The 57,671-nt window shown below is 38.1% G+C and carries 45 protein-coding genes (1 of these 45 running past the window's edge); 30 read left to right on the forward strand and 15 right to left on the reverse strand.

Translation table 11 applies throughout. The annotated features are described in order from the left end of the window. Positions 1 to 61: 61 nt before the first annotated feature. Genes HDC90_RS03900 through HDC90_RS03910 form a run of 3 tightly spaced genes read right to left on the reverse strand, consistent with a single transcriptional unit; the run spans position 62 to position 1,612 of the window. The gene (locus HDC90_RS03900) at positions 62 to 415 is read right to left on the reverse strand and encodes a transposase (RefSeq protein WP_184464069.1); all 354 of its coding nucleotides are present in this window, start codon (positions 413 to 415) and stop codon (positions 62 to 64) included. Positions 416 to 458: 43 nt separating this feature from the next. Beyond that, the gene (locus HDC90_RS03905) at positions 459 to 1,214 is read right to left on the reverse strand and encodes a YdcF family protein (protein ID WP_184464070.1); all 756 of its coding nucleotides are present in this window, start codon (positions 1,212 to 1,214) and stop codon (positions 459 to 461) included. A 32-nt stretch (positions 1,215 to 1,246) separates the two neighbouring features. Then, positions 1,247 to 1,612: a YtxH domain-containing protein gene (locus HDC90_RS03910; RefSeq protein WP_184464071.1), complete on the reverse strand. Its 366-nt coding sequence runs from the start codon at positions 1,610 to 1,612 to the stop codon at positions 1,247 to 1,249. 178 nt (positions 1,613 to 1,790) lie between these two features. On the opposite strand from HDC90_RS03910, the gene HDC90_RS03915 reads away from it, so the two are divergent. The 4 genes from HDC90_RS03915 to HDC90_RS03930 all read left to right on the forward strand — a co-directional run bounded on the left by HDC90_RS03915 (position 1,791) and on the right by HDC90_RS03930 (position 6,475). Next, positions 1,791 to 2,171 carry an OsmC family protein gene (locus HDC90_RS03915; RefSeq protein WP_184464072.1) on the forward strand — a complete coding sequence of 127 codons (381 nt, stop codon included), beginning with the start codon at positions 1,791 to 1,793 and terminating at the stop codon, positions 2,169 to 2,171. A gap of 105 nt (positions 2,172 to 2,276) precedes the next feature. Beyond that, on the forward strand, positions 2,277 to 3,530 hold the full coding sequence (locus tag HDC90_RS03920) for a DUF2130 domain-containing protein (protein ID WP_184464073.1): 1,254 nt from the start codon (positions 2,277 to 2,279) through the stop codon (positions 3,528 to 3,530). A 135-nt stretch (positions 3,531 to 3,665) separates the two neighbouring features. Beyond that, complete coding sequence (locus HDC90_RS03925) at positions 3,666 to 5,810, forward strand: glycoside hydrolase family 97 protein (RefSeq protein WP_255497471.1); 2,145 nt, start codon at positions 3,666 to 3,668, stop codon at positions 5,808 to 5,810. 188 nt (positions 5,811 to 5,998) lie between these two features. Continuing rightward, a complete protein-coding gene (locus tag HDC90_RS03930) occupies positions 5,999 to 6,475 on the forward strand; it encodes an acyl-CoA thioesterase (protein ID WP_184464074.1) in 477 nt (158 codons plus the stop codon). Positions 6,476 to 6,619: 144 nt separating this feature from the next. Here the strand turns inward: HDC90_RS03930 and HDC90_RS03935 are convergent, their stop codons facing one another. Together HDC90_RS03935 and HDC90_RS03940 are read right to left on the reverse strand one after the other, a co-directional pair. Next, positions 6,620 to 8,371 (reverse strand): ATP-binding protein, encoded by a 1,752-nt coding sequence (locus HDC90_RS03935; RefSeq protein WP_184464076.1) that lies wholly within the window; start codon positions 8,369 to 8,371, stop codon positions 6,620 to 6,622. A 717-nt stretch (positions 8,372 to 9,088) separates the two neighbouring features. Continuing rightward, positions 9,089 to 9,610, reverse strand: a complete 522-nt coding sequence (locus HDC90_RS03940) for an NADPH-dependent FMN reductase (protein WP_184464078.1) — start codon at positions 9,608 to 9,610, stop codon at positions 9,089 to 9,091. Positions 9,611 to 9,790: 180 nt separating this feature from the next. On the opposite strand from HDC90_RS03940, the gene HDC90_RS03945 reads away from it, so the two are divergent. The 14 genes from HDC90_RS03945 to HDC90_RS04010 all read left to right on the forward strand — a co-directional run bounded on the left by HDC90_RS03945 (position 9,791) and on the right by HDC90_RS04010 (position 32,366). Continuing rightward, the gene (locus HDC90_RS03945; RefSeq protein ID WP_167296811.1) at positions 9,791 to 10,594 is read left to right on the forward strand and encodes a ParA family protein; all 804 of its coding nucleotides are present in this window, start codon (positions 9,791 to 9,793) and stop codon (positions 10,592 to 10,594) included. A gap of 7 nt (positions 10,595 to 10,601) precedes the next feature. Next, the gene (locus HDC90_RS03950) at positions 10,602 to 11,510 is read left to right on the forward strand and encodes a ParB/RepB/Spo0J family partition protein (protein WP_184464080.1); all 909 of its coding nucleotides are present in this window, start codon (positions 10,602 to 10,604) and stop codon (positions 11,508 to 11,510) included. Then, a complete protein-coding gene (locus tag HDC90_RS03955) occupies positions 11,510 to 12,235 on the forward strand; it encodes a DUF5683 domain-containing protein (RefSeq protein ID WP_184464082.1) in 726 nt (241 codons plus the stop codon). The genes HDC90_RS03950 and HDC90_RS03955 overlap by 1 nt, the downstream gene beginning before the upstream one ends. Positions 12,236 to 12,441: 206 nt before the next feature. Beyond that, on the forward strand, positions 12,442 to 13,176 hold the full coding sequence (gene dapB, locus HDC90_RS03960; RefSeq protein ID WP_184464084.1) for a 4-hydroxy-tetrahydrodipicolinate reductase: 735 nt from the start codon (positions 12,442 to 12,444) through the stop codon (positions 13,174 to 13,176). 24 nt (positions 13,177 to 13,200) lie between these two features. Further along, the gene (gene lepB / locus HDC90_RS03965; RefSeq protein WP_184464087.1) at positions 13,201 to 14,733 is read left to right on the forward strand and encodes a signal peptidase I; all 1,533 of its coding nucleotides are present in this window, start codon (positions 13,201 to 13,203) and stop codon (positions 14,731 to 14,733) included. Between the two features lie 595 nt (positions 14,734 to 15,328). Continuing rightward, entirely contained in the window at positions 15,329 to 18,544 is a 3,216-nt protein-coding gene (locus HDC90_RS03970; RefSeq protein ID WP_184464089.1) for a SusC/RagA family TonB-linked outer membrane protein, read from the forward strand. A gap of 5 nt (positions 18,545 to 18,549) precedes the next feature. Further along, entirely contained in the window at positions 18,550 to 20,052 is a 1,503-nt protein-coding gene (locus tag HDC90_RS03975; protein WP_184464091.1) for a RagB/SusD family nutrient uptake outer membrane protein, read from the forward strand. A gap of 36 nt (positions 20,053 to 20,088) precedes the next feature. Then, entirely contained in the window at positions 20,089 to 20,766 is a 678-nt protein-coding gene (locus tag HDC90_RS03980) for a hypothetical protein (protein WP_184464093.1), read from the forward strand. Between the two features lie 10 nt (positions 20,767 to 20,776). Continuing rightward, a complete protein-coding gene (locus HDC90_RS03985) occupies positions 20,777 to 21,724 on the forward strand; it encodes a DUF5007 domain-containing protein (RefSeq protein WP_184464095.1) in 948 nt (315 codons plus the stop codon). A gap of 285 nt (positions 21,725 to 22,009) precedes the next feature. Beyond that, a complete protein-coding gene (locus HDC90_RS03990; RefSeq protein WP_184464097.1) occupies positions 22,010 to 23,197 on the forward strand; it encodes an ROK family protein in 1,188 nt (395 codons plus the stop codon). Between the two features lie 124 nt (positions 23,198 to 23,321). Beyond that, entirely contained in the window at positions 23,322 to 26,588 is a 3,267-nt protein-coding gene (locus HDC90_RS03995; protein WP_184464099.1) for a SusC/RagA family TonB-linked outer membrane protein, read from the forward strand. A 19-nt stretch (positions 26,589 to 26,607) separates the two neighbouring features. After that, on the forward strand, positions 26,608 to 28,215 hold the full coding sequence (locus tag HDC90_RS04000) for a SusD/RagB family nutrient-binding outer membrane lipoprotein (protein ID WP_184464101.1): 1,608 nt from the start codon (positions 26,608 to 26,610) through the stop codon (positions 28,213 to 28,215). Positions 28,216 to 28,269: 54 nt separating this feature from the next. Continuing rightward, positions 28,270 to 29,691: an alpha-L-fucosidase gene (locus HDC90_RS04005; protein WP_184464104.1), complete on the forward strand. Its 1,422-nt coding sequence runs from the start codon at positions 28,270 to 28,272 to the stop codon at positions 29,689 to 29,691. Positions 29,692 to 29,693: 2 nt separating this feature from the next. Further along, positions 29,694 to 32,366 carry a glycoside hydrolase family 3 N-terminal domain-containing protein gene (locus HDC90_RS04010; RefSeq protein ID WP_184464105.1) on the forward strand — a complete coding sequence of 891 codons (2,673 nt, stop codon included), beginning with the start codon at positions 29,694 to 29,696 and terminating at the stop codon, positions 32,364 to 32,366. A gap of 324 nt (positions 32,367 to 32,690) precedes the next feature. Here HDC90_RS04010 and HDC90_RS04015 read toward each other — a convergent pair whose 3' ends face one another. From HDC90_RS04015 to HDC90_RS04045, 7 genes are all read right to left on the reverse strand, one after another. Beyond that, positions 32,691 to 33,776, reverse strand: a complete 1,086-nt coding sequence (locus tag HDC90_RS04015) for an Ldh family oxidoreductase (RefSeq protein ID WP_184464107.1) — start codon at positions 33,774 to 33,776, stop codon at positions 32,691 to 32,693. 90 nt (positions 33,777 to 33,866) lie between these two features. Next, positions 33,867 to 35,453, reverse strand: a complete 1,587-nt coding sequence (gene bshC / locus HDC90_RS04020) for a bacillithiol biosynthesis cysteine-adding enzyme BshC (RefSeq protein WP_184464109.1) — start codon at positions 35,451 to 35,453, stop codon at positions 33,867 to 33,869. Between the two features lie 69 nt (positions 35,454 to 35,522). Continuing rightward, a complete protein-coding gene (locus tag HDC90_RS04025) occupies positions 35,523 to 37,367 on the reverse strand; it encodes an alpha-L-fucosidase (protein ID WP_184464111.1) in 1,845 nt (614 codons plus the stop codon). 278 nt (positions 37,368 to 37,645) lie between these two features. Further along, positions 37,646 to 39,535, reverse strand: a complete 1,890-nt coding sequence (locus HDC90_RS04030) for a DEAD/DEAH box helicase (protein WP_184464114.1) — start codon at positions 39,533 to 39,535, stop codon at positions 37,646 to 37,648. Positions 39,536 to 39,857: 322 nt separating this feature from the next. After that, complete coding sequence (locus HDC90_RS04035; protein WP_184464116.1) at positions 39,858 to 40,715, reverse strand: alpha/beta hydrolase-fold protein; 858 nt, start codon at positions 40,713 to 40,715, stop codon at positions 39,858 to 39,860. A gap of 35 nt (positions 40,716 to 40,750) precedes the next feature. Beyond that, on the reverse strand, positions 40,751 to 41,218 hold the full coding sequence (locus HDC90_RS04040) for a DUF4293 domain-containing protein (protein WP_184464118.1): 468 nt from the start codon (positions 41,216 to 41,218) through the stop codon (positions 40,751 to 40,753). Positions 41,219 to 41,295: 77 nt separating this feature from the next. After that, positions 41,296 to 41,814: a hypothetical protein gene (locus tag HDC90_RS04045; RefSeq protein WP_184464120.1), complete on the reverse strand. Its 519-nt coding sequence runs from the start codon at positions 41,812 to 41,814 to the stop codon at positions 41,296 to 41,298. Positions 41,815 to 41,949: 135 nt separating this feature from the next. Between HDC90_RS04045 and truA the strand changes: the two genes are divergently transcribed. The 5 genes from truA to rlmF all read left to right on the forward strand — a co-directional run bounded on the left by truA (position 41,950) and on the right by rlmF (position 48,249). Beyond that, positions 41,950 to 42,702 (forward strand): tRNA pseudouridine(38-40) synthase TruA, encoded by a 753-nt coding sequence (truA, locus tag HDC90_RS04050; RefSeq protein WP_184464122.1) that lies wholly within the window; start codon positions 41,950 to 41,952, stop codon positions 42,700 to 42,702. 118 nt (positions 42,703 to 42,820) lie between these two features. Then, complete coding sequence (locus HDC90_RS04055) at positions 42,821 to 44,590, forward strand: ABC transporter ATP-binding protein (RefSeq protein WP_184464124.1); 1,770 nt, start codon at positions 42,821 to 42,823, stop codon at positions 44,588 to 44,590. A 56-nt stretch (positions 44,591 to 44,646) separates the two neighbouring features. Continuing rightward, complete coding sequence (locus HDC90_RS04060; RefSeq protein WP_184464126.1) at positions 44,647 to 45,672, forward strand: isoaspartyl peptidase/L-asparaginase family protein; 1,026 nt, start codon at positions 44,647 to 44,649, stop codon at positions 45,670 to 45,672. A gap of 85 nt (positions 45,673 to 45,757) precedes the next feature. Continuing rightward, positions 45,758 to 47,044: a C4-dicarboxylate transporter DctA gene (gene dctA / locus HDC90_RS04065; protein ID WP_184464128.1), complete on the forward strand. Its 1,287-nt coding sequence runs from the start codon at positions 45,758 to 45,760 to the stop codon at positions 47,042 to 47,044. 239 nt (positions 47,045 to 47,283) lie between these two features. Next, entirely contained in the window at positions 47,284 to 48,249 is a 966-nt protein-coding gene (rlmF, locus tag HDC90_RS04070; RefSeq protein ID WP_184464130.1) for a 23S rRNA (adenine(1618)-N(6))-methyltransferase RlmF, read from the forward strand. Positions 48,250 to 48,446: 197 nt separating this feature from the next. Here the strand turns inward: rlmF and HDC90_RS04075 are convergent, their stop codons facing one another. The 3 genes from HDC90_RS04075 to HDC90_RS04085 form a co-directional block, all read right to left on the reverse strand. Next, on the reverse strand, positions 48,447 to 49,136 hold the full coding sequence (locus tag HDC90_RS04075) for a VIT family protein (protein WP_184464132.1): 690 nt from the start codon (positions 49,134 to 49,136) through the stop codon (positions 48,447 to 48,449). A 118-nt stretch (positions 49,137 to 49,254) separates the two neighbouring features. After that, complete coding sequence (locus HDC90_RS04080) at positions 49,255 to 49,686, reverse strand: cupin domain-containing protein (protein ID WP_184464135.1); 432 nt, start codon at positions 49,684 to 49,686, stop codon at positions 49,255 to 49,257. A gap of 20 nt (positions 49,687 to 49,706) precedes the next feature. Continuing rightward, entirely contained in the window at positions 49,707 to 50,063 is a 357-nt protein-coding gene (locus HDC90_RS04085; protein WP_184464137.1) for a VOC family protein, read from the reverse strand. Between the two features lie 14 nt (positions 50,064 to 50,077). On the opposite strand from HDC90_RS04085, the gene HDC90_RS04090 reads away from it, so the two are divergent. The 7 genes from HDC90_RS04090 to HDC90_RS04120 form a co-directional block, all read left to right on the forward strand. Then, positions 50,078 to 50,287: a hypothetical protein gene (locus HDC90_RS04090; RefSeq protein WP_184464138.1), complete on the forward strand. Its 210-nt coding sequence runs from the start codon at positions 50,078 to 50,080 to the stop codon at positions 50,285 to 50,287. Between the two features lie 63 nt (positions 50,288 to 50,350). After that, positions 50,351 to 51,223: a succinate--CoA ligase subunit alpha gene (sucD, locus tag HDC90_RS04095; protein WP_090984694.1), complete on the forward strand. Its 873-nt coding sequence runs from the start codon at positions 50,351 to 50,353 to the stop codon at positions 51,221 to 51,223. Between the two features lie 403 nt (positions 51,224 to 51,626). Then, positions 51,627 to 52,130, forward strand: coding sequence for a methionine-R-sulfoxide reductase (locus HDC90_RS04100; protein ID WP_184464140.1), 504 nt, complete (start codon positions 51,627 to 51,629; stop codon positions 52,128 to 52,130). A 178-nt stretch (positions 52,131 to 52,308) separates the two neighbouring features. Continuing rightward, the gene (locus HDC90_RS04105; protein ID WP_184464141.1) at positions 52,309 to 53,856 is read left to right on the forward strand and encodes an arylsulfatase; all 1,548 of its coding nucleotides are present in this window, start codon (positions 52,309 to 52,311) and stop codon (positions 53,854 to 53,856) included. Between the two features lie 195 nt (positions 53,857 to 54,051). After that, positions 54,052 to 54,432, forward strand: coding sequence for a septal ring lytic transglycosylase RlpA family protein (locus tag HDC90_RS04110; RefSeq protein ID WP_184464143.1), 381 nt, complete (start codon positions 54,052 to 54,054; stop codon positions 54,430 to 54,432). A gap of 430 nt (positions 54,433 to 54,862) precedes the next feature. Beyond that, positions 54,863 to 55,855, forward strand: coding sequence for a ribonucleoside-diphosphate reductase small subunit (locus tag HDC90_RS04115; protein WP_255497476.1), 993 nt, complete (start codon positions 54,863 to 54,865; stop codon positions 55,853 to 55,855). A gap of 171 nt (positions 55,856 to 56,026) precedes the next feature. Beyond that, positions 56,027 to 57,671, forward strand: the 5' portion of a protein-coding gene (locus HDC90_RS04120) for a ribonucleoside-diphosphate reductase subunit alpha (RefSeq protein ID WP_184464145.1). The gene runs 740 nt beyond the window's last position; only the first 1,645 of its 2,385 coding nucleotides appear in the window; its start codon is at positions 56,027 to 56,029; its stop codon lies off the right edge, out of view.

Raw genomic sequence — 57,671 nt, forward strand, 5'->3', positions numbered from 1 at the left:
CTGGAGCTGTTTGCCATCAACCTGGAAATAATGCCCTAAATGATAACAGCTAATGGGATGATTATCCAAATATTCCTTTTAAAAAAAGACCGAATTCCGTAGTCATCCGAGCGCCTTTTCTTACTAAATCCCAATCTCTACTGATGATCTCCCCAGTCTTTTTTACTGTCCATCTACGTCTTTTGATACGTAAGGCCACTTTTTGACCACGAATAGGAAAATCCTGAATGGCAACTTCTGGAAGAAAGCCCTTTGATTCAAGCTCAGCTATTTGATAGCCAGAGGGAGCTAGATTCTTTTCTTCCAGATAGATCTGAAGCTCTTTTGACACTTTTTCTACTTTAAGTATTTCGAAATAATCCAGAATACCTTCTGGTAATAAAAAACTGATAAGGGTTTGTTCGGCTTGATTCAAGGGAAGTTATAATTGTTGTAATACCACAAAGAAACAAATTATTTTATTCCCCCCAACTTTTCCGCTTGATCCCAATTAAGCCTATCCATTCTTTAAATAACATTTCCCATGTTCCTAATGCGCTGGCATTTGGAATGATAAAATCGCTTAGTTCAAATTCTGTACTTCTTGAAAAATTGGTGGGGTAATATTCAATTTTCTGCTTAGTTTGTTTATCAAAAATTAATTTTGCCCTTGGGATGTGCCAGGCACTGGTAATTACCAGAACTTTAGCTTTAGGGTTCCTTTTTGCGATGAGCGCCAGGCTGTACCTGGCGTTTTCAATGGTATTTCTACTTTGGTTTTCAATCAGAATTGCAGAATCAGGAATACCAATCAGTTTTAAGTATTTAATAGCTAAATCAGCCTCTTTTACCTGTCTATCTATTAAATTTGAATTTCCACTGCTAAGCAATAGTTGTTTAATCTGGCCTTTTTTGTATAGTGCAATGGCTTGGAACAATCTGTCGCCTGCCCAATTAAAAGCAATTTCATTATTTCGTTTATTTAAACCCGAAAAACCTCCAAGAATTATTCCGATGTCGTATTTTCCTGCTCTCGGATAGCCGGCTTCGTAACTATTTATTATTTTTCCGACAATAAAGCCATTAGAGAAAAGGAAGAAAATAATTAAGGCACAGATTAAATATCTTTTTCTTTGTTTAGCTTGTTTTGATGCTACTGCAAAAATCAAAAGCACAAAAATCCACACTATGGGTTTAATAATGAAAAGCAAAATCTTCGAGAGGATAAAAATCATAAATAGATATTATCCTGTAAAACTAGTATTTTTTATCCTTGCCCTTCCTGTACCTGTCCGTTTTCGTGTGCATTTTCTAAAATCTCCTGCACATCCGAATTACGTTTCTTAGCTACTTTATGTTTAAAGTGTGGCACTTCATGTGCAGTAATATCTTCTTCAATGGCTTCCACACCAAATACCTTCTCTTTTAAAAGATTATATTTATCCTGGAATCCGTATCTTAGGTTCCTGGCCCCACCTGCAATTTTTCCACGGGTACCAGCGCCACTATCAGGGGCAAACAAAATACTAATCACTGCACCTACCGCCAGGCCAGCCACCAAAGCAAGCGCTACCTGAGCATTATTTTTAGATTTGTGCGTTAAATATTTTCCAATTAACTTTTTGTACTTCATGATCATATGATTTTATAGTGCAACAATTTGCCTATAATAATGTTTGATGTTTTTTGCTTTAGGGAACAGTAGCAATGGCTTTTTGCTAAAGCAGCTTCATTCATTTTTAAAAAAAGACCAGACTTTTACCTAAGTTTAAAGTTAAAGCACAATATTTGGGCTACAAAAATTAATTTACATGGTTAAAGCAACAATAAATAAGGAGCATTATGCGTGTTCGGTAAGCAACGGTTCTCATGATATTATAGTAGACGAACCTTTAGAATTAGGCGGAACACATAAAGGTTTTGCCCCTAAAGGATTATTAATGGCTTCATTAGCATCGTGTGTAGCCATTACCCTGAGAATGTATGCCGATAGAAAAGCATGGCCTATTGATAAGGTTGAGGTAGAAGTAAATATTGATACCGAAAATGGAGAAACCATATTTTTTGAAGAAATTGTATGTACAGGAATACTTACCGAAGAACAAAAAATCAGACTGGAAGAAATTGCGGCTAAATGCCCGGTAAGCAAAATTTTGGCCGCCGGTCACGAAATTAGATCTAAAGTGCTTTGATGGTAACGGTGTAAAACTCGTTTATACATTGATAAAAAGCTTTAATATCTTTACCAATAAAAAACCTTGGTGTGCTTTGCGCCTTGGTGGTTAAAATAATAATCGATGCCTACCGAAATAAAATGCCCCAACTGTGCCCATGTTTTTCCGATGGAAGAAGCTATGGCCGAAGATTATAAGAAAGAGTTACGTGAGAAAGCGGCTGCTTATGCAAGGCAGAAAGATGAAGAATATCAACGTAAGCTGCAGGTTTTTGAGTCTGAAAAGCAGCAGCAGTTGAAAGCTTTTGAGGCTAAACTTGCCGAAGAGAAAACTAAGCTTAAAGATAATCTGGAGGAAAACCTACGTAAAAGTATTTCGGCCGATTTTGAAACAAAACTGCAAATACTGGAAGGTAATGCGAAAGATAATGCCGAAAAACTAAAGTTAGCCCGCGAAAAAGAGCTGGAATTTTTACGCCGTGAGGAAAGCCTTAAAGTGAAGGAAGAAGAGATGGAACTTGCTTTTCAACGTAAAATGCAAGAACAGCGTAATGAGCTGGTAGAACAGATCCGTAAACAAGAGGCAGAAAAAAATAGCATTAAAGATACTGAACATCAATTGCGTTTAAAGGAATTAGAAAAACAGCTCGACGACCAGAAAAAATTGGCCGAAGAAATGAAACGCAAAGCCGAGCAGGGCAGTATGCAATTGCAGGGCGAAGTGCAGGAGTTGATCTTAGAAGAATTGCTCCGTACCAATTATCCTTTCGATTTAATTGAAGAAGTTGGCAAAGGTGTGCGTGGGGCAGATTGTGTGCAGGTGGTGCGTAATCAATTTGGGCAGGAATGCGGTAAAATTATTTACGAAAGTAAGCGTACCAAAGATTTTGGTGGCGACTGGATCGAAAAACTGAAGAAAGATATGCGTAGTATGGGCATTGATGTAGCAGTAATTGTAAGTCAGTGTTATCCAAAGGGGATGGATTGTTTCGGGCAGCGTGATGGGGTTTGGATCTGTTCTTTTGAAGAAGTAAATGCTGTAGCCTATGTATTGCGTGAAGGTATTTTGCGTTTGGCAGGTGCAATAAAATCGCAGGAAAACCGCGGCGAAAAAATGCACATGTTATACGATTATTTAATGGGGGCGGAGTTTTCTGAGCAATGGAAAGCCATAAGAGAGGGTTTTATGAGTATGAAACTATCCATACAACGAGAGCGTGATGCGATGGAACGTTTATGGAAAGCACGTGAAAAACAATTGGAGAAAGTGTTGTTAAATGCAACCCATATCCGTGGTTCTATAGAAGGAATTGCAGGTAGCGATAGTGTGCAGTTGAGTTTAACCGATGAGGATGATGATACCTTGCTTTTAGAATAATTTATTGTCGATTAAACCTTGCAGGTTTCAAAAATCTGCGAGGTCTGGATAATTTTTAACCGGATTAATATCTGAACTGACCAAAACCTGAAAGTTCTAATGTGATATAAATAATAATAATTAATTAATGATAACATGAATAAGAAATCTAACCAATCCTTTAACCGCTCTAAAATCCTTACTTTAATATGCGCTTTGCTATTTTTTGGGGATGTTTTCGGGAACGTTCCCGAAAAGAGTTTGAAATCGCCTGATGGCAATCTGATAGCCAGTTTTGCTTTGGCTGATGGTGGCGTACCCACTTATAGCCTAAAATATAAAGGCAAGGATGTGATTAAAACCAGCAAGCTAGGGCTTGAACTTAAAGAGGGTAAGTCTTTAATGAGCGGTTTTACCATAAGCGATACCAAAACGAGCACATTTAACGAAACCTGGAAACCGGTTTGGGGCGAGGTAAAAGAAATTGTAAACCATTATAACGAACTGGCAATAACCTTAACGCAAAAAGAAACTAACCGCTATATTATTGTGCGTTTACGTCTGTTTAACGATGGTTTGGGTTTTAGATATGAATTCCCTGAGCAAAAAAACTTAGATTATTTCGTAATTAAAGAAGAGAAAACCCAGTTTGCATTAGCTGGCGATCATAAAGCATTTTGGCTTCCTGGCGATTACGATACACAGGAATATAGTACGGTAACTTCAAACTTGTCAGAAGTTCGTGGCAAAATGAAAGCTGCTATAACGCCAAATGCATCGCAAACTACTTTTTCGCCGACAGGTGTACAAACACCTTTGATGATGAAGAGTAAAGATGGTTTGTACATTAATATCCATGAAGCAGCATTGATCAACTACTCTTTAATGTCGTTAAACCTTGACGATAAAAACATGGTTTTAGAATCTTGGTTAACACCTGACGCAGTTGGGGATAAAGGTTATATGCAGGCGCCATGTTTATCTCCCTGGAGAACCATTATGGTAAGCGATAAAGCTGCTGATATCTTAACCTCAAAATTAACCTATAATTTAAACGAACCAACCAAATTTAAAGATGTATCGTGGATAAAACCAACCAAATATGTTGGCGTTTGGTGGGAAATGATTACCGGAAAAAGTACCTGGGCCTATAACGATTTAACCAGTGTGCAATTGGGCGTAACCGATTATGCCAAAACAAAACCTAACGGAAAACACGCTGCAAATACCGCACATGTAAAAGAATACATCGATTTTGCCGCTAAAAATGGTTTAGATGCAGTTTTGGTTGAAGGCTGGAACGAGGGTTGGGAAGACTGGTTTGGTAAAACAAAAGATGATGTGTTTGACTTTGTAACGCCTTATCCCGATTTTGATGTAAAAGAACTGCACCGTTATGCGGCAAGTAAGGGCATAAAAATGATTATGCACCACGAAACTTCTTCGTCGGTACGTAATTATGAGCGGCATTTAGATACAGCGTATAAATTTATGAAAGCCAATGGTTACGATGCTGTTAAAAGTGGCTATGTGGGTAATATCATCCCAAGGGGAGAGCACCATTACGGCCAGTGGTTAAATAACCATTATTTGTATGCGATTCAAAAAGCAGCAGAATATAAAATTATGGTGAATGCACACGAGGCTGTTCGCCCTACTGGCTTAGCACGTACTTACCCGAACTTAATTGGGAACGAATCGGCCAGGGGAACCGAATATGAAGCGTTTGGTGGCAACAATGCCGATCATACTTCCATTTTGCCTTTTACGCGTTTAATAGGTGGGCCAATGGATTATACGCCAGGTATTTTCGAAACTAAAGTAAGTGCTTATAACCCCGAAAATACTTCATTTGTACACAGTACGTTAGCTCGCCAATTGGCACTTTATGTTACCATGTACAGCCCGTTGCAAATGGCTGCCGATTTGCCTGAAACATATAACAAGTATATGGATGCTTTTCAGTTTATTAAAGATGTGGCTGTAGATTGGGACGATACCAAAGTTTTAGAGGCTGAGCCTGGAGATTATATCACCTTTGCACGTAAAGCCAAGGGTAAAAACAATTGGTTTGTTGGCCGCACCAATGATGAGGTGGCGCGAACATCTAAAATCGATCTTAGCTTTTTGGACCCTGGTAAAAAATATACGGCTACTATTTATGCTGACGCTAAGGATGCAAATTATGAAACCAATCCAAAAGCTTATACCATACGTAAAATGGAAGTAACCAATAAAACTAAATTGACTCAATATTGCGCACCGGGTGGAGGATATGCAATTAGTATTATGGCGAAATAATTTTATGTTTAGAAATTGATGTGGTGTCGGTTGTTACCAACTGACACGACGTTATTTATCAGTCAGATGGTAACATCTGACTGCACCGAAAACCTTAACAGATCATAACAGCTGATCGCATGAAAATATCTTATTTTATAATATCTTAGCAAAGACATTAAAACCAAGCAATTTTAACAAATATTACCATGCCCAGAACCAAAAACCATATCGAACTTCAATTTTTAAGCGAACCCTCTGATGTTAACTATGGAGGTAAGGTACATGGTGGCATGATGATGAAATGGATTGATCAGGCTGCTTTTGCCTGTGCCTTGCAGTGGAGCCAAAGCTACTGTGTAACGGTTTATGTTGGTGGAATCAGATTTTTCCACCCGGTTCATATCGGGCATTTGGTTAAAATGGAAGCGCGCATTATTTATACGGGTAAAACCAGTATGCATATTGCTGTTGATGCTTTTTCTAAACCAGTAGGTCAAACCGATTTTGTTAAGAACACACATTGTATTATTGTTTTTGTTGCGGTAGATGACGATGGACAACCGAAGGCGATCCCAGCTTTTAAGCCAAAAACCGAAAAAGAAATCGCCATGCATGGTTATGCCATTAAATTAATGGAATTACGTAAAAGTATTGATAAGGAAATGGAGCCGTATATTGTTTAGCGCTAGGTGTATAGTCTTTCAAGTTCTAACCACAGAGAAGTACGCAGAACACACAGAGTTAGTTGTTTAATAATGCCCTCATTTAATTCTCTGTAATACTCTGCCTAAAACTTTGCGTCCTTTGCGGTTAAAAGGAAATAGAATCTATTCTACAATAGGCAAACTAAAACAAAAATTACTGCCCTCACCAATGGCACTTATTACCCATATTTTTCCATTTTCGGCTTCGATAAAATCTTTAGAAATGGCGAGGCCTAATCCAGATCCCGATTTATTCTGACCATCGGTTGGTACCTGGAAATACCTGTCGAATAATCTTTTTTGGTATTTTTCGTCAATGCCTTTTCCAAAATCGCGGACAGAGAATTCAACAAAATTGTCTTTTTGCAAAACATCGATAATTACTTTCGATTTTTCGGAACTATAGCGTAATGCATTAGATAAGAAGTTAACCAGTACCCAGGCAGTTTTCTGTATATCGGCATTCACATTTGGTAAGTTCTGATCGCAGTTAAGCACCAGCTGAATTGATTTTTGTTCAGCCTGAAACTTAACGGCATCAACTGCATAGCGTACAATTTCTTCGGGTTTGGTGATGGCAAAAGTGAGTTTTAAATTGCCTGTTTCTACCTGCGAGAGATCTAAAAGTTCGCTGGTGATTTTTAGCAACCTGTCGCTATCTTCTTTAATGTGATTGAGCAGCTCGTGTTGCTCTTCGTTCATGGTGCCCACACGCTCATCATTAAGCAACTTCAGGCTCATTTTGATAGATGATAATGGTGTTTTTAATTCGTGCGAAACCGTTGCAATAAAATTTGTTTTGGCTTCATCGAGCTCTTTAAATTGCGTAATGTTTTTTAACGTATAAACGCTTCCGGCTGATTTAGAAGAAACAATTAATGTATTTTCGTCCTGCTCTTCATAATTTGGGATGATGATTTCGCGGTTTTCCAACAGGAAGTAAGATTCTTTATCATCAGCATAAATTTTTAAGGTATTATCATCTGTTTCGGGTTTAATGATCCGTTTAAGTAACTCGTTTTTTTGCATGAGTTCGGCCACGTTCTGACCAATAACCTTATCTTCATCAAGGTTCATTAGTTTTGCAGCCAGATGATTTAGAAAGAGTACCTCTCCTTTTTCATTTAGGCCGATTATGGCATCCTGCATTTGTGCAATAATGGCTTCAATACGCGATTTTTCAGATTTAATTTTAGATAAGTTACTGTTTTCCCATTCATTTAATTTAACAACCATTCCATTAAAGGAGTTTGCCAGTTCTGTAAACTCATCCTCGTTTTCGAAATGTAAGCGTTGTTTATAATTTTTACGACTGATCTGCTTAATAGCCGCACTAAATTCGGCAAGGGGGTTGGCTACAAAACCCGGGAAGTTTACGATGAAGGTAAAGAGGATAATAAAACTCAAGGTCGCCGCAATGATGATATAGAGATTTGCTCTTGATGAGGTTTTGTTAGCCAATTCATTTTTATCATAAATGGCCTTCATATTCAATTCTTCGATATTTCGCAATGCTATGCGTAAATTTTTAATGCTATTTTCTTTAACGGCCAACGATTGTGAGTTGTTTAGGGCGTTAAAAGCTACTTCTAATTTCTGGAAAGCTACTTTTTCGCCGGGTTCGGTAATGTTTAACCCCTCATTTTTTAGGTTTTCGGTAAATATAGTCAGTGGCGTAGGACTTAATGGAAACTGGTTCAGGTCGATTACATTGCGCATGGCAGCAACATATTTCAACGATTTGTAATTGTCTTTAAGAATTACTTTCGATTTATCGGAAAGCTCATTTAAGTAAAAGAGCGCGATTAATCCGAAGGATAAAACGATGATAAAGAGAAAGCCGAATCCGAGGCGGAGCTTGGTTTTTATTTTCATGACTTTTTAGTTTAACCGCAAAGGGCGGAGAGGTTTTCGCAAAGTAACGCAAAGCAATTTCTCTCTTTTTTGTGATAAAAATTGGTTATAATTAAAATTGTTTCCAGATTAACTAAATTACATAACAACCAGTTAAATAAATAGCATCTAAATTGCCTATTGCCAATTGTTGTGCCAATGCATTTTGTTTGTTTATAAGTTGTTGTGTATTAGTTGTATATGGTGTTTTTCTGTGGTTAAGTTGGGTAAAAACCCTTCCAAAATGAAAAGGTTTTTACCATTTTGAACTATTCTTTCTGAAGGTTTAAAGCACTGTCTTTTGTTTGCTAAACCTCCCATGAAACACAGGTTTTGCTTTTCAAAAGGAAAAATTAAGTATTTGTTTTTCGGAAAGCAGGTTCCTGGCATTTAGGATAAAGCGGCCCTGCTGTACGCTTTACCGCATGCCGCTTCCATCAGGTTTAGGTGGCACGGGTAGTAATAATATTTGGGGTTGCTAAGTGCGGAAATAATGCGCCTTTAAATTATTCTTTGGCTCTTACAGCACTATTCTCTGTTTCTAAACCTGATCGTAGCGAACACGGAGTGCAACGGAGTAAAGCGAAGAGCAGGGAGAAATGTTCCTATGAAACACAGGCGTGGCTTTTCAAAAACAAAAAACTTTAAATATGAATTTTGTTTTTTAAGAAAGCAGATTTAGAAACATTTAGGATAAGATTAGAATTTGATAAATTTTTCTATCTGCTCGTTGGTGAACTTGATGGTATCTTCTTGGATAAGATTGCCCTCTGCATCTAACTCGGTTTTAATATTCGGGATGTGCAAACGTAAAGGTAAAATATGAAGGTGGATATAATGACAAACGCCTGTAAAATGATCTACACCACGAATGTTCCCATATTTGCCGGAAGAAATTCCCACTAAAGCAGCCTTTTTATCATAAAAACTATCAGGGAAATTACAGGCATCTATTAATACCTTTAATACGCCTGGGTAACTTCCATTGTACTCCGGCATGATAAATAAAAACTTTTTGGTGTTATTAATCATGTTCTGGATTTCTTGAAAGGCTGCTGATCTTTTGCCATACATATCCGTGTTCAAAACATCTATAGGCAAGAGTTCGAGGCTGAACAAATTGGCATCAGCACCTTTTTCTTTTAGTTGCTTTTGGTAATATTTAGCAACTTTTAGCGTATTGCTATTGGGCCTGTTGGTTGCAGCTATAATTGTGATCATGGATAATTGTTAATAAGATGTGTAAAACCCAAATACGCTTCTTGCTAAAATTGCCATATAGTTTGTATCTTAGCTGATTGTGAAAAAGGCCGTAAACAACGCAAAAATAGAACTTTTTGCCAATTAAAACGCATAAATAACACAGCCCAAATAAACGTTAAGTAAATTTCGGATACATAGATGAGCAAAATTATTGCATTAGCAAATCAAAAAGGTGGCGTTGGTAAAACAACTTCATCTATAAACCTGGCTGCGAGTTTGGCCGTACTAGAATACAAAACTTTATTGGTAGATGCTGATCCTCAGGCAAATTCGACTTCAGGTATCGGTTTTGATCCCAGGAACATTAAAGATAGTATTTACGAGTGTATCATTAATGACATTGATCCTTTATTGGCCATCCAAAAAACGGATACGCCGAATTTAGATTTATTACCTGCCCACATTGATTTGGTTGGTGCGGAAATTGAGATGATTAACCTGAACAACCGTGAATATAAAATGAAAGCGGTTTTGGAGAAAATCAAAGATCAGTATGATTTTATTATTATCGATTGTTCGCCATCCTTAGGTTTAATTACCATTAATGCTTTAACAGCTGCCGATTCGGTTATTATTCCTGTTCAGTGTGAGTATTTCGCATTGGAAGGTTTGGGTAAGTTGTTAAATACCATAAAAATCGTTCAGAACCGTTTAAATCCTAACCTGGAAATTGAAGGTATTTTGCTTACCATGTACGATGTACGTTTGCGTTTATCGAACCAGGTGGTAGAAGAGGTAAAAACACATTTCCACGAACTGGTTTTCGATACCATTATTCAACGAAATACACGTTTAAGTGAGGCGCCTAGTTATGGCGTTTCGGTAATTATGCACGATGCGAATTGCAAAGGTGCCATTAACTACCTTAACCTTGCCCGCGAGATTGTAAAGAAAAACGGCCTTTTAAAGGAAGAAGAAAATATAGGAACAGCAACTTTATAAATTATAGATGACATCTTTTCAGCGAAAAACAGGTTTAGGAAGAGGGTTAAGTGCGCTTTTAGATGATAGCGAATCTGCTCATCCGCCGAAGCAGCAGGTAAATGCCGTTAGCGAAACCGAGCAGATTGGCAATATCAGTCACGTAAGTTTAACTGAAGTTGAAACCAATCCATACCAACCCCGTACCGAGTTTGACCAGGTAGCTTTAAACGAGCTTGCCGATTCGATAAAAGTACAAGGTTTAATACAACCCATTACAGTTAGAAAATTGGCTGCAAATAAATACCAGCTCATTTCTGGCGAACGTAGGTTCAGGGCTTCAAAACTAGCTGGTTTAACACAGGTTCCTGCTTACATCCGTAGTGCCAACGACCAGCAAATGTTGGAGATGGCTTTGATCGAAAATATCCAACGCGAAAATTTGAATGCTATTGAAGTAGCATTGAGTTTCCAGCGGATGATTGATGAGGTAGGCTTAAAACAAGAACAATTAGGCGAACGTGTTGGTAAAAACCGTACTACAGTTACCAATTATCTGCGTTTGTTAAAACTTCCGCCAGCTATTCAGGCTTCCATCCGCGATCAGAAAATTAGCATGGGGCACGCAAGAGCCTTAATTAATGTTGATGGTGTTGACAAACAATTGTTTATTCACCAGGAAATCTTAGAAAAAGGACTATCTGTACGTAAGGTAGAGGAGCTTGTGCGTAATCTGCAGCATGTACCTTTAAAAGCGAGCGAAAAACCCAAAGAAAAAGCTGTTTCTTTTCAATATCAAAAATTGCAGGATGATCTGGCTTCTAAATTTGCTACCCGTGTAAAGTTAAAAGTTAGCCAGAACGGTAAAGGAGCAATAGAAATTCCTTTTATGAGCGATGACGACTTAAACCGAATTTTAGAGTTATTAGACTGGTAATGCAAAAGACTAAGCTTTTAATACTTGTTGCTGCATTTACATTTTTTCTTGTAAACTTAGCCTCAGCACAGGTTAAGGATACGGTATTAAAACCTGCTGATACTTCGAAAATTAAATTATCTAAATCGTTAGATACTGCGGCTAAAAAACCGATGACCAGAAAGGATTCGATGAAAGCCAAATACGTTAATCCGGGTAAGGTTGCTGGTAGAAAAGCTGTTTTTAGATCGATGATAATACCAGGCTGGGGCCAATTGTACAATATGCAGTTGCTTAACGACGGCTATGGCACAAGAGCAGGAAAAAGCCAGTTTTTTCAAAAGCTATATACCGGCGGCAAAATTGCGGCTATTTATGGTGGTGTAACTGTACTTACCATGTCGTACATCGAAAGTAGCAAACAATACAATTTAGCATTAACAGAATTGCAGTACCGCGACTCGCATAGCGATCAGCCCGATCCTAACGGTCCTTTTGGCAGCCGTTATTCTACTTCAGGTATCACCCAGCGTAAAGATACCTACAGAAGAAATAAACAGATTGTGTTGTTCTCTTACGGCTTGGTTTATTTCGCCAATATAGTAGATGCCTATGTTGCAGCCCGGTTGCATTTCTTCAATATTGATGATAACCTTTCTTTTAAGGTAATGCCATCTATGATTAACACCAATTCGATGTATGGTTTCAATGCAACGCCTGCATTAAAAGTATCTCTGACATTTTAATATCGAAAAACCCTCGTGATATTCAATATAGGATATTACATTTGAAATTGTGATGTTTTATTAGTTAACTGCTAAGGTTAAGGACAAAAAATAAGAATAGAAACTGAAAAAATATAAAGAGATGGAACCATCATGATTTTTCAAACCACACCAGGGGTGAAAAATCTGATCGCTTCATCACAAATGAAACTAAACACTATAAAGAGATGAAAATTGCGCTTTTAGGATATGGTAAAATGGGGCAGATTATCGAAAAATTTGCAATAGAACGTGGCCACGAAATTGTTTTAAAAATAACGATCGATAATCAGGAAGATTTAACCAGAGAAAATTTAAAGTCGGCTGATGTGGCTATCGATTTTAGCACGCCAGATTCAGTTTTAAAAAATATCGATGCCTGTTTTGATGCTAATGTGCCAGTAGTAGTGGGTACAACCGGTTGGTACGGCAAACTTCAGGAAGTAAAAGATGATTGTAACCGTAGTAACAATACTTTGCTTTATGGGTCTAACTTTAGTATTGGCGTAAATTTATTCTTTAAGCTTAATCAAACTTTGGCAAAGCTGATGAATAACTACCCTGCCTACGAAGTTCAGGTGGAAGAAATTCACCATACACAAAAACTGGATGCGCCTAGCGGTACGGCCATTACGCTTGCAGAAGGGATTGTAGATAACCTGGACAGAAAACAAGAATGGTTAAACGAAGTGGTAGGAAGTGATGTTGAATTATTTCCGAAACCAGAGCAATTGCTGATAGAATCGCATAGAATAGAAAATATTCCAGGTACGCACACTGTAATTTACAGTAGCGAAGTAGATGAAATAGAAATTAAACATACGGCGCATAACAGAGCTGGTTTTGCTTTAGGCGCGGTAGTAGCAGCAGAATGGCTAAAAGATAAAAAAGGATTTTTCAGCATTACTGATATTTTTGAATAGAACTAAACATATACATTTAAATAAATGGAATTAGCAAATTTTTTTGGGGTATTAATTTTTTTAGCTCCGGTAATAATTTTACAATATATAGGTCTTTGGAAACTTTTTGAAAAGGCGGGTAGACCTGGTTGGGAAGCATTGGTTCCTATTTATAGTTTTTGGGTGATGTTAAAAATAACAGGAAGACCAGCTTGGTGGATCATTCTTTATTTTATCCCTGTTGTTAACTTTTTTGTAGCTATTGGTGTAACTATAGATTTTGTAAAGTGTTTTGGCAAGTTTAAATTTTGGGAGCATGCGGCAACTGTTATATTATCATTCGTTGTTTTGCCATTATGGGGATTTGATAAAAATGTAAAGTATTTAGGCGAATCTGTAACCGAAGAGTTTAAACAACAGCATAAATATGTGAAATCTAAAAACCGTGAGTGGGCCGATGCAATTATTTTTGCAGTAGTGGCGGCAACCATTATCCGCGTATTTTTTATCGAGGCCTATACCATTCCATCCGGTTCGATGGAGAGATCATTATTGATCGGTGATTTTCTTTTTGTAAGTAAGGTTAATTACGGCGCACGTATCCCGATGACCCCGGTTGCTTTTCCTTTCGCACATCATACGATGCCTTTAACCACTTCTACCAAAGCTTATTGGGATGGTGTGCAGTGGAAATATCACCGTTTACCTGGTTTATCTAAAATTAAAAGAAACGATGTAGTGGTATTTAACTTTCCGGAAGGAGATACAGTTGCAGTAGAGAACCAGGCAGAAAGTTATTATGCTTTAGAACGTAGCATGGGCCGGCAGCAGGTGAGAAGCACCTTTACGATAATAGACCGTCCGGTAGATAAGCGCGAAAACTTTATTAAAAGATGTATCGGCATTCCGGGTGATGTGATTTCGATGAGTAACGGTATTGCCAATGTAAATGGCAAAAATGAGCCATTAAAAAGTACAGGTATGATGCCATACCGCATCGAGTTTAAAACTATGGATTTTAATTATGCAGCGCTTGACGAATTTAATTTGAATTTAGGAGGTGCACCAGCAGTGGCTACCAATACCTATATTTTAGATGCCTCGCCAGAAATTGCAGAAAAACTGAAAACTTTCGATTTTGTAAAAACAGTGACATTAAGTCCTGATGCACCAGGGCCAGTTCAAGGCGGTGTTTTTCCGAATGATCCAAACAGAGTTTGGAACAGAGATAATTTTGGGCCAATTAAAATCCCTTCAAAAGGATGGACCGTTAAAATCGATAGCAATACTATGCCGTTGTATTACAGGGCCATTAGAACTTACGAAGGAAATAAAGTAGAGCAAAAAGCTGGAGTTTGGTATATTAATGATAAAGTGGCCACTACTTATACTTTTAAAATGGACTACTATTGGATGATGGGGGATAACCGCCATAATTCAGCCGATTCGCGCTATTGGGGTTTTGTGCCCGAAGACCATATTGTAGGTAAAGCCTTATTTGTTTGGATGAGCTGGGATAGTACCGCATCTTTCCTGCATAAAATAAGATGGAGCAGGTTGTTTATGGGAATCCATTAAACTGTATTATAATTTTTTATGTAAGGCTTGCATTTTTGCAGGCCTTTTTTGTGCTAAAATCACCTTTTTAAAAAAATTAAAAAGTTTTTATTATTTGTTATTTTTTTTTATAAGTTTGTTATGTCAGCAGTTGGTAAAAAACATGTAAAGAAATAGTAGTGGTTTTTAAAATTCGATCCTAACTAAATTGAATTTCAAAAACATTTGAACTAATCATCTCTTCCCATTTATTTAACTAATTGTTGTTGCTAATTGTAACACGCTCTACTGTCTAACCAAGTATTAATGATTAACACTAATTTGTTAAGTGCTAATCCAAACTAGTACCTAAATGTAAGTAGTTGTGTCTGAACAGATGATGTTTTAGAAGAATTGCAATTCGGCAAATTTGAATTGATGCCTTTATAAATCCGAACTAATTATTACCAATTTCCTTTAAAAAAGAGGTAAAACTTTCTAAATAAGCTATTAAAGCCATAAATGGGTTTTACACCCTATGTATATGTTTAATCTTTAACAAAAATATGCCTATGAAATAAAATAATTGAACAATAAACCTTATTAAAAAAATAAAACAAACTAATTAAAAAAGAATATGCAAAAAAATTACTTAAAGTATTTGAGCCTAATTCCATTATTTTTTCTAACCACGATTGCTTATTGTCAAAAAATAATTACAGGAACAGTAAGTGATAAATCTACAGGGCTTCCAGGTGTTACGGTAAAGGTTAAAGGAAAAAAAATAGCGACTCAAACAAATAATGCTGGTAAATTCAATATATCTGCAGAAGAGGGAGATGTTTTACAGTTTTCATTTTTAGGATATGTTTCGGCGGAGAGAACCGTTACGAAACAAAATACTATTGATATTACCTTGAAAGAAGATAATACAACCCTGAAAGAGGTGAATGTAAGTATTGGTTATGGAAGTCAGAAAAAGCATGAGACCACAAGTGCTCTATATACCGTAAAAGGAGAACAACTTCAGAACCAGCCAACCGCATCAATAGAAGGCTTATTACAAGGGCTTGTACCGGGTTTGGTTGTGCAAAACAATTCGGGTTTGCCTGGTGGAAGAAGCAACGTCACCTTAAGGGGTGTTGCCGCATTTTCCAATTCAGCCAATTCGAATGTTGTAAGTACGCCTTTATTTATTATTGACGGTGTACCACTAGAGCAAGATGTTTTTAATCCTTCTGATCCCCGCCAGGCCATTACAAGTGTGCTGTCTGGATTCAGTCCTTACGATATTGAATCGATCGATGTATTGAAAGACGCTGCTTCTACCGCTATTTATGGTTCTAGAGGAGCAAATGGAGTAATTATCATTAATACCAAACGAGGAAAAATTGGTAAACCAATTGTAAGTATAAACTCTCAATTTGGTTTAAGTTATTATCCAGAATTACGTAAAACACTAGGTGGTAAGGCAGAACGTGATTATAAAATTTCTCAATTTGCCCGTTTCAAAGCATCAAAAGTAGGCGGAATTATTACTGATACTCCTATTGAATTAACAGATAGTTTAAATAGTTTCTATAATAATTCTACAGATTGGCAAAAGTTATTTTTCAAAAATGCAACGCTGAAAAATATAAATCTTGGAATTAGTGGTGCTACCGAAAATGCCAGCTATCGTTTAGGTGCTGATTATTATGATGAAAGTGGAATTGTCCTTGGTTCAGGATTTAAGCGTTACTCGTTAACTTATTCAGGAGTATTTAAACCTTCCACTAAATTAACAATTACTGGAAGGGCAAACCTAAGTCAAACTGATGCCAGCCAAAGAAGGGGAGACACTTATAATGCAGCTGTTGTTGGAAATAATTTTTCATCATCTTTTAGACCTGGGCCAGAAAGTGGCTTTTTTGATGCTTATTTAGAATCATATAACAAAGGTGTAAATATTGATTTGACGCGTAATATTCTAGCCCAACTCGAGGCATCTTACGATATATTAAAATGGTTAAATGTTACCTCAAGGGCTTCAGCTAATTACGGTTTTTATAGAACCAGGGGTTTTTCTCCATCCGCAGTTAATGCAAATCTCAAATCTTCAGCGTCGTACTATTCTAAAGAAAATGTAAACCTGTTAAGTGAAACTTTTATTCGGTTATACCACACTTTTGGAGAAAAGCATAATGTTGATTTTGTTGTAGGTAACTCTATAAATACAAGTCAAAACGACAATATTTTTGGATCTGCTACTGGTGGTGCTAATGATGCCCAGCAAGTTATTCAGGGATACCCGCAGGCTAATCTGAACTTAGTTACCCATAATATTGGTTATGGTTTATTATCATACTATTCAAGGCTATCTTATAATTACGATAAGAAATACTTATTTCAGGCAGTAGTACGGGCAGATGCTTCTTCTAAGTTTGGTGCAAATAAGCAATGGGGTTATTTCCCTTCTGGATCAGCAGGATGGGTATTTACCAAAGAAGATTTTTTTAGCAATAATGTGGGTAAATGGTTTAGTTTTGGTAAAATTAGAGCAAGTATAGGTAAGGCTGGTGAACAATATCAAGATAGCTACCTTGCATTAGGAGCTTATAATTCAGGTAGTAATGGAACTTCCGGTTATGGTGCAGTTCCAACCTATAACGGTATCCCAACTTTATATCCAAATTACGATGGTGGCAATGGTATTCCACTGCCAGACTTAACCTGGCAAACCTCTAAAGAATATGGGTTAGGTTTAGACTTAGAATTTTTAAATAGTCGGTTAACTGCTACGTTGGATTATTACCATAAAAATAAAGATGGTTTCTTATTTCCAGATGCGTTGAATGGAACAAGTGGTTATTCTTCCCGCTATATAAATAGTGGTGCAGTGCGTAATACGGGTTTCGAAGCAGCAATTACGGCCTATGTTACCGCACCAGAGAAAAGCTTCCAATACTCCGTTACCTTTATCGGAGGAACAAATAAAAACGTACTCACCAAACTACCTGATTTTGGACGCAGTGTTACGCGCGGTGGTTATGCCGGCGGATCACCTTACTTGCAGGTTGGTAAGCCATTAAATGGTTTCTATTTATTAAAATACCTTGGTGTATATCCTGATGAAGCTTCTGTTCCTGTTAATAAATATACGGGTGCTAAGCTTTACCCTAACGGAAGTGGATTTACCTCTCAGGACCCATACCATGCGGGTGATATCAGATTGTTGGATGTAAACGGTGATGGAGTAATTGATGTTAGAGGGGTTGCAGATAAGGTATATAGTGGTGATCCGAATCCTAAATTTACGGGTAGTTTAGCGCATACATTTAGCTATAAGCTTAAAAATAACTCAACATTGCAGTTAAGTTTATTTTTTAATTATTCTTTTGGGGCAAAAGTATATAATACGGTATTGGCTGATAGGATAAAGGCAGTAAGCTGGACAGCTACAACAAATGTGAATTATCCAGACGGTCAAAGAAATCTTTTAGATGTATCTGACTTAGATGTTTGGACACCAACACATACTAACGCTAAATACCCTGTGTTAAATCCATGGAGATATTATGCAACATCTAGTTATGATTTCATCGGTAACTACGATACCAATACCGATCTGTTTTTAGAAAACGGAAGTTTTGTAAGATTGAACAATATAAATTTAAGTTATGATTTTTCTCCTAAGTTTCTGGCTAAATTAAATGTTAGGCGGTTGCGTGTTTATGGGGGGATGAATAATGTTTTCATTATCACCAAATATACAGGGGTCGATCCTGAAAATGTAGATTATTATGGCTATGATCAGGGAAATGGGTACCCTCTTCCGAATAAGTTTAATTTGGGTTTTAACTTTGAATTTTAAGAGATATGAATATTTTAATTAAAAGAAAATCGAAAATATTATTAGTCGTATTAATGGCTTTTGCATTACTTTTCTCATGCAAAAAGATATTAAATCCGGATGTAATAGATATTCCAACCGAAGGAAATGCAATAACTTCTGCAGCTGATGTAGAAAAAGCGATTTCCGCAGCCTATTCTTTTCTGCGGTATGTTGTGCCAGATAAAGTTTTTTTAATGGGTGATATGCGGGCAGATGCTTTTTCCAGCTATTCGCAAAGTTCAAATACTAAAATAGAAACAACTATTGCTACTAATACTATTGCTCCATTAACAAATAATGGCGGAGGCAATTGGAATGATTTTTACAAAGTAATTGCTCAATGCAATCTTATACTTGAAAAAATTCCTCAAATATCAACCTATGATGAAGCGACTAAAAAGAGACACATAGGAGAGGCCAGCTTTATTAGAGGTTTAACTTATTTTTATTTAACCCGTTTTTGGGGCGATGTACCATTGAACCTAAAAAGCATCAATCTGGATAACATTCCACGGGCTCCTAAGGCAGATGTTTTTAAACAAATCAACGCAGATTTAGATGTTGCAATTGCCAATCTACAGCTTTCTTATGCTGCCGATGATATAGCGGTAAGAGCTACAAAAGGTGCTGCCTGGGCAATAAAGGCACATGTTATGGGTTGGATGCAGGATTATTCCAGTTGTGAGAAATTGTGTGATAGCGTGATTACCAGAGGACCTTATACTTTGGTAGCTGATACAAATAATTTAGTGAGCATTTTTATTGGAAAAACAAAGGAAGGAATATTCGAATTAAATTTTGATGCAAATGCAAGGGAAGTTCAGAAGAACAGGGTGTATAACCGTACTTTGGGCAGGCCATGGTATAAAGATCAATCAGATGGTGGTGGTGGTACCGAAAAGTTTATACTGTCACCAACAACTGCGCAAATGAATCAAATGTTTATACCCGGTACAAAAGATGCCAGAAGATTTACATGGTTTGTAAAAGAAGCTTATGGTAAACCTTTTCAAGTAGGTAAAGATATATTCAATAATGATGCAACATCGGGTAGCAGATATTATCTTGGAAAATACAGGACCCTACAATTGAAGGGTGACACTTCTTCTCAGAACATTAATGAATCTAATATCATTATAACACGTTTATCAGACATTCTTTTGTTACGAGCAGAAGCATTGGCCAGCAATAGTGTTAACAGACCTGCAGAAGCTATAACGTTGCTTAATAGAGTGAGAGCAAGAGCGTATGCTAAACCTTATACCAGTGGCGGTGATTTACAAGATACGATTTTGCTGGAACGTAAAAAGGAACTTATTGGTGAAGGCCAATACTTTTTTGACCTGGTTCGGACAAGAAAACTTGCGAAATATTCAAAAATAACCGCAGCTAACTGGTATGAAACCGGTGCATGGTTATTACCAATTGATCAAACTATTATAGCGAAAAGTAATTTTGTAATTACACAAAATGACTTTTGGAAATAATCGTACAGTATAAATTAATATGATAAAATATTTAATATGAAAAGTAATTCATTTAAAATTTTAGTATTCAGCTTTGCAATGGCGTTAATTTTATCAGCATGCCAAAAGCACGAATATTATGTGGATGGTGGCCTATCTGGCCAACCTGAATCGGAAAAAAGCATGAGTGCTTACGATTTTTTGGCTAGTCGGCCTAATCATATGTTTGATTCGCTAATCAAAATTATAAACTTAACCAATACTAAAGCCTTAATTAACCAACAGAATATTACATTATATGCCATGCCTGATGATGGTGTGATGCGTTTTCAAAGACGTTTTACCCCTTCGGATAAGCAAGCACCAAGGCCCCTAAGTAAAATTGGTGTAGACACGCTAAAGATGTTGCTAAACAGATTTATAGTGCCTAACACTAACATAACTTTAGAGCAGGCGGTTGCCGATAAAACTAAATACTATAAAGATAATAATACTGATAGTTTACTAGTCTATGGTGTTGATGGCGGTGTAAGTGCCGGAAGTACTTTACAAACATCAGCTTATAGAATGATCTATGAACATAGAAAGATAAAAGGAGTTGATTCAGTGGTTTATAGCTCAGGAATACAAACTCACAATCTGGTAACGGCTAACGCCCGAATACACGTATTGGCAAGAGGTGGTAATTTTAGTGCAGGGCTAAAACTCAAATATTTTAGAACTAATGATAATTAATTCAATTGATATGAAAAAAATATTTAAAACAAAGGTTGCTATACTTTTGTTACTCATGGCTTTTTTCGTTTCCTGCAAAAAAAATGATACAACAGGTTTTTTAAGTCCGGCAATAAAATATCCTAACCCTTCAGTAACAGTAATAACAGGTCGAGGGCTGTATACCTCATCGGCTTTAGCCACTGATGAATCTACAAAACCGCTTGAGTTTAGTATTGAAGCCATACACGATGAATCAGGAAAATTACTTACAGATCTAATGAACTATAAAGTTGATACGTACTTTTGGACCGCAACTCCAACGGGTTTAGAAAAAGACCTGTCTCAAATTGATGCCATAAGGTATAAAGTAAGGAGGCCTGCTATAGATATAAAACCAGAAAACGGGCAGATACTGATTTATGGTGAGGCTACAGATGTTAATATTTTTCCAAAGGGAGTTTATTTAATTGATGTGAAGGTTAAGAATAGTTCAGGTGAACAGGTATTAAAAAATGCCTTAAGGATTACCACAACTCCTGCTGGCCCTTATTCTTATCAATTTTCAGGTGTTGATGGTATAGATGGTATTGATGTAACGTTTACAAAAGTGCAATCCACAGGTAATAAATTGATCGTTAGAACATTAAGGAAAGACGGTACAGCAATAGATCCGAAAACATTATTAGGGTACGAATACGGTACAGCTGCAAATCCAAATTTGAAAGACTGGCATAATTTAGGTTTGCAAAAAATTACAAGTTATACTGAATTTTCTGATCGGTTAGAGATCGAGGTTGCGGGAATGCCAATTCCGGTTATTGGTGGGCTTCCAGCTGGGCAGGGCATTCCTATTTGGGGTCAGCGTATTGATATGTATAACAATAGTAGCGCTATCGGTAAATATTTTAACTATTGGTTTGATTTTGCAATATTTGAGACTGGTACATGGGAAATTGTTGTGAAATTGAAATATTAATCGATCAAATTTTCAAAAAAAATAATCAGATACTTTTTTTTAATATATCTGATTAAATCTATTTGCATAAGCTCGGATTTTAAAAGGCAATTTTCATCTTGAAAATTGCCTTTTTTAGTTAATGATATTTTGATGCTGAAATGTTATTATAAGTTTAGGGCATAAGGCATTTTCTTGACATATTTCACTTTTGAAATCACGTTATAAAACAGTCTTCTTTTTAATTTTTTTAAAAAGATTGCATTTCTTTTATTTTTTATTTAAATTTATCGAAACAAAACAAAAATGTCTGCAACTGTTAAGAAAGCACAGCGATTAAGGGCCGACATTATTAAGCTACTTTATTATAAAAAAAAATCATCGCTCACCGATTTAAGTAAACGTACCAAAAAGAGCTTGCCTTTAATTACGTCTACTGTAAATGCTTTGATAGAAGACGGCTTAATTATAGAGCAAGGATTGGCACCATCTACTGGAGGCCGCCGCCCTTTAAATTTTTTATTAAATCCCAACTACAAAAGGCACATAATAGCCGTAGCAATGGATCAATTAACCACACGGTTAACGATATATGATTTGTCTAATCATCAGGTCTTACCAACGCAGGTGATTGATTTAGATATGACCGAGAGTAAAAGTGCTGATACTTTAATCGAATTCATTGATCATTGTATAAAAAAATCAACAATCGATAAAGAAAATTTATTGGGGATTGGAATAGGTATGCCGGGTTTCGTGAATGCAGAAAAGGGAATGAACTATTCTTTTATGCAAGTTGAAAACGGTATAAGTTTGCAAGACTATCTCTCAAAAAAATTAAGGTTACCGGTTTTTATCGATAACGACTCGAGTTTGATCGCCTTAGCTGAATTAAATTTTGGCGAAGCAAGAAATTTAAAAGATGTACTTGTCGTTAATATTGGTTGGGGTACAGGTTTGGGGATGATTATTAATGACAAATTATATCGAGGTAGTAGCGGTTACGCTGGCGAATTTAGTCATATCCCCTTGTCTAGTTCAAATAGCTTATGCTCTTGTGGCAAACGGGGCTGTCTTGAAGTGGAAACATCTCTTTTGGTAATGGTTCAAAAGGCAGAGGCTGCAGTAAAAAACGGAGAAGAAACAAGCTTAAAAACCCTTTTTAACGATAAAAGTAAAAGTCATGTAGATCATTTCCTGGATGCAGTAGTGAAACAAGATCCTGTAGCCATTTCTATATTAGCTGATGCGGCATTTCTGATCGGTAAAGGGTTGGCCACATTAATCCACATCATGAATCCTGAAAGGATTGTATTGAGTGGCCGGGGTGCCAAGGCAGGCAAAATGCTTCTTCCACCGATACAGCAAGCTATCAATGAATTTTGTATCCCACGGATAGCTGAACAAACAGAAATTAAATGCTCCACCTTGAGTGATGAGGCTGAGTTATTGGCCGCTGCCAGTTTGATGGTGGAAAATAGCTTATTTGATTAAGCTAATTTAATTGAACAAAGAATTAAACAAAGTTTTAACTAATAACAGACTGTATGTATAAATGAAAAAATGACCTCCAAATAAGTCACAAATTATCTTCAACTAATTAACTAAACTAAAAATTATGAAAAAGACATACTTAAAGTGCTTAAGTATGCTGTTATTGTGTTTTTTAACAATAACAGTTTTTGCACAGAAGAATATTACCGGTACGGTAAAAGACGCATCGGGGCCTTTGCCAGGTGTAAGTGTATCTGTTAAGGGTACAGCAAAAGTAACTCAAACTGATGGCAGTGGAAAATTCTCTATATCAGTAAGCCCTAATGAAATTTTGGTATTTACTGCAATAGGTTATGCCAAGCAAGAAATTAGCATAAACAATCAAACATCAATAAATGTAATCCTAAAAGAAAGTTCTAATCAGCTTGATGAAGTTAACGTAGTAACAACTGCATTGGGGATTAAGCGCCAGGAAAAATCTCTTGGTTACGCGGTAAGTACGGTAACGGCTAAACAGCTAACAGAAGCTGGTAATACTAACTTTGCTTCCGCTTTATATGGTAAAGCAGCTGGGGTTAAAATTACAACAGCTCCAGGTGGCGCAAGTAGTGCGGTAAACGTTCAGATCAGGGGTATTAACTCTATTAACTACAATCAACAACCTTTATATGTTGTGGATGGGGTAATGATCAGAAATGATGGACAAAACGGTGCAGCAGGAGCAAATAACAATAACTATTGGGATGATCAACGTGTTCGTGGTAACGGTATCTTGGATATCAACCCTGCCGATATCGAAAGTTTAACGGTACTAAAAGGTGCTAGTGCATCGGCATTATACGGTTCTGATGCAGGTAGTGGAGTTGTGGTAATCACAACTAAAAAAGGATCGAAAAACAGAGGCTTAGGTGTTGATTTTAACTATCAAGGTTCAATGGATCAGGTAGCTTTTTTACCTAGATTTCAGAACACTTATGGTCCTGGTTATGACCGGGCAACTAACGTAGCTAATGGTGCAACTGAAGAAGGCTGGATTCCTGATGCAGCTTCTCCTAGTGGTTTCAGACCGTACTTTAGAGCTTATGCGAATTTTGGTCCTAAAATGGAAGGTCAGCAGGTAAGATGGTGGGATGGTTCAATCCGTTCATACTCGCCTCAGCCTGATAATTATAAAGATGTATATCAAACAGGTTATACTTCAAATGCAAACGTTGCAATATCTAATCAGACTGAAGCATTAAACTACCGTTTTTCAGCATCAAGATTGGATTACAGGGGAACGCAACCTGGAAATACAGGATCAAAAAACTCTTTTAATTTAAATTCTACAATTAAACTCGCACCGAAATTATCGGCCGATGTAATTGTAAGTTATGTAAACACGATTACTAAAAACAGACCATACCAATTGGGTCAGGTGTTGGGGTCTTTCGGAGGTTTCTTCAGCCGTGCTGAAGATATGGATTTAATGAAAGAGAAATTCCAAACCAGTAACGGATACAAATACGCAACCTTCGATCAAGTTAACCGTCCTGAGCCTTTCGTATTCAACATCAGGGCAACCAATTTACTGGATTTTTATTGGCAACAATTGAAAAACCAATACAATGAAAATGAAAACAGGTTATTATCTAGTTTCACTTTAAATTATGATTTTGCTAAAAACTTAAAATTCAGAGGTCGTATTGGTAATGATTATACTGGTGCCAGAACAGAAAATCGCCAGTATACTGAAATTCCGAGTGCATTAAATAGCACTACTAGTACAGGAGCCTATACTACAACACAAGGCCAGTATGCCATTTTATATGGAGATGCATTGATAACTTATTCTAACAAAATAGGTAAGGATCTTAATATATCATTAAGTGGTGGTTATCAAGGTAGAAAAGAGAATTATAAAGATCAAAAATCAAATACTAAAGACGGTTTGGTATCAGAAAATTGGTTTGCTATAACCAATTCATTTGGTGTTGCTGAAACAACGGATACGCGTAAGGAGCAGTTGAAATATGCCTATTTAGGAATGTTAAACTTAGCTTATAAGGATTATTTGTTCTTAGAAGGAACTGCCCGTCAGGAGTATGTGTCTACACTTCCACCCGCAAATAATCAATATTCTTATTATTCTGTAAATGGAAGTTTTGTTTTTAGTGATTTATGGAAATTGCCTTCGTTTTGGAGCTATGGTAAATTGAGAGCTTCTTATGGTATTGTGGGTAATGCGCCACCAATGTATGAATCTAATATTCTATACAAACAAGTTTCCCTGCAAACAATAAATGGTTCAGTTCCTGCTTTAAGTTCCGCAAGTGCCTATGGAAATTTAGATTTAATGCCAGAGAAAAAACATGAAGCAGAATTTGGCTTAGAAACCCGTTTCTTAAACGGCCGTATTGGTTTAGATGTAAGTTATTACAACAATAAAATTAAAAATCAAATCATTCCGCTAGATGTGACCTCTACCAATGGTGCAAGAAGCCAAATTGTAAATGTAGGCGAAATTGGTAACCAAGGATTTGAATTGGCATTTAATGCAACTCCAGTATCAGGTAAGTTTAGATGGGATACACGATTAAATTTCTCTACCAATAAATCAAAGGTAAATTCATTGAAAGATGCTAATTCTGAAATTAACTTTTATGCATCAGATCAATCAACGGCTAAAATAGTAGCAAGAGCTGGCGAGGATCTTGGAAATATTTATATTCGTCCGAGAAAAACTGATGCGAATGGCAACTACTTAATCAATGATGATGGTTTTTATGTAATGGATAATTCTACTTACGTTAAAGCGGGCAACATTATGCCTAAAGCAGTTGGAGGTTTCTCAAACACATTTAGCTATGGTAATTTAGCTTTAGATTTTACAATTGACTATCGCTTGGGCGGTAAAATGATTGCTCCAAACCTTAAATATATGAGAGGTGCTGGTATGTTAGAAAATTCAATGGAATTCAGAGATGCGGCAAATGGTGGCTTATCATACACCGCAAATGGCAAAACATATAATGATGGTGTATTGCTTCAAGGTGTTAATGAAAATACAGGTTTACCAAATAGCAAAATCCTTTCCGCTGCGGATTATTACTTAACAACATACAACTGGGGAGAAGGCTCTTTAACTGAAGGAGAAATTTTTGATAATAGCTACGTGAAAATGAGGGAAATAACCTTGAGCTATAAAATTCCGGCTTCCTTTACCAAAAAGTTAAAAATTACCAATTTAAGATTTTCATTAATTGGGCGTAACTTGTTTTATATCTACAGAACCCTTAAAGACCTGGATCCAGAGGCACCGCTGGGAAACAAATGGTGGTCGCAAGGAGTTGATGTTGGTTCAACAGCAGCATCAAGAAATTTCGGATTCTCTTTAAATGCAAATTTTTAGCCTAAAAATTAAAGACATTATGAAAAAGTTAATAATAAAAACAAGTTTTCTTTTAATTGCAATAACGGCTACGGTTGGTTGTAAAAAAGAGCTTGAAGATAAATTTAATAACCCAGAACAGGCAAAAGAAGCAAGTACCGCTGGTTTATTTACCGCCATGTTAAACAATGATCGTGTAGCAGCAAAGTACTGGAATGTGCGTACATTTTTAAGTCAAATGCCTGGTGTATATGCTCAAACTGCTTACATATCTAATAGCAATTCTGTTTATCAGCAAAATGATGGATATGCCCAAAACTATTGGGATGATTTTTATTCTACAAATGGTAATGGTAGTGGCGTTATGGCCCTTTACAGAGCAATGGAAGTAAAATTCAACTCTTTACCTGCAAGTGAGCAAGCTACTCAAAGAATTATTATGCAGGCTGCTAAGGTTGTATTAATAGAACAAGCTGCCAAAATGGTAGATCTATGGGGAGATATTCCATATTCTGAAGCCGGAAATCTTCCATCAAATAACACAATCAAAAACCCTAAATATGATGAGCAAAAAGCATTATATAATACTTTTTTAACTGATCTTGCAAGTGCAGCAGCATACTTTAAAAGTAATGCATCCAATGCTGCCTTTTCAAAATCAGATATTCTGCTTTCAGGAAATGTAGACAAATGGGCTCGTTATGCAAATTCGCTTCGTTTAAGATTATTAATGCGCATTTCGAAAACAGATGAAGCGACGGCTAAAACTGCCATCATGCAAATGTTAGGCGATAATGCAGCCTATCCTTTGGTTGATGGTGGTAATGTAGGCCAATACAATCCAGCAATATCAGATATTTTACTGCAACCCCTTACCAATAGCACAAGCGATTTGCATGATGCTTTTTTAGAGGGTAGCTTTTACGCTACAGATTATATGTTAAATACTGTAATGTTGCCGGCAAACGATCCACGCATTCCTGTTGTGTATGATAAATTTGGACGTACCATTAAAATTAATGGTAAGGATACTTTTGTGCCAAACACAACTTATAAAGCGATGCCTGTTACATTTACCACAACAGAGCAGGAAAACAGTTTTCCTGATTATTCAGTTTTGGATTCTGCAACATTCCTTTACAATCAAAAATTACCAGGCATAGTAATTACTGCCTCAGAAGTTAACTTCTTAAAAGCGGAAGCTTATGAAAGATGGGGAAGTACCACAGACGCTAAAACCGCCTATGATAACGCATTAAAGCAATCAGTGACTTTCTATTACTACCTAAATAATTTAAATCAAGGAAGAGGTTATGTAAATGTAACGGCTCCTCCTAGCACAACTGTTGATATTTGGGTAGGCACATCATCTGCAACTTATTCAGGATCATCTTCAGATAAACTAGCTAAGATTTATACCCAAAAATGGGCACATTTCGGTGTTTTACAATCTACAGAAGCTTGGTCGGAATATAGAAGAACGGGTTTTCCTGTTTTAACTTTTCCATCGAATGGTAAATTATCAGGTTTTGATAGCCCACCAACACGTTTAATATATCCAGCAAAAGAGAAAACTTTAAATAGCGCAAATTATCAGTCTGTACAAGCTAAAGATACCCGCAAAACTAAAATATTCTGGATGCCTTAATCCTTTAAATTAAATCCCGGCAGTTTCTGCCGGGATTTTTAATTATATTAAAATATGAAAATTCGCAGCCTTTTAATTGCTTTTATCTGTTGTGTTAATATCGCTTTCGCACAACGAAACGATATCCTCAAAGAATCAACCAAATACGAATGGCCAAAAGATGAAGCGGTAAAAAAGAAACTGGAACACTGGCAAGACCAAAAATTTGGAATGATTATCCACTGGGGCTTATATGCTGTTCCTGGAATTATTGAATCTTGGTCAATCTGTTCGGAAGACTGGGTTGACAGAGACAGTACAATAAAGTACGATGATTACAAGAAATGGTACTGGGGACTAAGTGAAAAATTTAATCCAACCCAATTTAACCCCGAGCAATGGGCAAAGGCCGGTAAAGACGCTGGAATGAAATACCTGGTTTTTACCACCAAACATCACGATGGCTTTGCGATGTTCGATACTAAACAATCTGATTTCAGCATTGCAAAAGGCCCATTTGCCAATAACCCTAAAAAAGATGTTGCCAAATATGTATTCGATGCTTTCCGGAAGCAGGATTTTATGATCGGCGCTTATTTTTCAAAGCCCGACTGGCATTCGCAATATTATTGGTGGGATAAATATGCTACGGCAAATAGAAATAACAATTACGATATCAGAAAAAATCCATGGCGCTGGAACATGTTTAAAAGTTATACCCAGAACCAGATCGGCGAATTGATGAACAATTACGGAAGTATCGACATTTTATGGCTGGATGGCGGTTGGGTAAGGCCTTTAGCATCAGTAAACGAAGAAGTACTTTCATGGGGGGCGCCAATTCCAGAATGGAGTCAGGATATTGATATGCCAAAGATTGCTGTTAATGCCCGGAAAGCACAGCCCGGATTAATTATGGTTGACCGTACTGTACACGGTCAGTTCGAAAATTACCAGACTCCTGAACAGAAAATTCCTGAAAAGCAATTAGATTACCCATGGGAAAGTTGCATGACCTTAGGAGGAGCTTGGGGTTTTGTACCCAACGATCAGTATAAATCGGCAGGTGAAGTAGTGCACAAACTGGTAGAAATCGTAGCTAAAGGAGGCAGTTTACTTTTAGGAGTTGGCCCAAAAGCGGATGGAACTTTACCTGATGATGTGATTACAAAGTTAGGTGAAATTGGTAAATGGACCAGTAAAAATGGTGCAGCCATATATGGAACAAGGATTACCAAAAACTACCACGATGGGCAAAACTGGTTCACCCAGAGTAAAGATGGCAAAACCATTTATGGTATCAGTTTGCTTGATCGTAACCTGCCTAAAGAAATTTCCTGGCAGGGCAGTATTCCTAAAAAAGGGACTTCTATTACGTTGTTAAGTAATAATCAAAGAGTAAAATGGAAGTTGATAAATGGCAAAGTACATTTTGATTTTCCAAAAACCGAAGAGAAAATTGCTTTGACTTTTTCTTTTACGCCTGAAACCAATTAGTAATGCCGAAACAGAGAAGCTACCTATACTTATTGCCTGCATTGTTGTTATGCAGCAGCCTTTTTGCCCAGGTTAAAAAAGGACAATCTTTGCCCTATAAAGATCCAAAATTAAATATCGATTTAAGGGTAAAAGATCTGATTTCGAGAATGACTCCTGAAGAAAAATTCTGGCAGTTATTTATGATTCCTGGTGATATAACGGAAACAAATAAAGAACAGTTTAAACACGGTATTTTTGGTTTGCAGGTAAGTGCGGCTGCACAAGGAGGTGGTAATGCACAACAGATGTTAACCTACAATATCTCTGAAGATGGACTTTCTCTTGCTAAAAAGGTTAATAAAATTCAAAAATACTTTATTGAAGAAACCCGTTTAGGCATTCCAATTATCCCCTTTGACGAGGCTTTACATGGTTTGGTTAGGCAAGGGGCTACCGCTTTCCCACAATCAATTGGTTTGGCTGCAAGTTTTGATACTACTTTGGTGGCCAAAATCGGTACGGCTATTGCCAGTGAAGCAAGGGCGCGTGGTTTAAGAGATCTTCTGGCTCCTGTAATTAATATAGCTACAGACGTAAGATGGGGCAGGGTAGAAGAAACCTATGGAGAAGACCCTTATCTAACAACTGTGCTGGGGCATGCTTTTATGAATGCCATAGAAAGACAGAATATTATTGTTACCCCAAAACACTTTATTGCCAATGTTGGCGATGGCGGTCGGGATAGCTACCCGATTGAGATGGATAAACATTTTTTAGAAGAAATTCACTTTCCAGCATTTAAAGATGGAGTTAAAAATGTAGGCATCCGTTCATTAATGACTTCCTATAACAGCGTTTTTGGTACCCCGGCAACTTCAAATAAATGGCTACTTACCACTAAACTAAAAACAGAATGGGGCTTTAAAGGTTTTGTAATTTCTGATGCAGGTGCAGTTGGAGGTGCCAATGTATTACATTTTACGGCTAAAGATTATAAAGATGCAACGGCACAATCCATAAATGCTGGCCTCGATGTAATCTTCCAGGTAGATTATAACCATTACAAGCTTTTTCTACCTGCATTTTTAGACGGTAGCATTCCCAAATCGAGAATAGACGATGCATTGGCAAGAGTTCTGAAAGCTAAATTTGAGCTGGGGCTGTTTGAACATCCTTATGTTGATGAAAGTATTGCTAAAAAGATGCTAAGCGATCAAAGTAACCATAATCTGGCCAAAGAGGCTGCTTTAAAATCTTTCGTGCTCTTAAAAAACGATAACAACACGCTTCCACTAAAAAATGCAAAACAAATTTTATTATTAGGTGAAGATGCAATAGAAGCCAGGTTGGGTGGGTATAGCGGTACTGGAAATAATAAAGTAAATATTTTGGATGGGCTAAAAAATGCGGTATCCAATGATGTTAAAATCAATTATTTAAAAGGCAGTACCCGAGAGCTGAAAGCTTATATTCCGGTAGATAGCCAGTTTCTTGCTGTCAACCAAAAGGCAGGGTTAACCGGAAGTTATTTTAAAGGGCTTTACCTCTCCGGAAAACCTGTTAAAGAAGTAAATGATAAGGCTGTTAATTTCAGTTGGACATTATACCCACCAGACGAGCAGCTGCAAACGGATGATTATTCAGTGCGGTGGGATGGTAAAATTAAAGTGCCACAAAATGCCGATGTTAATATCGGATTGGAAGGTAACGATGGTTACCGATTATACCTCGATAACCAATTGGTAATCAACAATTGGGACAAAAAGTCTTTCAGTACGAAAACAGTTCCATTTCATTTCGAGAAAAATAAGGAGTATGCAATTAAAGTCGAATTTTTCGAACCTAAGGGCAATGGTAAAATCAAACTGATCTGGGATTATAATATTAGGAAATCAAACGAAATAGCTGATGCCGTAGCTGCAGCAAAGAATAACGATGCAATTGTATTTGTTGCGGGTATAAAAGAGGGGGAGTTTTTAGATCGGGCAATGTTAAACCTTCCAGGCAACCAGGAATTATTGTTGGAGGAACTTGCGAAAACAGGAAAACCTATTATCGTTGTATTAACTGGTGGAAGTGCCATCAACATGCAACCCTGGTTAAATAAAGTAAATGCGGTTTTAAATGTGTGGTACCCTGGTGAAGCAGGAGGTACTGCCGTTGCAGATGTATTGCTTGGAAAAGTAAGTCCATCAGGTAAACTTCCAATTACTTATCCGATTGACGAATCGCAGTTACCCCTGGTTTATAACCACAAGCCTACCGGAAGAGGCGATGATTACAACAACTTAAGTGGCGAGCCGCTTTTTCCGTTTGGATATGGATTAAGTTATACCAGCTTTTCTTACCAAAACTTGAAGTTCGACCGCAAAAGTATTGCTAAAAATGAAACCGCTAACTTAAGCTTCGAACTTAAAAATACAGGCAATTATGACGGTGAAGAAGTGGTGCAGCTGTACATGAGGCCGCTTTTAAGCAAATTAGCACAGCCTGTTCTTGCATTGAGAGCTTTCCAAAGAGTCCATTTAAAGGTGGGTGAAACTAAGATCATTTCCTTCAAACTGGATAAAGAAGTACTTCAAACACTCGATATTAATAATATATGGGGAGTAGTACCGGGAGCATATAGAATAATGATCGGATCATCAAGCAAGGCACTTTATTTAAAAGATAATTTAACTGTTAAGCCTTAAAAATACACCCTTATGGTTGGGTATAAACCATATCAAGTAATAGTTTGCCGCAGATTCTGGTTAAATCTGCGGCTTTTTGATTTTAATCCGTATTTTCTTGCGTCCTCCTGAATTTATTTCAGGATCTAATCTCAAGAGTTAAAACTCTTATTCTCCTGTCCATAGAGTTAAGCGTAGCGTCTCTACGGATTGCCAATAAAATTAAATTTTCAACCTTGAATCGGGTCAAAGACGCTTTCTTATTCTCTAATCCGCAGCGCCCTTCGGAACTCTATGAACAGGTTGGGTATAAAGATTATTGCTTTGCAGCTAAATAAAGATGAATTATTTCAGCTCTTCAATCCCCAATTTCACAGCCAGTTCATTCAGATCTTTAACCACTACATCAATGATTGGAATACCGCTGATTTTCCTTTCCTGCTCAAATTCATGCTCAGGTTCACCGGGGATGATCACTTTTTTATCAGGATCTATCGTTTTTGCGCTTTTAAAGCGCTCTACCCAATTATCCAAATGATCTTTAAAGTCTGCGGTTGGTCTGAAGCCATCTACACGCATAGCGCCTAAAAAGTGGCCAAGTCCTTCACCAACCGGATTCGCCGATGGCTCTAAGAATGCTACGAAAGGGGGCACCCATGGGCCGTAATTTGCGCCAGATAATACCGCTGATAAAATATCGACTGTAGCACTCAAGCCATAACCTTTATGGCTACCATGATCTTTATCACTGCCTAAAGGAAGAAGTGAACCACCGTTTTTTAATTCGTTCGGATCAGTAGAATTTTCTCCGCTTTTATCCTGAACCCAGCCATCAGGGATACTTTTATTGGCACGTTGGGCAATTTCCAGTTTTCCGTTAGCCGCTGCTGCCGTAGCCATATCTACAATTACTGGTGGGTATTTCCCAGCCGGGAAAGCATAACACATGGGGTTGGTACCCAGTAAGCGTTCGTTGGCATAAGTAGGAGCAACCAAAGGGCTGGCGTTAGTCATACTGATACCGATCATATCTTTTTCTACCGCCATTAAAGCATGGTAACCTGCAATACCGAAGTGATTGGAATTTTTAACCGACACCCATCCACTGCCATATTTTTCTGCTTTTTCGATAGCAACTTTCATCGCGAAAGGCGCCACAACAAGGCCCAGTCCGGCATCGCCATCTACTGTTGCTGTGGTAGGGGTTTCATGTACAATTTTAATGTCTGGTGTGGCATTAATCCTTTTCTTTTCCCAAAGGCGTACGTAGCCACTTAAACGCGCAACACCATGCGAGTCGATTCCACGTAAATCTGAGCGGATCAATACATCGGCTGCTAATTCGGCATGCTCGTTTGAACAGCCCATTTTTTTAAAAACGTTATAAGTAAAAGCCCTAAGGTTGGTTTCGGTAAAGGTGATGAAGTTCATTTTATAATATTTGTCGTCACCCTGAATTTATTTCAGGGCCTCTTCTATAGATGCTGAAACAAGTTCAGCATGACGGATCTAAAAAATAAATCAAGGCAATAAAACAGTAAAATCGCCGCCTAATGGTTCAAAATTTTCTATACATGAGGAAAGAAAATCTTCCCCGTAATTTACATACATGGGTGCAATATTCAAGGTTCTTTCCTGAAGTGCTCCATTAGGAAAAAGTCTTTTCTTTACATTATCAATTTGTAGCAATGCCGTTTCATGTTTTCTTTTCTCTGCCCGGAACAGTTTCTTTTCCAGGTTAGCTAACAAATGGTTGGTTCGTTGTTTTGCAGTATCGGTAGAAACAGAAAGCGTTTTCTCTATTTTATAGGCATTTAGTTTAATTTGGTCGAAGATGCTGTTAATTGCCCTTGTTTCATCGGCTAAACTCAGCAATGCAGTGGTATTTCGCTTCACCCAAATGTTTTTTAGTTCTTCCACAGGCAAGAAAATGTCTTCCAAAGAAAAGCCTAAATGGTATAAGTTCTGGGCACTTCTCTTATCAATCAATAACGCTGAGTTGCGAAGTAAAAGAACAGGAAAATCAACTTTATAAAAATCGAAATTTGCTTTTAACTGCATCCAATAGGCTACTTCTGCCCCACCACCGATATAGGCAATATTTGGAAGAATTACTTCCTGATACATAGGCCTCATCACTACATTCGGACTAAACCGCTCAGGATGTGATTCGATTTCTTCTTTTAATTCAGTCTCTGTAAAACTGATATCGGTATGGTTTACTGCATATTTGCCATTTTCAAAAATCAAGCGTTCGCGCAGATTATCGATCAGGTAAAAGAAATTAATATCCCGGCCATTCACCTGGGTTTTATAGCCTAAATCCTCCAGGTTTTTCGAGCTGCTTTCTATATTTTTCGCACTGTTGTGCTGAATAATATCTTCGGTAATGATATTAGCGAATTGTTTTTTTAATTGTGCATTATCTGCATTTACAATTACCAAACCATATTTCTCGAATAAGTTATTCACCAAAAACCTGGTAGCATCGGCTAAATTGTCGTGCTGCAAATAGGCCTGCTCTACCAATTTGGCAATCCGTTTTCCGTTTTTAGAGATACCGAGGTACCCCTTATATGCCATTACTGCTGCGGCAACAGTTTTAGTACTTAGTCTTCCGGTGGCACCGTTGGTTTGCTGTATCCAGCTAATGTTCTTTTCATCAACACTTACGTGGTTAATTTCATCAAAATCGTGATCCTCTGTTGCCATCCAATAAACCGGAACAAAATTTTTATCTGGATGAGCCATTTTTAACTCGATGGCTAAATTAATGGTTGTTACAATCTTGTAAATAAAATAAAGCGGGCCGGTAAATAAGTTTAACTGGTGACCAGTAGTTACCGTGAAAGTATTATCGAGGGCTAAAAGTTCGATATTTTTGGTAACCGACTTATTGGGTTGTAAGTGCTGATACTGATCTTGTAAAACCTGTACTAAGGTTGCCCGGTTTCCAGGGAAATGTCTATGCTCAATTGCTTTGGCTAAGCCCTCCATATCAGGACGATAGCTGTAAAAAGATTTAAGCTGTTTTTCGTCGTTAATATAATCTAAAACCAGTTTTGAAAATGATCCGGTTTCCTTATATGAGATATATTTTGCCTGCATGATGTGCGAAAGTAATGCAATTTAAGGATAATCGTAAAGTCGCGCCACTATTTTACAATTGTTAAATAATTAGAGATTGCTTTCAATGGCACCAACTTTTTCACGGTACAAATCAATCGGGCTATCTAAAAGTACTGCAATTACAGTTAATTCCGGATCTAATTTATCTTTAGGCACAGGAATGTAAACTATACCCGGTATTTTGCTCCAGTACAGTTTGTTATAAATTTCGTGCGGAAGCATGGTACCTTCGCCCACAATCCTGATCCTGCTGATGTTGTTTTTTAAGCCCTTAATGGCAATTGGGCCCGTTGGTGTGCCTTCTACAAATAAGTAAAGGGTTTGTTTATCTGCAGAAAGTGCGGTATTGCCTTGGTAATGTCCTGCCGGAATTCCGCCAGTTGTTTTGTATAATGCTTCCGCATTTTTAATTACCCAGTTATTAACCTTTGGATTAACATTTCTAATGCCTGATTTAAATTCAAAACCATCCGCAGTTAGATTGGTGTTTTGAAAAATATTTACACCAGAACTTAAATCATAAGAAAGTTTTCTCAGATTATAATTGGTTAGATCTAAATGTTGGGGTGCTGCAAATAAAGTTGCTAAAGAAATGGTTTGTTGTTTTTCTTTTGATAATTGGATTGGTCCGTTTAGAAAAACTTTTAACACCGTAACATCCTTGTCGAAATCGCTTTCATTAACATCAAGAAAATAATCCGTTTCATTTAGTTTAACTATGGTTATTGGGGTTTTATTACCAATCAATTCTACCTTATTTATTTTAGATTTTATGCCTTTAAGCAAAATGCCGTTTTTGGTTTTATAATCAAGGTATAGGTATAGTACCTCTTTATTTTTGGATAAAGCAGTTTTGCCTACGAAATGTCCATCAGGTAGCCCTGCTTGCGTTCCGTAAATGGCTTCACTGTGTTTGTTGGTCCAGCGACCTAAGTCTTTTAAAATTTTAACTTGTTCTGGTGCAATGGTTCCGTCTGCTTTTGGTCCAATATCAAGCAATAAATTACCGCCCATGCTAATACAATCAACCAGGGTACGGATAATCATATTTGACGATTTATAATGATTGTCGTAAGGTTGATAACCCCATGAGTCGTTCATGGTGTAACACAACTCCCACTCAGGCGAAGCTGGTCTTACTACCGGCACACCTTGCTCGGGCGTATCGTAATCGCCATGACCATTTAACCGCGAATTGATGATAACATTTGTATTTACTTTACGCAGGTTTTCCAGGATGTTTTTGGCTTGCCATTCTTCGCCACTATGCTCCCAGTCGCCATCAAACCACACTAAATCAGGATTGTACTGATTAGAAAGTTCGTTTAACTGCCCCTGAAAATAGTTCTGAAATTTTTTAAAACGGGCAGGGTCTTGTTTGTAATCATAGCGCTTGCGGTCTCGTGTAAAACCATCATAATCCGTATAACTCCAATCAGGCAAAGAAAAATATAATCCGGTTTTCAATCCTGATTTTTTAAGATTGGTAACAAATGGTGTAATTAAATCTTTTTTAGCTGCACTGTTCTTTGCTGTAGTGGTAGCATTTGGCATTTTACTGTCCCAAAGGGCAATACCATCATGATGTTTGGTGGTAATTACAGCATATTTAGCGCCGCTTTCTTTAATCAAATTTACCCATTCTGCAGGCTGGTATTTGGTGGCATTAAAACCATCAAGCTGTTTCATGTATGCATCGTGATTAATATAATTGTTAAAAAACGACCACGATTCGGAAATGCCATTAACAGAATAAATGCCCCAATGGATGAAAATACCCAATTTGGCATCGGCAAACCATTGCATTTTGGGGTTTGAACTGGTTTGTTGAGCAGAAAGTTGATTAACGACAAATAGTGGTAATAAGAAGACGAAAAATTTTAAATATCGCATATTGTTTTGTTGTACAGATAAACGATAAATATAATATTTTGTGGGCTGATTTAGGTAGGAAAACGATGTTTATTTGACTTAGGGCTATCTGTTTCCATCCAACTAGGTGTGCTATCAGATGTTGTCATATGATGAATTCGATTACCTGTCAGATGGTAATATCTGACAGCACAGGAAAAATCTAATCTCTAATTGAAAATAATAATCCTAATCGACTTATTGCAAAAAAAAGCCGCCCCGAAAAATCGAGACGGCTGTAAAATATTTGGTTTAGTAATTTACCATTTTTTTCTGCGTTCGCCACCTTCACGGTTTCCGCCTTCTCTGCGTGGACCTCCGGTGTTGCCACCTTTGTCATCACGGCTACGTCCAGAGAAATCTCTGAAACCGCCACCGCTGTTTCCGCCTTCGCGTCTTCCGCTACCACCGCCTGATCTTCTGTCGCCGCCACGGTAACCACCGCCACCGCCGCTTCTGCGTTCACCGCCGAAACCACCGCCACGTCTTTCACCGCCACCGCGTCTTTCTCCACCTTCACGACCGCCGTCTCCGCTTTTTTCGATGCGTACCTGGCGACCGTTAAATTCAACTGATTTAAAGCCTTCAAAAACTTTGTCGGCAACAGCATCTTCTACTTCAAAGAAAGAGAAAACACCTTTTAAATCAATTTTACCAACACTTTTGCCACCAATTTTACCGTTGTTACAGATAAATGATAACATATCGCCACGGGTAAACTCATCTACAGAGCCTAGGTTAATGAATAAACGGGTGTAACCTTCGCTACCGCGTCCACGTCTTTCGCCGCGCTCTCCTCTTTCACCGCGATCATCACCTACTGCAGCATTTAAATCTGGTGCTTTAGAATAATAATCCAGGAAACGGTTAAACTCTAAAGATGCAAAACGTTTAATTACATCTTCTTTGCTTAAATCAGCAAATTCGTCCATAATACGAGGAATGTACTGATCAATCTGTTCGTTATTAACCTCTACATTGTGTACTTTATGTACCAAAGAGAATAATTGTTTTTCACAAACGTCAAATCCTGTTGGTAGCTCAGCTTTGGTAAATTGTTTACCTATAATACGCTCTAACTGACGGATTTTACCTAATTCTTTAGAGTTGATGATACAGATAGAGATACCCGTTTTACCAGCACGGCCGGTACGGCCAGAACGGTGGGTATAACTTTCAATCTCGTCAGGTAAAGAATAGTTTATTACGTGCGTTACATTGTTTACATCGATACCACGTGCGGCAACATCAGTAGCAATTAACAACTGCATGTTACGCTCACGGAAACGTTGCATTACTTTATCACGTTGTTGTTGCGATAAATCGCCGTGTAAAGCATCAGCATTGTAACCATCCTTAATTAAGTGCTCTGCAACATCTTGCGTATCCAGTTTGGTTTTGCAAAATACTACAGCAAAAATTTCAGGATTAAAATCTACAATACGTTTTAAGGCAGCATATTTATCACGTGCACGAACAATGTAATATTCGTGTTCGATGTTTACGTTACCTGTATTTTTTGTGCCCATGGTTAATTCAACAGGGTTATCCATATAGTTTTTAGCTATACGGCGAACTTCTGCAGGCATTGTAGCCGAGAACAACCAGGTTTTTTTGTCATCAGGAGTAGTTGATAAAATGTCATTGATATCGTCCTGGAAACCCATGTTCAACATCTCGTCAGCTTCATCAAGCACAACATATTTAACGTTTGAGAAATCGATGGCTTTACGGCCAATGATATCCAACATACGGCCGGGCGTGGCCACTACGATCTGAACGCCTTGGCGTATTTCGCGTAGTTGTTGCATAATGTTCGCGCCACCGTAAACGGCAACAACGTGGGCATTAGCAATGTTTTTAGAAAAGTTTTTAAGGTCGTTAGCGATCTGCAAGCATAACTCACGGGTAGGGCATAAAATCAATGCCTGTGGTTTGTTAACTTTAAAATCGATTAGTTCTAACAGCGGCAAACCAAATGCGGCTGTTTTTCCTGTTCCTGTTTGGGCCAAACCAACAAAATCATTAGTGCCTTCTAACAGTACAGGAATACTTTGCTCCTGAATTGGCGTTGGATTTTCAAATCCAAGGTCCTTTACGGCATTAACGACGTCATCACTTATCCCCAATAATTGAAATGGGTTTGTCATTCGTCTTTTTATTTTTAATTGAGCCGCAAAGGTAAGGTTAATATTTCGTATTTCACAGAGAATCAAGTAAATAGTTTTTTGGGCTAAATATTTGAAAATAAGGAAGTAACGGTAGATGTAAGATAGGTAATGGAAAAGGCGGGGCGGAGTAGGTTTAAATTGAGGTTGTGATTGCAATAAGAACATGTGTTTTTTGTATGAAAAGCGGCTGTAGTGGGCTTAGGTTACCTCAGTCCCGTTTTCCGTTTCAATCTTTTTAAACCTTTCAGGTTTTAAAAAGGATTTCCACTCCAACCGGGTTTAGGTGGCAGAGTTAATGCAGTTATTTACGTTTGTTTTTAAATAACCACTTCGGTAACGCATCTGTTAATATTGCTGGAGCAAATATATCGTTATGGGCCAGATTGTCGAATTCCCAAAACCTGGTTTTGTTTTTATAGCTTACTTCTTTAAAAAACTGTTCATCACTATTAAAAGGGTTTTCGGTGTCGATATTTCCGTGAATGAGCCAGATTGGAATGTTTGCGAGCCGATTTACCTGGTTAAATTGAGGTATGCCCGAAATACTGATCCCTGCGGCAAATACATCTGGTTTTAATGCTAAGGCGTTAATCACTGAAGAAGCACCCATCGAAAAACCGATGAGGTAAATCCTTTCCTCATCAATATTTAAATTGTTTTTTAAGCTATCAATCAGTTGCAATGCAGTTGTTAAACAAGGCTGTGGTACCGAGGTTAAAAGGTTTCTATTATGATCCAGTACGTAATTTGATGATCGGGAAGGGAACTGTGGCGCCAAAACAAAAGCTAGGTATTTTGCCTGTATTTCACGCGTGGCAAATAGTTTTGCCAATATACCCAGCTGGCTGGCATTGTCGTTTCCAACCGCATTTGATCCATGAAATACGATAACCAACGGAAGCTTGCTTTTGGAATTATGAGGTTTTAATAAGCGGTATACAATTGGCGTATCGGCAGTACCTTTGAACGATCCTTTCGTAAAAATATCGGTATTTAAGCTTTTTATTTCGGCTATTCTCTGCTTAAGGTAGATAGAGTCAACACTTTTTGCGATTTTGGTTTTGCCAAAAGTATGGACGCTTTTGTTGCATGATAAGATCCCACAAAGCAAAAAAGCGGAAAAAATATAGTTAACCGCATAATTTATTTTAATCCGCATAAGAGAGGTTAATTTTTCGGTTTGCAATTAAAAAATTACCTCAACCTTTCGGCCGAGCGGATCAACCTTTCATCTTTATTGATGCCGAAAATACCCAATACAACAAACAGGATAGCTACAGCTGGTAAGTAAGCGCCAATACCAAAATTTGCGCCATCAATGCCCCCAGGCAGTTCTTTTGCATAAATGCTACACCAAAAAGCAAAACCCGCAATAGCTGCAACGGTAAATATTGCAATCTGTTTTTGTTGAGTTCTTTTTTTAAATTTAAAAATGTTGATGAAGCACAATAATATCAGTACCGAATGTGTAATGATTAATGGCAGAAAAACATCAACATTTAATACCTTTCCCGTTTTTCCATTAACAAAATAGTGCAGCCCATTTGTGAATACTTGATTCTCATCACCGTTGACAACTTTTGTTGCAATTGGTAAAAAAAGCATTAAAATAAGCGTTAGAGTTGCTAAAAAAAGCCAGACAGATTGTATTCTTTGTATCATGTTGAATTATTATTTATGGCAAACTTAGATAAAATTGCTTTTGCTTGCAATTTAACTAAACTCATATTTGTGGTAGTTTATTGTTTGTTTGGCTGTAGCGGCATAAAGTGCGGATCAGAGTAAAAGAATTTATAGGAGCCATTGGGATACAATACTAACGATGTTCCACAAGTTGTTTTCTTTGTGAATATATTTTTTCTCAGGTAGCCCCCGTCGGTGAGAATTTTTTTGTTCCACAGTATGAGTTTGTTAAAGTTTTTACCACTTTCTTTAATCTGATATACGGAAGTACCAGGATGTGAAATTTTATACTTTGAAATAAAATCATTTGTAGATATGATAATTTTGGCGATATAGTTGTCAGTCTGTTGATCAAGAGCGTTCCAGCAGCCGGCATGATTGAAATCGTATTTAATGATCACGGTGTCTTTTACCGGTTTATCGGATATAGCCGATAAATAATTCCTTATACTGTCAACCTTTGTTTGTGAAAATTGGTTGTTGTGTTTTTCGTTTTTTGAAACAGGCTTTTGCACTGTACAAGAAACAATGGCTATGGAAAAGATGGATAAAATAACCGTTTTTTTGAGCTTCATGGCGTGTTTAGATCTTGATAGGAGATGATAAAATTATAATTTTTTCTAACCATTTAACATTTTACAGTTGAAATAATATTTAATTCGGGGTTACTGCACCTTGTAATAAAAGGAAAAAAGTATTTTTGCATCGCTTTGAGTAAAAAAAGGTATTTCATCCAATTGGCTTACGATGGCAGCTTGTACCATGGCTGGCAAACCCAACCTAATGCAATTACCGTTCAGGAATTGTTAGATAAGGCTATGTCTGTTTTTTTTAGACAGCCTATCGAAACTTTAGGCTGCGGCAGAACAGATGCCGGCGTACATGCTACTGATTTTTATGCGCACTTTGATGTTGAAGGTTTAGAAGAGGTAAAGGTTTTAAACGCGGTAACTGGTATTAATGCCATGTTGCCCTATCAAATTGCTGTAAAAAAAATTATACCGGTACATGATGAGGCGCATGCCCGCTTTGATGCTACTGCACGTGCCTATAAGTATTATATGCACTTCGAAAAGAATCCTTTCAAACTTAACCGATCTTGGTTGGTTAAAGATAAATTGGATATAGAAGCGATGAACAATGCAGCGGCGCTGTTATTAAATTATACCGATTTTTCTTGCTTCAGTAAATCAAATACGCAGACCTTTACCAACAATTGTAAAGTGGCTAAAGCCGTTTTCGAACAACAAGAAGATGGATTAGTTTTTACCATCCAGGCCGATCGCTTTTTGCGGAACATGGTAAGGGCTATTATGGGTACTTTGGTACAGATCGGTAAAAAAGAAATAAATTTAACGGATTTTAAAGCAATTATAGAAAGTAAAAATCGCAGTAACGCAGGGCAATCGGTGCCTGCTTGCGGTTTGTATTTAGTGAAGATAGAATACCCTTATATAGGTTAATTGTTTAAACTGGTTAATCGGTTAATCAAAACCGAATCCAATTAACCAGTTTAAGGACTAAAACATTTAGTTAAATGGCAGTTAACCAATTTGAACAATTAAACAGTTAACCATAAACATGGCAGTTACAGGCGACGTATATAACACCGGATTACTGAAACGTATTTTTCAATACGTAAAGCCTTACCGTGCTGTTTTTGTATGGTCGGTTATTTTAACCATTCTGCTTGCGGCCATTTCGCCCGTCCGTCCGTTTTTGATTAAGTATACACTCGATCATTATATTTTAACAGGCAATTATTCTGGCCTGGTAAATATGACCATGCTGATGATCTTTATGCTGATCTTACAGACTTTGATCCAATATAACCATACGCTTTTAACCAATACACTAGGTCAGTCGGTTATCCGCGATCTGCGGATCAACGTTTTTAACCATATTACCAAACTCCGACTTAAATTTTTCGATAAAACACCAATAGGACAATTAATTACCAGAACTGTTTCTGATTTAGAAACCATTGCAGACATCTTCTCGGAAGGTTTAATCTCCATGATTGGCGACAGTTTGCAGGTGGTCGTAATTGTGGGCGTAATGTTATATACCGATTGGCAGTTAAGTTTAGTAGTACTGTTGCCTATTCCGCTGTTAATTATGGCTACCCGAAAATTCCAGAAGGCGATTAAGGTTGCATTTCAGGAAATCAGGAATGAGGTTTCCAACCTGAATACCTTTTTACAAGAACATATTACGGGGGGTTCTATTGTTCAGTACTTTGCGAGGGAGAAACAGGAGTACAGAAAGTTCTACGCCATTAATAAACGGTATCGCGATGCCAATATCCGTTCTAACTGGTATTATTCTATTTTTTTCCCCGTAGTGGAGTTAATCTCAGCCATGTCGTTGGGATTGTTGGTGTGGTACGGTGCAAAAAGTATTCTTTCTAAACCATTGGATGTAACCCCCGGAACCATTACACAGTTTATTATGTACCTGGGTATGGTATTTACGCCGATCCGCCAGTTGGCAGATAAGTTTAATACGCTACAGATGGGGATGGTGGGTGCCGAACGTGTTTTTAAAGTTCTGGATACTGATGAAACTACGCCAAATACGGGGACACAAAAGCCAGCCAAATTAGACGGAAATATTAAATTCGAAAAGGTTTGGTTTGCCTATAATGACGAGAACTACGTATTGAAAGATCTTACATTTGAAGTGAAGGCTGGCGAAACTGTGGCCTTGGTAGGCGCTACAGGTGCTGGTAAATCTTCTACCATTAATATCCTGAACCGTTTTTACGAAGTGAAAAAAGGAGATATTACCGTTGATGGTATTCGTATAGACGATTTTGATCTGGATTACCTAAGAAGCCACATTGCCACTGTACTTCAGGATGTTTTCTTGTTTTCGGACACCATTTTAAACAATATCACACTTAATAACGCCGAAATTACGATAGCGGAAGTGGTTAATGCGGCTAAAAAAGTTGGCGCACACGATTTTATCGAACGTTTACCTGGCGGTTATCAATATAATGTGATGGAAAGAGGTGCTACGCTTTCAGCCGGTCAGGCGCAGTTAATTTCTTTTATCCGTGCGCTGGTGCACAATCCCGCTATTTTGGTTTTAGATGAAGCCACTTCATCAGTTGATACCGAAACAGAATTATTGATTCAGAAAGCCATTGATAATTTAATGGAAGGCCGTACCTCAATTGTAATTGCCCACCGTTTGTCGACCATCCAGAAGGCTGATCAGATTATTGTGCTCGATAAGGGCGAAATCAAAGAAAAAGGTACACATCAGCAGCTCTTAAAATTAAACGGCTACTATAAAAAGCTTTACGATCTGCAATTCTCATCAAAAGGGATTGCCAAAGTTTAAACTTACTTATTCTCCAGGATTTTCTTAATTTAACAGCTTCTTAAACCAATAGGAAGATGAAACTGTTAAAATTACTTACCCTATTCTTATTTTCAGCTTTAACCCTGCAAGTTTCGGCACAGCAGAAAAAATATATAATGGTTATTCACGGCGGTGCCGGCACCATCCTTAAAAAGAATATGACTCCTGAAAAGGAAGCCTCCTATATTGCTGTTTTAACACAGGCCTTACAAGCGGGTTATGCAGAAATTAAAGCTGGGAAAACCAGTATGGATGCCGTTGAGGCCACTATTCATGTGATGGAAAATGATCCACATTTTAATGCAGGTAAAGGCGCTGTTTTTACACATGATGGCAGAAACGAGCTTGATGCGGCAATAATGGATGGTAAAACCTTAATGGCTGGATCGGTTGCCGGGGTAACCACCATTAAAAATCCAATTTCTGCAGCAAGGGCAGTAATGGAAAAATCGGAACATGTAATGATGATTGGCGCTGGTGCTGAGCAGTTTGCAAAAGAAGTGGGTTTGGAAATTGTAGATCCAAAATATTTCTGGACAAAAGAGCGCTGGGATGGGCTGCAAAAAGCAATTAAAGAAGATTCTGCGAAAGCGGTGTTAGACCATGGAAACAAGAAATCGGAGTTGCTTGGAATCAAAAATCACGATTATAAATTCGGTACTGTAGGTTGTGTAGCCTTAGATCAAGCAGGTAACTTAGCCGCGGGAACTTCAACTGGGGGTATGACAAACAAAAAATACGGGCGGGTTGGCGATGCGCCTATTATTGGTGCAGGTACTTATTGCAATAATGAAACGGCTGGCATTTCTTGTACGGGTTGGGGAGAATTTTATATCCGCAATGTGGTGGCCAAAACAATTTCCGATTTAATGGAATATAAAGGCTTATCTGTTGTAGAAGCTTCGAAAATTGCCTTAGATAAAGTAGGGAAAATGGGTGGCGATGGCGGTTTAATTGCTTTAGATAAAAAAGGCAATGTTACCATGCCATTTAATACTGAAGGAATGTACAGAGGTACCATAACAGCCGACGGGAAAATTGAAGTCAGTATTTATAAATAATGAAATGGCTATTTTAATGTTGAGCTTTAACTTATTGTACCACTAAATAGAAAAATACTCATATATCTCTACTCACATCAAGTAAATGACATTTATAGAATTTGCAAAGAAAGTATTCTCCAATTTAACCTTTCAGGTTTTACTTGCCATCATAATAGGCATGTATGTTGGTGCTTACTTTCCTGGTTTTGCACCTACGGCTAAATTAATCAGTCAGGGTTTTATCAACCTGATTAGCATGTTAATTGCGCCAATTATTTTTTTTACTATTGTTTTAGGCATCGCCCACATGGGCGACATGAAAAAAGTAGGCAGGGTAGGTGGCAAAGCACTGTTGTATTTCGAAATTGTAAGCACTATAGCTATTGTAATTGGTTTATTGGTGGCCAACGTTTTAAAGCCGGGTGCCGGAACGATAGCAAAAGCCGGCGATGCTACAAAAATTGCAGGTTATGCCGAGCAGGCAAAAGATATGAACTGGGCCGAGTTCTTTCTGCACATTATCCCGCATAATATTATTGCCTCATTTGCCGAAGGCAATATTTTACAGATTTTATTATTTGCCATTCTTTTTGGCTATGGACTGAATAAACTGGATGCTGACGGTACTGTAGTTTTGAATGCCTTTGATAAAATATCGAAGGTGTTGTTTAAAATTATGAAGCTGATTATGCGATTAGCGCCAATTGGTGCTTTTGGTGGGATGGCTTTCAGCATTGGTACTCATGGCCTGGAAAGTATAGTTGGAATGGCCAAGCTTATGGGCTCAGTTTATTTAACCTGTATCCTGTTTATTTTTATCGTTTTAAATGGAATTTGCCGATACTACAAATTTAGCCTATGGGCTTATCTGAAGTATATCCGCCAGGAAATTTTAATTGTATTGGGTACCTCTTCTTCCGAATCGGCCTTACCAAGTATGATGCAAAAAATGGAGACCATTGGTTGCGATAAATCGGTTGTTGGCCTGGTTATCCCTACTGGCTATTCATTTAATCTCGATGGGACAGCAATTTATCTGGCCATGGCTGTTATATTTCTTTGCCAGGTTTTTCATGTCGATTTAACACTGGGGCAGCAGATTAGCGTTTTAGGTGTGCTCATGGTTACTTCGAAAGGAGCCGCTGGGGTAACAGGAAGTGGTTTTATCGTTTTGGTATCAACCTTAACTGCCTTAAAAATTATGCCAATTGAACATATCTCGATCTTAATTGGTGTAGACCGTTTTATGAGTGAAGCCAGAGCTATAACCAATGTAATTGGAAACGGGGTAGCTACCATCGTGATTGCTAAAAGTGAAAACCAGTTTGATGAAGAAAAGTATAAGAAGGCCATACAGCCCGTAATGATAGAAAAGGTAGAAGAACTTTAGTTTGGAGCTATCCTGTCGAAGCGTCACACTGAATTCATTTCAGGGTCTTAATGGGAAGAACGATGCTGACCACGGAGTAGCTACAAGGCAGTTGAAAACACTATTTGCACTTGTAAAATAAATCAGCATGTCGAATGCTCCGTAAGCCTTCTATCCCTCAACCTTCACACCTTCAGCCTTTTTATGTATCTTTGCATCAGAAACAGGCAACACAGTTTGTTTAATTAATCCATAGCACATTGGCTCAAGAAGAACAAAATAACCGCAAAGAAAAAAGCGAGTTACACCCACGCAACAAACACCGTTCGCGTTACAATTTCAAACAACTTACTGCAACTTCAAAAGAATTAAAACGCTTCGTTTTTAAAAACGAGCACAATGATGATTCTATTGATTTTGCTGATCAAAATGCTGTAAAAGCATTAAATAGGGCATTGTTGAAATATTTTTACGATATCCAGCAATGGGATATTCCTCAAGATTTTCTTTGTCCACCTATTCCAGGCCGGGCTGATTATATCCATTATATAGCCGATCTCTTGGGGTCGAGTAATAAAGGTAAAAATCCAAAAGGTGCCAAAATTAATGTACTCGATATCGGCGTTGGTGCCAATTGTATTTACCCGATTATTGGTCACCAGGAATATGGCTGGAGCTTTGTGGGTTCAGAAATAGACCCACTTTCGGTTGAATCGGCAAAACGCATTATCGAAGCCAACAAGCCTTTGCAGGGTGCTGTAGAAATCCGTCAGCAATCATCAAAAATGGGTATTTTTAGAGGGATCGTAGGTAGAACCGAGCGTTTTGATGCTGTTGTTTGCAACCCACCGTTTCACTCATCGTTAAAAGAAGCCGAACAGGGTACCCGTCAGAAATGGCGTAACTTGGGCGGAAATGAAAAAGAAGTAAAACATGTATTAAACTTTGGCGGTAACAAGGCAGAACTTTGGTGCCCTGGTGGCGAACGTGCCTTTGTAGAACAGATCATTATCCAGAGTGCACAAATCAAAAATCAGGTGTTATGGTTCAGTTCACTCGTTTCTAAAAGTGCAAACCTAAAAAGTATCTATAAAAATTTGGTTAAAGAAAATGCTTTTGAAGTACGTACGGTGCAAATGAGCCAGGGACAAAAAATAAGCCGCTTTGTAGCCTGGACTTTCCATAATGAAGCGGCTCAGGCCGAGTGGGTAAAAGGATGGAAGTAAGTTTGGAGTCAGTAGTCTTGAATCTTTAGTCGACTAGCGATCATTTCAAATAAATAAGAGAAGCTGGATTAATTTTTAAGCCAGCTTTTTCTTTTTGTGTTAATCGGGATTGCAATCTCGATTCGGGAATTAAGGTTTTGTAATCTTTTAACTAAATCCCAGATTCACAGTACTACAAGTATAGCACTACCTACAGATTAACTGGTCTTAGCCCCGAAAATATACCCGGCTAAAGCGGTTACTGCCATAGCAACTGTTCCCCAAAAACAAATCCGTAATACCCCTTTAATGATACTGGAGCCTCCTGCCTTTGCTGCAATTGCGCCAGATAGGGCTAAGAAAACGATAGCAAAGCCATATTGATAAAACACCATCGATTTTATTGGTGCAAAAAAGGCGACAAGAAAGGGTAAGATACCACCACTGATAAAAGATGCACCCGATGCGAAAGCTGCTTGAAGTGGTTTGGGCTGGGTATACTCGTTAATACCCAATTCGTCTCTGGCATGTGTGCTTAAGGCATCCATCTCCGTCAATTTTATAGCTACTTGCAGGGCCAAATCTTCATCCAAACCTTGTGCTACATATATTTTGGTAAGTTCTTTCAACTCCACCTCTGGCATGGTTTCTAGTTCTATTTTCTCACGGGCCAGATCTGCCTTTTCAATATCAGCTTGCGAGCTTACCGAAACATATTCGCCAGCTGCCATTGATAGTGCACCTGCTACTAATCCAGCCAGGGCAGCCAGAACAATCGGACTCCTCGTATCACTGGCTGCAGCAATACCGATAACCAAACTGGTTGTAGAAATAATGCCATCATTGGCACCAAGTACGGCAGCCCTTAGCCAGCCTGTTCTATTGGTGTAATGTTTTTCTAATTCCATCGTAAGGTTCTGTAGTGTTTAGATTGTTCTTCTTTAATAATGGATTGTCAGGTTGAGGGTAGCCAAAGACCCTTATCCTCCGGCTCCGGCAGTAACATTCACCAAGGTACTAATATCATCATTTCTTTTCGTAAACAATCAAAATGGTTAAGTCGTTACCTGCATTAGGGGCAATACCATGCGAACTGCCTGGTCGGGTTAAAATGGCATCACCAGGTTTAACAGCAAAAGTTTTTCCGTTCATTTGCATGGTTCCATTTCCGCTGATCACATAGTAAATCTCATCTTCTTTCTGCAGGTGGTAACCGATTGATGAACCGGGTTTCAATATTCTTTTCCTAAAGGCTGTTTTCAGGTTTTCAGCCTTACTAAAAAAGTTAAAACCTATGGTTTCGCCACCGCCATTGTGGGTGCCAGGTTCGGTTTTGGCCACTTCAAAATCGTTTTGCAAAATGTATTTACTGGTATCGGCTGTTTGGGCTTTTGCGGCGACTGAAATAATGAATGTAAAAAATAATACAGCTAATGCTTTGTTATATATGTGGTTCATTTTTATATCTGTTATCTGCTTTAGACAATGGAACTGCCGAATACGAGGGTATTCCCATCAGGGTCGTTGACCCCGAAATCGCGCATGCCGTAATCGCGGTCATCAAGGGTTACGGTAATGAGGGCTCCCTTAGCTTTAATCTGCTCATAAAAGCTGTCTACTGTATCGCAGTCGATGCAGAGGTGGGCACCACCGGGGATCTTTTTAATGCCCTGATTGGTCTGGCCGTTGAGGTGCACAAGAACATTCCCGTGCAGCAGGCCTACATAATCACCGAAGCGGAAATCTTCGCTGAAGCCAAGAATATCGCAGTAATAGGAAAGGGAAGCAGGTAGGTTGGATACATGGATCACACTCGCAGAGCTGATGGCTTTCATGAATAAATAAATTAGTGACAGATAAGATAAATAAATATAAAAAGAATTTTCAGCATTCCATTGCTAATGGTATTAATGTGAAGTGTTACGCTGTTGCGTTGCCAGACCCTGGCGTTAAACTCCGTGTTTACCGTTATCAGGTTTATAATCGAAAGCTTGCTGCGGTAGGCTACAACTGCCATAAAACATTTCCTTACATTTTCCTGAAAAAACGGGGCAAATAATATGCTTTTCGGTTTGACTTTCCAGTCAATAATATTAGCTTTGCACAAAAAAAAAATTGATACATGAGCGTTTTAGTAAATAAAGATTCTAAAGTTATCGTTCAGGGTTTTACCGGAAACGAAGGAACTTACCACGCTGAGCAGATGCTGGCCTATGGTACAAACGTAGTTGGTGGTGTAACGCCTGGCAAAGGTGGGCAATTGCATTTAGAAAAGCCTGTTTTTAATACTGTTAAAGATGCCGTTGATCAAACGGGTGCAAATGTATCTATCATTTTTGTGCCACCGGCCTTTGCCGCTGATGCAATTATGGAAGCTGCCGAAGGTGGTATTAAAGTTATTGTTTGCATTACTGAAGGTATCCCAACTAAGGATATGATTCAGGTTAAAGAATATATTGCAGACCGTGATGTTACGCTTATTGGTCCTAACTGCCCAGGTGTAATTACGGCTGATGAAGCTAAAATTGGTATCATGCCAGGCTTTATCTTCAAAAAAGGTCATGTAGGAGTGGTTTCTAAATCAGGAACTTTAACTTACGAAGCAGTAGATCAGGTGGTTAAAGCTGGTTTAGGTATTACAACGGCTATCGGTATCGGTGGTGATCCAATTATCGGAACGCCAACTGTAGAAGCAGTTAAATTATTAATGAACGATCCTGAAACTCACGGTATCATCATGATTGGTGAAATTGGTGGTGGAATGGAAGCAGAAGCTGCCCGTTGGATCAAAGAAAACGGTACTAAACCTGTTGTTGGTTTCATTGCTGGTCAAACTGCACCTCCGGGACGTAGAATGGGGCATGCTGGTGCTATTGTTGGTGGCGCTGATGATACTGCAGCGGCTAAAATGAAAATCATGCGCGAGTGTGGTATTCGTGTAGTAGAAAGTCCTGCTGAAATTGGTGCTGCAATGGCAGAAGAATTAGCAAAGTAAGATTTGAAAAATCTCTTTATAAAAAAGCGTTTCGATTAGGTTCGGGACGCTTTTTGTTTTAAGCACTATTTTTAACCGTTAAGGGTGCAATTTATGTTTTAAAACACTAAGGTACAAAGCACACGAAGCTGGGCTGTTACCGTCATTTTACTTCTTTTGCCGTCATTCCCGCGCTGGCGGGAATCTTAATGCTTTTGCTTAAAACCACTATCCTTTTGTTTCCCTCTCCTTCAGAAGAGGGGCTGGAGGAAAAGAACATTACCACTCAGACTTTTTCAGGGCGAGGTTCTGCATCCAAAACTGAAAATTCCCAACCTCAAAATGAATTATCATTCCTTTGTAAACACTAATACAAACCGTTAAACCAGTAAACCAAAACAGAATCTATAGCGTATATTGAGATATGAAAACGATGTTAAATAAACTATTTTTGCTTTCTGCTGTTGTTTTAATAACAGTTCTTCCGGCTTGTGCACAAAAGCAAGAGAAGAAAGCCGTAAAACAATCAGAGGAAACGGAACAAATCATACCAAAAAAGAAAATGAACTGGAATCCATTAACACCCGAAGAAGAAAGAGTAATTGTAAATAAAGGTACAGAATACCCTGGTACAGGTAAATATGAGCATACCACAGATAAAGGAACTTATACCTGTAAACGTTGTAATGCGGCCTTATACCGTTCAGAAAGCAAGTTCGATGCACATTGTGGCTGGCCTGCTTTCGACGACGAAATTAAAGGTGCTGTGAAGCGTATTCCTGATGCCGATGGCTCGCGTACAGAAATTGTTTGTGCCAATTGTGGTGCACATTTAGGCCACGTATTTTTGGGCGAAGGGTTTACCAGTAAAGACACCCGCCATTGTGTAAATTCGATCTCAATGAACTTCGTGCCAGATAAAAAATAAGGTAGATGTAGGAGGGTTAGGTAGAGGCGTATAGCGATAAGCTGTACGCCTTTTTTTATGAGTTTTTGTAATAATTCAAATGGTCAATCGTTTGCGTATTTTTTTAAGATACGAGTGTTTGCTGAATGCGTTATTTTAGCTGTACTAATCAGTACAAACCCATTATCAGGAAACAATAATGAAACGTAAACTCTTGCTTTTCGCCCTGAGCTTATTTGCTTTTTGCACAGCCTTTGCCCAAAAAGCGATAAAAAAAGCTAATCGGCCCAAACCTAATATCGTTTATATCCTGGCCGATGATATGGGTTATGGCGAACTGGGTTGTTATGGGCAGGAGAAAATTGAAACGCCTAATCTGGATGCTTTGGCCAAACGCGGTATGCGCTTTACCCAGCACTATGCCTATCCGGTATGTGCGCCTTCACGTTATATTTTAATGACGGGCCAAAACTCCGGGAAAGCCTTTATACGTGGTAACCACGAGTGGGGCGAACGCGGACCTGTTTGGGATTTTAAGGCCATGGAAGAAAACCCTTATCTGGAAGGGCAGTATCCAATACCCGATTCGACAATTACCTTAGCAGAAGTGTTAAAAAGTGCAGGTTATATTACAGGTATGGTAGGTAAATGGGGCTTGGGCGCACCCTTTACTACTGGTTTCCCAACGCAACAGGGCTTTGATTATTTTTATGGCTATATCTGTCAGCGGCAAGATCATACCTATTATAGTGGCCACCTGTGGGAAAACGAAAACAGAATCCCTTTAGATAACAAAATTCAGCCGCCAACAGTTACTTTTCCTAAAGATTTGGATAGTCGGGATGAGAAAAATTACGAGAAATATGCGCAGAAAGATTATGGTCCCGATTTTTTGATCAGGGCAGCATTAAAATTTATTGATAAAAATGCAGCCAAGCCATTTTTCTTGTATTATCCAACACCGTTACCGCATGTTTCCTTGCAGGCACCTAAAGATCTGGTGGCTTATTACCATCAGAAATTTGGTGATGAAAAACCCTTTCTGGGCGATGGGTCTTATTTTCCTTGTCGTTACCCGCGTGCTACTTATGCCGCTATGATTACCTTGCTTGACAGGCAGGTGGGCGAATTGATTAAGGAGCTGAAGGCAAAAGGCGTGTATGATAATACGATCATCCTGTTTTCGGCCGATAATGGTGTAGCTTTTAATGCTGGGGTTGATCCAGTTTTTTTCAACAGTACAGGTCCGTTTAAAGGCAGTTATGGCTGGGGTAAGGGTTTTGTTCACGAAGGCGGTATCCGCGAACCGTTTATTGTTTCGTGGCCCGGAAAAGTGAAGCCCGGTAGTACCAGTAATCTGATTGCTTCCACCATGGATATGATGCCTACCTTTTGCGATCTGCTTGGTTTAAATACGCCCAGAGAGGTTGATGGCATCAGCATTTTGCCTACTTTGCTGGGGCAGCCGCAGAAAAATACACATCCTTATTTGTATTTCGAATACCCTGAATATGGTGGTCAGCAAGCTATCCGCTTAGGTAACTGGAAAGGGGTACGCCTCAATATGCTTAAAGGCAATGCACATTGGGCCTTGTACAATCTGGAGAGCGACATTAAAGAAGAAAACGACCTGGCTGAAAAGCATCCGGATATTGTCGAAAAAATGATTAAAATCAGTAAGAAGGAGCACCGTACCCCAGCCTTATCCAACTTTTTAATTCCGGTTTTAGAGCAGGAAATGAAATAAATTATCGCATTGTGTTGAGATTTTTTTCAACAGGCAAAAACCTTACCTGACATGGTGTTATGTAGCGATTTTGCAGGTAAAGCAATGGCGTGGCATAGGGTTAAAGAGTCCTGTTTTGGCGGGCAGATGTTAATTAACAGCTTCATTTTAAACTAAATACTTATATTTGCAGGCTCGATAAAGAAAATTTAGCCTATGAAGTATCTGTTGTTATTAAGTTTTTGTTTCCTGTTTTTACAAGGTAAAGCACAAGATTCTGATTCATCAAACGAACCGGATAGCATCAAAAAAACAGTTCTCGCCACTTATTATCACAGAAAATTTGAAGGCCGCCGAACCACCAGCGGGGCCAAATACCGGGCAAAAAAACTAACAGCCGCCCATCGTACCCTGCCATTTGGCACTATGGTTACAGTAACCAATCCAGATAACGGAAAATCGGTAGTAGTAAAGGTAAATGACCGTGGTCCTTTTTCTAAAAGATTGGCCATAGATCTGTCTGAACGTGCTGCAAAACAGATCGGTATCTTTCGTAAAGGCATTGCCAAAGTGAAACTCAGTTACACGGTTGAGTAATACTCCTATTAGCTCTATTTAGTGCCGATTATACCCCTCAAATTTAAGTTATTAACACTCATTTTTGTTTGCTAAACCCTTGAAAAGAAACAATTAGCTTTTTTTTTGCTTGAAAATGATATTTGGCTGATCGTTTTTCCCCAACAATTGGGTGGGGTGTTAACAACTTTGGTTCACAAAAAAGGGCCACCGTATATATATTTGTTATAACAAAGTTCTTTAACTTCTTGCGCTTGAAAACAAATATAAAAGCTTAGTTTTTAGTAATTTATGCGTATATCATTCTGATTGCAATTTTAAATTTTCCGAACTAAAAACTCAGTTGTTTGCCAGGCAATAGGGTTAGCACTTTCACAACAGCGTTTTGATAAAGACATTACAATCATCATATAAAATTGATGGATGCGTGCCTTTGTCGGCTCTGTTAAAAATGGAATTAAAATATCAGCGTATGGAACAGGAATTATTACTACAAGAAAATAAAGATAGATTTGTGCTTTTGCCGATTAAGTACCCGGCAATTTGGGAAATGTATAAAAAGACCGAAGCTAGTTTTTGGACTGCAGAAGAGATTGACCTCTCTGATGATCAGAAACACTGGGACAATTTAAATGATGGCGAAAGGCATTTCATTTCTCACATCCTTGCTTTCTTTTCTGCTAGTGATGGTATCGTGAACGAAAATCTTGCCGTAAACTTCATGAGTGAGGTTCAATTGCCAGAAGCACGTTGTTTTTATGGTTTCCAGATTATGATGGAAAACATTCATGCTGAAACCTACGCCCTGTTAATCGATACTTATATTAAAGATCCTGAAGAAAAAGACCGTTTGTTCCATGCTATCGATACCGTACCGGCGGTAAAAAGGAAAGCAGAATGGGCTTTACGCTGGATTGAAAACGGAACTTTTGCCGAGCGTTTAGTGGCATTTGCTGCGGTTGAAGGTATTTTCTTCAGCGGAAGTTTCTGCTCTATCTTCTGGTTAAAGAAACGTGGCTTAATGCCTGGATTAACTTTCAGTAATGAGTTAATCTCGAGAGATGAAGGTTCTCACTGTGAATTTGCCTGCTTGTTGTACAGCATGTTGAGCAATAAACTAAGCGAAGAACAGGTTCACTCGATCATCAGCGATGCCGTAGAAATTGAAAAAGAATTTATTACTGATGCCTTGCCAGTTGCACTGATTGGTATGAATGCAAAATTAATGAGTCAATATATCGAGTTTGTAGCCGATAGATGGTTACAGGAGTTGGGTTACAAAAAAATCTACAATGCAACCAATCCATTCGATTTTATGGAAATGATTTCATTGCAGGGTAAAACCAATTTCTTCGAGAAACGTGTGGGCGATTATCAGAAAAGTGGTGTATTAACCGCTGCTGATAATAATAAACAAGCGTTTTCTTTAGATGAAGACTTCTAGGGTAAAGGGTTAAAAGGTAGAAGGCGGAAGATTTAATCTTGCTATTAAAATCTTGATACTCGATACCTGTTACTTGATACTACTAAAATAAATAACAAAAGATACAAAGTGATCATTAAGTCTTGATGCTTGATACTCGCTACTAAATATTAACTTAAAATCTCATAAAATATGTTCGTACTAAAAAGAGATGGCCGCAAAGAAGCGGTGCAATTTGACAAAATCACAGCCCGTATTCAAAAGTTGTGCTATGGTTTAAATTCAGATCTGGTAGATCCGATCGATGTAGCCAAAAAGGTTATCGAAGGTTTATATGATGGTGTAACCACGTCGGAGTTGGATAACCTTGCCGCAGAAACTGCAGCATCGCTAACAACGAAGCACCCTGATTATGCTTTGCTGGCATCGCGTATTGCGGTTTCGAACTTGCATAAAAATACTACTAAATCATTCTCGGGTACGATGAAAATGTTGTACGAATATTTCGACCCGAAAGCGCAGAAAGAGGCTCCTCTTATTGCTGATGATGTTTATGAGATCATAGAAAAAAACAAGGATATTTTAGATAGTTCTATCATTTACGACCGCGATTTCGGCTTCGATTATTTCGGTTTCAAAACTTTAGAAAAATCTTACCTTTTAAAAGTTAATGGTCAGATTGTAGAGCGCCCCCAACATTTGTTTATGCGTGTTTCTGTTGGTATCCACAAAGAAGATATCGAGAGTGCAATTAAAACCTATAACTTAATGAGCGAGCGTTGGTTTACACACGCTACGCCAACTTTGTTTAATGCAGCTACACCAAAACCGCAAATGTCATCATGTTTCTTGTTAACTATGCAAGATGATAGCATCGAAGGTATTTACGATACTTTAAAACAAACAGCTAAAATTTCGCAAAGTGCTGGTGGTATTGGTCTAAGCATCCACAACATCCGCGCAACAGGATCGTACATTGGTGGAACAAACGGCACAAGTAACGGTATTATCCCAATGTTACGTGTATTTAATGATACTGCACGTTATGTAGATCAGGGTGGGGGTAAACGTAAAGGTGCTTTTGCCATCTATTTAGAGCCTTGGCATGCAGATGTTTTCGAATTCTTAGATCTTCGTAAAAACCATGGTAAAGAAGAAATGCGCGCGCGCGATTTGTTCTATGCCCTTTGGATTAACGATTTGTTTATGCAACGTGTTAAAGATAATGGCGATTGGACCTTATTCTGCCCGCACGAAGCACCAGGTTTGGCAGATTGTTTCGGAAAAGAATTCGAAGAACTTTACACTAAATACGAAGCAGAAGGCCGTGGTCGTAAAACCATTAAAGCACAAGAACTTTGGTTTGCTATCTTAGATTCGCAGATCGAAACTGGTACGCCATACATGTTGTTTAAAGATGCCGCGAACAGCAAATCTAACCAACAGAACTTAGGTACCATTAAAAGTTCTAACTTATGTACCGAAATTATTGAGTATACTTCTAAAGATGAAGTTGCGGTTTGTAACTTAGCATCATTGGCTTTACCTCGTTTCGTAATCAACGGACAATTTGATCACCAAAAATTATACGATGTAACCTATCAGGCTACTTTAAACCTGAACAAAATCATCGATCATAACTATTATCCTGTTCAGGAAGCTGAAAACTCTAACATGCGCCATCGTCCCGTTGGTTTAGGTGTACAAGGGTTGGCTGATGCCTTTATCTTATTACGTTTGCCTTTCGAAAGTGATGAGGCTAAACGTTTGAATAAAGATATTTTCGAGACGATTTATTTTGCTTCGATGACAGCTTCACACGATTTAGCGGTGAAAC

Origin of the sequence: Pedobacter sp. AK013 (genome assembly GCF_014205835.1) — a bacterium.
Taxonomy (GTDB): Bacteria; Bacteroidota; Bacteroidia; order Sphingobacteriales; family Sphingobacteriaceae; genus Pedobacter.

Excerpts from the sequence above, each read along its gene's own strand:
- HDC90_RS03905 (WP_184464070.1), bottom strand. The coding sequence starts at position 1,214 with ATGATTTTTATCCTCTCGAAGATTTTGCTTTTCATTATTAAACCCATA.
- HDC90_RS03910 (WP_184464071.1), bottom strand. The coding sequence starts at position 1,612 with ATGAAGTACAAAAAGTTAATTGGAAAATATTTAACGCACAAATCTAAA.
- HDC90_RS03915 (WP_184464072.1), top strand. The coding sequence starts at position 1,791 with ATGGTTAAAGCAACAATAAATAAGGAGCATTATGCGTGTTCGGTAAGC.
- HDC90_RS03920 (WP_184464073.1), top strand. The coding sequence starts at position 2,277 with ATGCCTACCGAAATAAAATGCCCCAACTGTGCCCATGTTTTTCCGATG.
- HDC90_RS03925 (WP_255497471.1), top strand. The coding sequence starts at position 3,666 with ATGAATAAGAAATCTAACCAATCCTTTAACCGCTCTAAAATCCTTACT.
- HDC90_RS03930 (WP_184464074.1), top strand. The coding sequence starts at position 5,999 with ATGCCCAGAACCAAAAACCATATCGAACTTCAATTTTTAAGCGAACCC.
- HDC90_RS03935 (WP_184464076.1), bottom strand. The coding sequence starts at position 8,371 with ATGAAAATAAAAACCAAGCTCCGCCTCGGATTCGGCTTTCTCTTTATC.
- HDC90_RS03940 (WP_184464078.1), bottom strand. The coding sequence starts at position 9,610 with ATGATCACAATTATAGCTGCAACCAACAGGCCCAATAGCAATACGCTA.
- HDC90_RS03945 (WP_167296811.1), top strand. The coding sequence starts at position 9,791 with ATGAGCAAAATTATTGCATTAGCAAATCAAAAAGGTGGCGTTGGTAAA.
- HDC90_RS03950 (WP_184464080.1), top strand. The coding sequence starts at position 10,602 with ATGACATCTTTTCAGCGAAAAACAGGTTTAGGAAGAGGGTTAAGTGCG.
- HDC90_RS03955 (WP_184464082.1), top strand. The coding sequence starts at position 11,510 with ATGCAAAAGACTAAGCTTTTAATACTTGTTGCTGCATTTACATTTTTT.
- dapB (WP_184464084.1), top strand. The coding sequence starts at position 12,442 with ATGAAAATTGCGCTTTTAGGATATGGTAAAATGGGGCAGATTATCGAA.
- lepB (WP_184464087.1), top strand. The coding sequence starts at position 13,201 with ATGGAATTAGCAAATTTTTTTGGGGTATTAATTTTTTTAGCTCCGGTA.
- HDC90_RS03970 (WP_184464089.1), top strand. The coding sequence starts at position 15,329 with ATGCAAAAAAATTACTTAAAGTATTTGAGCCTAATTCCATTATTTTTT.
- HDC90_RS03975 (WP_184464091.1), top strand. The coding sequence starts at position 18,550 with ATGAATATTTTAATTAAAAGAAAATCGAAAATATTATTAGTCGTATTA.
- HDC90_RS03980 (WP_184464093.1), top strand. The coding sequence starts at position 20,089 with ATGAAAAGTAATTCATTTAAAATTTTAGTATTCAGCTTTGCAATGGCG.
- HDC90_RS03985 (WP_184464095.1), top strand. The coding sequence starts at position 20,777 with ATGAAAAAAATATTTAAAACAAAGGTTGCTATACTTTTGTTACTCATG.
- HDC90_RS03990 (WP_184464097.1), top strand. The coding sequence starts at position 22,010 with ATGTCTGCAACTGTTAAGAAAGCACAGCGATTAAGGGCCGACATTATT.
- HDC90_RS03995 (WP_184464099.1), top strand. The coding sequence starts at position 23,322 with ATGAAAAAGACATACTTAAAGTGCTTAAGTATGCTGTTATTGTGTTTT.
- HDC90_RS04000 (WP_184464101.1), top strand. The coding sequence starts at position 26,608 with ATGAAAAAGTTAATAATAAAAACAAGTTTTCTTTTAATTGCAATAACG.
- HDC90_RS04005 (WP_184464104.1), top strand. The coding sequence starts at position 28,270 with ATGAAAATTCGCAGCCTTTTAATTGCTTTTATCTGTTGTGTTAATATC.
- HDC90_RS04010 (WP_184464105.1), top strand. The coding sequence starts at position 29,694 with ATGCCGAAACAGAGAAGCTACCTATACTTATTGCCTGCATTGTTGTTA.
- HDC90_RS04015 (WP_184464107.1), bottom strand. The coding sequence starts at position 33,776 with ATGAACTTCATCACCTTTACCGAAACCAACCTTAGGGCTTTTACTTAT.
- bshC (WP_184464109.1), bottom strand. The coding sequence starts at position 35,453 with ATGCAGGCAAAATATATCTCATATAAGGAAACCGGATCATTTTCAAAA.
- HDC90_RS04025 (WP_184464111.1), bottom strand. The coding sequence starts at position 37,367 with ATGCGATATTTAAAATTTTTCGTCTTCTTATTACCACTATTTGTCGTT.
- HDC90_RS04030 (WP_184464114.1), bottom strand. The coding sequence starts at position 39,535 with ATGACAAACCCATTTCAATTATTGGGGATAAGTGATGACGTCGTTAAT.
- HDC90_RS04035 (WP_184464116.1), bottom strand. The coding sequence starts at position 40,715 with ATGCGGATTAAAATAAATTATGCGGTTAACTATATTTTTTCCGCTTTT.
- HDC90_RS04040 (WP_184464118.1), bottom strand. The coding sequence starts at position 41,218 with ATGATACAAAGAATACAATCTGTCTGGCTTTTTTTAGCAACTCTAACG.
- HDC90_RS04045 (WP_184464120.1), bottom strand. The coding sequence starts at position 41,814 with ATGAAGCTCAAAAAAACGGTTATTTTATCCATCTTTTCCATAGCCATT.
- HDC90_RS04055 (WP_184464124.1), top strand. The coding sequence starts at position 42,821 with ATGGCAGTTACAGGCGACGTATATAACACCGGATTACTGAAACGTATT.
- HDC90_RS04060 (WP_184464126.1), top strand. The coding sequence starts at position 44,647 with ATGAAACTGTTAAAATTACTTACCCTATTCTTATTTTCAGCTTTAACC.
- dctA (WP_184464128.1), top strand. The coding sequence starts at position 45,758 with ATGACATTTATAGAATTTGCAAAGAAAGTATTCTCCAATTTAACCTTT.
- HDC90_RS04075 (WP_184464132.1), bottom strand. The coding sequence starts at position 49,136 with ATGGAATTAGAAAAACATTACACCAATAGAACAGGCTGGCTAAGGGCT.
- HDC90_RS04080 (WP_184464135.1), bottom strand. The coding sequence starts at position 49,686 with ATGAACCACATATATAACAAAGCATTAGCTGTATTATTTTTTACATTC.
- HDC90_RS04085 (WP_184464137.1), bottom strand. The coding sequence starts at position 50,063 with ATGAAAGCCATCAGCTCTGCGAGTGTGATCCATGTATCCAACCTACCT.
- sucD (WP_090984694.1), top strand. The coding sequence starts at position 50,351 with ATGAGCGTTTTAGTAAATAAAGATTCTAAAGTTATCGTTCAGGGTTTT.
- HDC90_RS04100 (WP_184464140.1), top strand. The coding sequence starts at position 51,627 with ATGAAAACGATGTTAAATAAACTATTTTTGCTTTCTGCTGTTGTTTTA.
- HDC90_RS04105 (WP_184464141.1), top strand. The coding sequence starts at position 52,309 with ATGAAACGTAAACTCTTGCTTTTCGCCCTGAGCTTATTTGCTTTTTGC.
- HDC90_RS04110 (WP_184464143.1), top strand. The coding sequence starts at position 54,052 with ATGAAGTATCTGTTGTTATTAAGTTTTTGTTTCCTGTTTTTACAAGGT.
- HDC90_RS04115 (WP_255497476.1), top strand. The coding sequence starts at position 54,863 with ATGGAATTAAAATATCAGCGTATGGAACAGGAATTATTACTACAAGAA.